Origin of the sequence: Bacillus sp. BPN334 (genome assembly GCF_008368885.1) — a bacterium.
Lineage (GTDB): Bacteria > Bacillota > Bacilli > Bacillales > Bacillaceae_G > Bacillus_A > Bacillus_A wiedmannii.
Map to the genome: position 1 here is coordinate 1 of NZ_QOZW01000003.1, position 57,372 is coordinate 57,372.

General features: G+C 35.4%; 61 protein-coding genes and 3 pseudogenes (1 of these 64 only partly in view). 39 read left to right on the forward strand and 25 right to left on the reverse strand.

Features of this window, described 5'->3' with window-relative positions:
- The 5 genes and pseudogenes from DN393_RS01705 to DN393_RS01725 all read left to right on the forward strand — a co-directional run.
- Positions 1–91 (forward strand): annotated as a pseudogene (locus DN393_RS01705) (RNA-guided endonuclease InsQ/TnpB family protein); the annotation flags it as partial.
- Positions 92–232: 141 nt separating this feature from the next.
- Positions 233–733 (forward strand): annotated as a pseudogene (locus DN393_RS01710) (histidine phosphatase family protein); the annotation flags it as partial.
- A 6-nt stretch (positions 734–739) separates the two neighbouring features.
- Positions 740–1,522 (forward strand): Cof-type HAD-IIB family hydrolase, encoded by a 783-nt coding sequence (locus DN393_RS01715; protein WP_103654985.1) that lies wholly within the window; start codon positions 740–742, stop codon positions 1,520–1,522.
- Positions 1,523–1,664: 142 nt separating this feature from the next.
- A complete protein-coding gene (locus DN393_RS01720; RefSeq protein ID WP_064474002.1) occupies positions 1,665–2,210 on the forward strand; it encodes a MarR family winged helix-turn-helix transcriptional regulator in 546 nt (181 codons plus the stop codon).
- Positions 2,211–2,381: 171 nt separating this feature from the next.
- Complete coding sequence (locus DN393_RS01725; RefSeq protein ID WP_149173321.1) at positions 2,382–3,581, forward strand: MFS transporter; 1,200 nt, start codon at positions 2,382–2,384, stop codon at positions 3,579–3,581.
- A gap of 24 nt (positions 3,582–3,605) precedes the next feature.
- Here DN393_RS01725 and DN393_RS01730 read toward each other — a convergent pair whose 3' ends face one another.
- Positions 3,606–4,067, reverse strand: a complete 462-nt coding sequence (locus DN393_RS01730; protein ID WP_064474001.1) for a DinB family protein — start codon at positions 4,065–4,067, stop codon at positions 3,606–3,608.
- A gap of 171 nt (positions 4,068–4,238) precedes the next feature.
- Between DN393_RS01730 and alr the strand changes: the two genes are divergently transcribed.
- Positions 4,239–5,414 carry an alanine racemase gene (alr, locus tag DN393_RS01735; protein ID WP_064474005.1) on the forward strand — a complete coding sequence of 392 codons (1,176 nt, stop codon included), beginning with the start codon at positions 4,239–4,241 and terminating at the stop codon, positions 5,412–5,414.
- 20 nt (positions 5,415–5,434) lie between these two features.
- Here the strand turns inward: alr and DN393_RS01740 are convergent, their stop codons facing one another.
- Genes DN393_RS01740 through DN393_RS01750 form a run of 3 tightly spaced genes read right to left on the reverse strand, consistent with a single transcriptional unit; the run spans position 5,435 to position 7,930 of the window.
- Positions 5,435–6,148 (reverse strand): class I SAM-dependent methyltransferase, encoded by a 714-nt coding sequence (locus tag DN393_RS01740; protein WP_064474000.1) that lies wholly within the window; start codon positions 6,146–6,148, stop codon positions 5,435–5,437.
- Positions 6,141–7,028 carry a GNAT family N-acetyltransferase gene (locus DN393_RS01745; protein ID WP_064473999.1) on the reverse strand — a complete coding sequence of 296 codons (888 nt, stop codon included), beginning with the start codon at positions 7,026–7,028 and terminating at the stop codon, positions 6,141–6,143. Before DN393_RS01745 ends, DN393_RS01740 begins: the two co-directional genes overlap by 8 nt.
- A 23-nt stretch (positions 7,029–7,051) precedes the next feature.
- Positions 7,052–7,930, reverse strand: a complete 879-nt coding sequence (locus DN393_RS01750) for a nitrate reductase (RefSeq protein ID WP_088047474.1) — start codon at positions 7,928–7,930, stop codon at positions 7,052–7,054.
- Positions 7,931–8,315: 385 nt separating this feature from the next.
- Between DN393_RS01750 and DN393_RS01755 the strand changes: the two genes are divergently transcribed.
- Both DN393_RS01755 and DN393_RS01760 read left to right on the forward strand, forming a co-directional pair.
- On the forward strand, positions 8,316–9,524 hold the full coding sequence (locus DN393_RS01755) for a macrolide family glycosyltransferase (protein WP_149173271.1): 1,209 nt from the start codon (positions 8,316–8,318) through the stop codon (positions 9,522–9,524).
- A gap of 169 nt (positions 9,525–9,693) precedes the next feature.
- Positions 9,694–10,539 carry a YitT family protein gene (locus DN393_RS01760; protein WP_000831975.1) on the forward strand — a complete coding sequence of 282 codons (846 nt, stop codon included), beginning with the start codon at positions 9,694–9,696 and terminating at the stop codon, positions 10,537–10,539.
- A 46-nt stretch (positions 10,540–10,585) separates the two neighbouring features.
- Here DN393_RS01760 and pdxR read toward each other — a convergent pair whose 3' ends face one another.
- Positions 10,586–11,986 (reverse strand): MocR-like pyridoxine biosynthesis transcription factor PdxR, encoded by a 1,401-nt coding sequence (gene pdxR / locus DN393_RS01765; RefSeq protein ID WP_064473996.1) that lies wholly within the window; start codon positions 11,984–11,986, stop codon positions 10,586–10,588.
- Positions 11,987–12,116: 130 nt separating this feature from the next.
- Here pdxR and DN393_RS01770 point away from each other — a divergent pair, with 130 nt between their 5' ends.
- Together DN393_RS01770 and DN393_RS01775 are read left to right on the forward strand one after the other, a co-directional pair.
- Positions 12,117–12,539 (forward strand): GNAT family N-acetyltransferase, encoded by a 423-nt coding sequence (locus DN393_RS01770; protein WP_064473995.1) that lies wholly within the window; start codon positions 12,117–12,119, stop codon positions 12,537–12,539.
- Between the two features lie 147 nt (positions 12,540–12,686).
- Positions 12,687–13,799: a metallophosphoesterase gene (locus DN393_RS01775; protein ID WP_064473994.1), complete on the forward strand. Its 1,113-nt coding sequence runs from the start codon at positions 12,687–12,689 to the stop codon at positions 13,797–13,799.
- Positions 13,800–13,825: 26 nt separating this feature from the next.
- Here DN393_RS01775 and DN393_RS01780 read toward each other — a convergent pair whose 3' ends face one another.
- Positions 13,826–14,452 carry a DUF1648 domain-containing protein gene (locus DN393_RS01780; protein ID WP_064474004.1) on the reverse strand — a complete coding sequence of 209 codons (627 nt, stop codon included), beginning with the start codon at positions 14,450–14,452 and terminating at the stop codon, positions 13,826–13,828.
- A 136-nt stretch (positions 14,453–14,588) separates the two neighbouring features.
- Between DN393_RS01780 and DN393_RS01785 the strand changes: the two genes are divergently transcribed.
- The 9 genes and pseudogenes from DN393_RS01785 to DN393_RS01825 all read left to right on the forward strand — a co-directional run bounded on the left by DN393_RS01785 (position 14,589) and on the right by DN393_RS01825 (position 19,233).
- Complete coding sequence (locus tag DN393_RS01785; RefSeq protein ID WP_064473993.1) at positions 14,589–15,155, forward strand: GNAT family N-acetyltransferase; 567 nt, start codon at positions 14,589–14,591, stop codon at positions 15,153–15,155.
- Positions 15,156–15,161: 6 nt separating this feature from the next.
- Complete coding sequence (locus DN393_RS01790) at positions 15,162–15,722, forward strand: 2'-5' RNA ligase family protein (RefSeq protein ID WP_064473992.1); 561 nt, start codon at positions 15,162–15,164, stop codon at positions 15,720–15,722.
- The gene (locus DN393_RS01795) at positions 15,719–16,204 is read left to right on the forward strand and encodes a GNAT family N-acetyltransferase (protein ID WP_064473991.1); all 486 of its coding nucleotides are present in this window, start codon (positions 15,719–15,721) and stop codon (positions 16,202–16,204) included. The genes DN393_RS01790 and DN393_RS01795 overlap by 4 nt, the downstream gene beginning before the upstream one ends.
- A gap of 12 nt (positions 16,205–16,216) precedes the next feature.
- Positions 16,217–16,588, forward strand: a pseudogene (locus DN393_RS01800) (cupin).
- Complete coding sequence (locus DN393_RS01805) at positions 16,585–17,013, forward strand: GNAT family N-acetyltransferase (protein ID WP_064473990.1); 429 nt, start codon at positions 16,585–16,587, stop codon at positions 17,011–17,013. The pseudogene DN393_RS01800 and the gene DN393_RS01805 overlap by 4 nt, the downstream one beginning before the upstream one ends.
- A 203-nt stretch (positions 17,014–17,216) precedes the next feature.
- Positions 17,217–17,642 carry a GerW family sporulation protein gene (gene ytfJ / locus DN393_RS01810; RefSeq protein ID WP_000349987.1) on the forward strand — a complete coding sequence of 142 codons (426 nt, stop codon included), beginning with the start codon at positions 17,217–17,219 and terminating at the stop codon, positions 17,640–17,642.
- 160 nt (positions 17,643–17,802) lie between these two features.
- Positions 17,803–18,579, forward strand: coding sequence for a hypothetical protein (locus tag DN393_RS01815; protein WP_064473989.1), 777 nt, complete (start codon positions 17,803–17,805; stop codon positions 18,577–18,579).
- Between the two features lie 51 nt (positions 18,580–18,630).
- Positions 18,631–18,951: a hypothetical protein gene (locus DN393_RS01820; protein WP_048540982.1), complete on the forward strand. Its 321-nt coding sequence runs from the start codon at positions 18,631–18,633 to the stop codon at positions 18,949–18,951.
- Positions 18,952–19,020: 69 nt separating this feature from the next.
- Positions 19,021–19,233: a hypothetical protein gene (locus tag DN393_RS01825; protein ID WP_000798747.1), complete on the forward strand. Its 213-nt coding sequence runs from the start codon at positions 19,021–19,023 to the stop codon at positions 19,231–19,233.
- A 30-nt stretch (positions 19,234–19,263) separates the two neighbouring features.
- On the opposite strand, the gene DN393_RS01830 is transcribed toward DN393_RS01825, so the two are convergent.
- The gene (locus tag DN393_RS01830; protein WP_001253201.1) at positions 19,264–19,602 is read right to left on the reverse strand and encodes a hypothetical protein; all 339 of its coding nucleotides are present in this window, start codon (positions 19,600–19,602) and stop codon (positions 19,264–19,266) included.
- 204 nt (positions 19,603–19,806) lie between these two features.
- Between DN393_RS01830 and DN393_RS01835 the strand changes: the two genes are divergently transcribed.
- From DN393_RS01835 to DN393_RS01860, 6 genes are all read left to right on the forward strand, one after another.
- Positions 19,807–20,487 (forward strand): class I SAM-dependent methyltransferase, encoded by a 681-nt coding sequence (locus DN393_RS01835; RefSeq protein WP_064473988.1) that lies wholly within the window; start codon positions 19,807–19,809, stop codon positions 20,485–20,487.
- A gap of 94 nt (positions 20,488–20,581) precedes the next feature.
- Positions 20,582–22,270: a formate--tetrahydrofolate ligase gene (locus tag DN393_RS01840; RefSeq protein WP_149173322.1), complete on the forward strand. Its 1,689-nt coding sequence runs from the start codon at positions 20,582–20,584 to the stop codon at positions 22,268–22,270.
- A gap of 90 nt (positions 22,271–22,360) precedes the next feature.
- Positions 22,361–22,888, forward strand: coding sequence for a hypothetical protein (locus tag DN393_RS01845; RefSeq protein ID WP_000460226.1), 528 nt, complete (start codon positions 22,361–22,363; stop codon positions 22,886–22,888).
- Positions 22,889–22,907: 19 nt separating this feature from the next.
- A complete protein-coding gene (locus DN393_RS01850; protein WP_000588609.1) occupies positions 22,908–24,077 on the forward strand; it encodes a DEAD/DEAH box helicase in 1,170 nt (389 codons plus the stop codon).
- A gap of 196 nt (positions 24,078–24,273) precedes the next feature.
- Positions 24,274–25,068, forward strand: coding sequence for a sugar phosphate isomerase/epimerase family protein (locus DN393_RS01855; protein ID WP_149173272.1), 795 nt, complete (start codon positions 24,274–24,276; stop codon positions 25,066–25,068).
- A gap of 70 nt (positions 25,069–25,138) precedes the next feature.
- Positions 25,139–25,522 (forward strand): VOC family protein, encoded by a 384-nt coding sequence (locus tag DN393_RS01860; RefSeq protein WP_064056645.1) that lies wholly within the window; start codon positions 25,139–25,141, stop codon positions 25,520–25,522.
- A gap of 44 nt (positions 25,523–25,566) precedes the next feature.
- On the opposite strand, the gene DN393_RS01865 is transcribed toward DN393_RS01860, so the two are convergent.
- Positions 25,567–26,205, reverse strand: coding sequence for a zinc dependent phospholipase C family protein (locus tag DN393_RS01865; RefSeq protein WP_061672518.1), 639 nt, complete (start codon positions 26,203–26,205; stop codon positions 25,567–25,569).
- Between the two features lie 29 nt (positions 26,206–26,234).
- Entirely contained in the window at positions 26,235–27,221 is a 987-nt protein-coding gene (locus DN393_RS01870) for a quinone oxidoreductase family protein (protein WP_149173323.1), read from the reverse strand.
- 208 nt (positions 27,222–27,429) lie between these two features.
- Between DN393_RS01870 and DN393_RS01875 the strand changes: the two genes are divergently transcribed.
- Complete coding sequence (locus tag DN393_RS01875; protein WP_149173273.1) at positions 27,430–28,008, forward strand: sigma-70 family RNA polymerase sigma factor; 579 nt, start codon at positions 27,430–27,432, stop codon at positions 28,006–28,008.
- A complete protein-coding gene (locus DN393_RS01880) occupies positions 28,005–28,685 on the forward strand; it encodes a DUF3600 domain-containing protein (RefSeq protein WP_149173274.1) in 681 nt (226 codons plus the stop codon). Before DN393_RS01875 ends, DN393_RS01880 begins: the two co-directional genes overlap by 4 nt.
- A gap of 48 nt (positions 28,686–28,733) precedes the next feature.
- On the opposite strand, the gene DN393_RS01885 is transcribed toward DN393_RS01880, so the two are convergent.
- From DN393_RS01885 to DN393_RS01905, 4 genes are all read right to left on the reverse strand, one after another.
- Complete coding sequence (locus DN393_RS01885) at positions 28,734–28,976, reverse strand: hypothetical protein (RefSeq protein ID WP_098274960.1); 243 nt, start codon at positions 28,974–28,976, stop codon at positions 28,734–28,736.
- A 310-nt stretch (positions 28,977–29,286) separates the two neighbouring features.
- A complete protein-coding gene (locus tag DN393_RS01895) occupies positions 29,287–29,721 on the reverse strand; it encodes a hypothetical protein (RefSeq protein WP_120340661.1) in 435 nt (144 codons plus the stop codon).
- Between the two features lie 85 nt (positions 29,722–29,806).
- A complete protein-coding gene (locus DN393_RS01900; protein WP_149173276.1) occupies positions 29,807–30,778 on the reverse strand; it encodes an MBL fold metallo-hydrolase in 972 nt (323 codons plus the stop codon).
- A 95-nt stretch (positions 30,779–30,873) separates the two neighbouring features.
- On the reverse strand, positions 30,874–31,083 hold the full coding sequence (locus DN393_RS01905) for a DUF3925 family protein (protein ID WP_149173277.1): 210 nt from the start codon (positions 31,081–31,083) through the stop codon (positions 30,874–30,876).
- A gap of 224 nt (positions 31,084–31,307) precedes the next feature.
- Between DN393_RS01905 and bsaA the strand changes: the two genes are divergently transcribed.
- Entirely contained in the window at positions 31,308–31,790 is a 483-nt protein-coding gene (gene bsaA / locus DN393_RS01910; protein ID WP_064473982.1) for a glutathione peroxidase, read from the forward strand.
- 83 nt (positions 31,791–31,873) lie between these two features.
- On the opposite strand, the gene DN393_RS01915 is transcribed toward bsaA, so the two are convergent.
- From DN393_RS01915 to DN393_RS01935, 5 genes are all read right to left on the reverse strand, one after another.
- Entirely contained in the window at positions 31,874–34,102 is a 2,229-nt protein-coding gene (locus tag DN393_RS01915) for a transglutaminase TgpA family protein (RefSeq protein ID WP_064473981.1), read from the reverse strand.
- Entirely contained in the window at positions 34,099–35,313 is a 1,215-nt protein-coding gene (locus DN393_RS01920; RefSeq protein WP_064473980.1) for a DUF58 domain-containing protein, read from the reverse strand. Before DN393_RS01920 ends, DN393_RS01915 begins: the two co-directional genes overlap by 4 nt.
- Positions 35,313–36,275, reverse strand: a complete 963-nt coding sequence (locus DN393_RS01925; protein ID WP_064473979.1) for an AAA family ATPase — start codon at positions 36,273–36,275, stop codon at positions 35,313–35,315. The genes DN393_RS01920 and DN393_RS01925 overlap by 1 nt, the downstream gene beginning before the upstream one ends.
- A 403-nt stretch (positions 36,276–36,678) precedes the next feature.
- On the reverse strand, positions 36,679–37,020 hold the full coding sequence (locus tag DN393_RS01930) for a hypothetical protein (RefSeq protein ID WP_064473978.1): 342 nt from the start codon (positions 37,018–37,020) through the stop codon (positions 36,679–36,681).
- Between the two features lie 115 nt (positions 37,021–37,135).
- The gene (locus tag DN393_RS01935; RefSeq protein ID WP_044797210.1) at positions 37,136–37,636 is read right to left on the reverse strand and encodes a hypothetical protein; all 501 of its coding nucleotides are present in this window, start codon (positions 37,634–37,636) and stop codon (positions 37,136–37,138) included.
- A 477-nt stretch (positions 37,637–38,113) separates the two neighbouring features.
- Here DN393_RS01935 and DN393_RS01940 point away from each other — a divergent pair, with 477 nt between their 5' ends.
- The 4 genes from DN393_RS01940 to narI are packed head-to-tail and all read left to right on the forward strand — an operon-like array spanning position 38,114 to position 44,519.
- Positions 38,114–41,797 carry a nitrate reductase subunit alpha gene (locus DN393_RS01940; protein ID WP_064473977.1) on the forward strand — a complete coding sequence of 1,228 codons (3,684 nt, stop codon included), beginning with the start codon at positions 38,114–38,116 and terminating at the stop codon, positions 41,795–41,797.
- The gene (gene narH, locus DN393_RS01945; protein WP_048561721.1) at positions 41,787–43,262 is read left to right on the forward strand and encodes a nitrate reductase subunit beta; all 1,476 of its coding nucleotides are present in this window, start codon (positions 41,787–41,789) and stop codon (positions 43,260–43,262) included. Before DN393_RS01940 ends, narH begins: the two co-directional genes overlap by 11 nt.
- A gap of 19 nt (positions 43,263–43,281) precedes the next feature.
- Positions 43,282–43,812 (forward strand): nitrate reductase molybdenum cofactor assembly chaperone, encoded by a 531-nt coding sequence (gene narJ / locus DN393_RS01950; protein WP_000814221.1) that lies wholly within the window; start codon positions 43,282–43,284, stop codon positions 43,810–43,812.
- 17 nt (positions 43,813–43,829) lie between these two features.
- A complete protein-coding gene (gene narI / locus DN393_RS01955) occupies positions 43,830–44,519 on the forward strand; it encodes a respiratory nitrate reductase subunit gamma (RefSeq protein ID WP_000969205.1) in 690 nt (229 codons plus the stop codon).
- Positions 44,520–44,612: 93 nt separating this feature from the next.
- Here the strand turns inward: narI and DN393_RS01960 are convergent, their stop codons facing one another.
- The gene (locus tag DN393_RS01960; protein ID WP_000013863.1) at positions 44,613–45,305 is read right to left on the reverse strand and encodes a Crp/Fnr family transcriptional regulator; all 693 of its coding nucleotides are present in this window, start codon (positions 45,303–45,305) and stop codon (positions 44,613–44,615) included.
- Positions 45,306–45,583: 278 nt separating this feature from the next.
- Between DN393_RS01960 and moaA the strand changes: the two genes are divergently transcribed.
- From moaA to DN393_RS01995, 7 genes are all read left to right on the forward strand, one after another.
- Positions 45,584–46,597 (forward strand): GTP 3',8-cyclase MoaA, encoded by a 1,014-nt coding sequence (moaA, locus tag DN393_RS01965; protein WP_064473976.1) that lies wholly within the window; start codon positions 45,584–45,586, stop codon positions 46,595–46,597.
- 17 nt (positions 46,598–46,614) lie between these two features.
- Positions 46,615–47,628: a molybdopterin-synthase adenylyltransferase MoeB gene (locus DN393_RS01970; RefSeq protein ID WP_064473975.1), complete on the forward strand. Its 1,014-nt coding sequence runs from the start codon at positions 46,615–46,617 to the stop codon at positions 47,626–47,628.
- 42 nt (positions 47,629–47,670) lie between these two features.
- Positions 47,671–48,960 carry a molybdopterin molybdotransferase MoeA gene (locus DN393_RS01975; protein WP_064473974.1) on the forward strand — a complete coding sequence of 430 codons (1,290 nt, stop codon included), beginning with the start codon at positions 47,671–47,673 and terminating at the stop codon, positions 48,958–48,960.
- 44 nt (positions 48,961–49,004) lie between these two features.
- Complete coding sequence (locus DN393_RS01980; RefSeq protein ID WP_064473973.1) at positions 49,005–49,475, forward strand: molybdenum cofactor biosynthesis protein MoaE; 471 nt, start codon at positions 49,005–49,007, stop codon at positions 49,473–49,475.
- Positions 49,472–49,705 carry a molybdopterin converting factor subunit 1 gene (moaD, locus tag DN393_RS01985; RefSeq protein ID WP_000573685.1) on the forward strand — a complete coding sequence of 78 codons (234 nt, stop codon included), beginning with the start codon at positions 49,472–49,474 and terminating at the stop codon, positions 49,703–49,705. Before DN393_RS01980 ends, moaD begins: the two co-directional genes overlap by 4 nt.
- An 80-nt stretch (positions 49,706–49,785) precedes the next feature.
- Positions 49,786–50,955, forward strand: a complete 1,170-nt coding sequence (narK, locus tag DN393_RS01990; RefSeq protein ID WP_000678171.1) for a nitrate transporter NarK — start codon at positions 49,786–49,788, stop codon at positions 50,953–50,955.
- Between the two features lie 268 nt (positions 50,956–51,223).
- On the forward strand, positions 51,224–51,421 hold the full coding sequence (locus tag DN393_RS01995; protein ID WP_064473971.1) for a PspC domain-containing protein: 198 nt from the start codon (positions 51,224–51,226) through the stop codon (positions 51,419–51,421).
- A 182-nt stretch (positions 51,422–51,603) separates the two neighbouring features.
- On the opposite strand, the gene DN393_RS02000 is transcribed toward DN393_RS01995, so the two are convergent.
- The 6 genes from DN393_RS02000 to ric form a co-directional block, all read right to left on the reverse strand.
- On the reverse strand, positions 51,604–52,077 hold the full coding sequence (locus tag DN393_RS02000) for a precorrin-2 dehydrogenase (RefSeq protein WP_149173278.1): 474 nt from the start codon (positions 52,075–52,077) through the stop codon (positions 51,604–51,606).
- A complete protein-coding gene (locus DN393_RS02005; protein ID WP_149173279.1) occupies positions 52,070–52,780 on the reverse strand; it encodes a sirohydrochlorin chelatase in 711 nt (236 codons plus the stop codon). The genes DN393_RS02000 and DN393_RS02005 overlap by 8 nt, the downstream gene beginning before the upstream one ends.
- Positions 52,777–54,201: a uroporphyrin-III C-methyltransferase gene (locus DN393_RS02010; protein WP_149173280.1), complete on the reverse strand. Its 1,425-nt coding sequence runs from the start codon at positions 54,199–54,201 to the stop codon at positions 52,777–52,779. Before DN393_RS02010 ends, DN393_RS02005 begins: the two co-directional genes overlap by 4 nt.
- Positions 54,202–54,262: 61 nt before the next feature.
- Positions 54,263–54,580 carry a nitrite reductase small subunit NirD gene (nirD, locus tag DN393_RS02015; RefSeq protein ID WP_064473966.1) on the reverse strand — a complete coding sequence of 106 codons (318 nt, stop codon included), beginning with the start codon at positions 54,578–54,580 and terminating at the stop codon, positions 54,263–54,265.
- A gap of 15 nt (positions 54,581–54,595) precedes the next feature.
- The gene (gene nirB, locus DN393_RS02020; protein WP_088046622.1) at positions 54,596–57,001 is read right to left on the reverse strand and encodes an NADPH-nitrite reductase large subunit; all 2,406 of its coding nucleotides are present in this window, start codon (positions 56,999–57,001) and stop codon (positions 54,596–54,598) included.
- A 211-nt stretch (positions 57,002–57,212) separates the two neighbouring features.
- A protein-coding gene (gene ric / locus DN393_RS02025) for an iron-sulfur cluster repair di-iron protein (RefSeq protein ID WP_088046623.1) crosses the window boundary here: on the reverse strand, positions 57,213–57,372 show its 3' end. The gene runs 548 nt beyond the window's last position; the window shows 160 of its 708 coding nt (coding positions 549–708); the start codon falls outside the window, past its right edge; it ends in the stop codon at positions 57,213–57,215.

Genomic DNA, 57,372 nt, shown 5'->3' on the forward strand with positions numbered 1-57,372 from the left:
AAAAATACGTGAGTGGTGTTGGGTTGGGTGCAATAGCCATCACGATAGGGATGTAAATGCGTCGATAAATTTATCAAGATGGGTAAAATAAATGCTTGATAATAGGAGGTAACGATACTGCCTCGTGTGGAGTGTTATACCCCTCGTCTCTTCGGGGTTGCGAGAACACGATGAAGCACTAACTCGTGTAAATTTGATTGAATTGTATAGATTTAGTTAAGTTTATCGTATCGGAAGACAGCAAGTGCAAAGGCTTGTAAAGAAAGTGAAAGCAGATTTTCCACCAGATTTCATTTGGGCAAGTACATTAAAGCGTGCTCGTGAAACTGGTGAAACGTTAGCTGAAGGAATTGGATGCCCAATTCAACTAGAAGAGGAATTAATGGAGTTTAATAACGGAGTGCAAGCAGGCTTATCTTTTGAAGAAGCAAAGAAATATCCAGAGCCAAAGTTTCTTCATGACCGTTTTGAAAATGGGGAATCATTTATTGAATTTAGAATGAGAATAGAAGGAATCTTTTCTAAAATCGTGACAGAGAATACATATGACCGAATTGCAATCGTTGCACACGGTGGTGTAATAAATAGTCTATTACGTGCGTTTTTCAAAATGCCAATTTCAATGGATTATTATTTTAAAATGGGAGATACGGGAATAAGCTTAATTGAAATTGATGGTGAACAAAAAACGGTGCATTTTATTAATGATACGAATCATTTGGACGGGATATAAAGACCTATGTACAAAGTAGTGTTTTTTGATGTTGACGGTACGCTTTTAAGTGAGATTGATAGAAGTATGCACGAAAGTACAAAAGAAGCAATACAAAGATTAATAGATAAAGGAATTCACGTAGTTGTTACAACAGGGAGACCATATAGTTTATGTTCGCAATTTAAGGAACTAGGCATAAATACGTTTATTTCTGCAAATGGTGCACATATTAAGTGTGAGGAAACAGTTATACATAAATCAGTACTTTCCAGTGAAATCGTTCATGATATCTCAGAGTTTGCAGAATTAAATGGTCACGGCGTTTCTTATTTTACTGAGGGTTTTACAATGAACGGAATAGCCTCAGATAATGAGCGTGTAATGCAAGCGCTTAGCGAGACGTTAAATTTAGGGGAGTACCCTGAAAAAAGCAAGGATTTGTCTGAAGAGATCTATTGTTTATGTCTGTATGCGGATGAAATAGAATCTCAAAAATTTATTGAAAAATACCCAATGCTTACATTCGACCGTTTTCATGGTTATGTCATAAATGTATTGGAAGATAATAAAGTATCGAAGCTCACCGCAATTCAAAAAGTATTGGATCACTTAAACATTTGTAAATCAGAAGCAATTGCTTTTGGTGATGGTGGAAACGATATTGAGATGTTGCAATATGTAGGATTAGGAATTGCGATGGGGAATGGCGGAGAAGTACTAAAAACAAAAGCTGATTTCGTTACAAAGAAGGCGAGTGAAGGTGGTATTTCCTTTGCCTTAAAGGAGTTTCGTATTATTGAAAAATAATAGCTAGTCAGTTTGAAAAATCCTGTTTTCATGACAGGATTTTTTGTTTAACAATATTCTTGCAATAAAAGTAAAAATGTGAGTATAATGAAAAAGTAGTTAGGTAAGCTAATTAATCTAAGGGAAAGGAGAGTGAAGATAAATGGGTTCAAAAAATGATTCTCTTCCTTTAGGGATTGGGCCGTATACAGAGTTAATAAAAAAGACAGCATCAGCGGATACGGATCCAATCGCAGCAAAACTTGGTTTGTTAATGTTATGGACGTCTGATAATGTTCTTGATGCTGTTGATGTAGATTTAGCTCCGCTTGGTATATCGGAAAGTAAATTAGATTTTTTACTGTTGTTTATTTTGCGTGAAATGGAATCAAATGGGGAAGAAGTGAATATGAGTCCTTCTGATATTGCGAGTCGATTAGGGATAACACGTGCTTCTGTCACTGGCTTATTAGATTGGATGGAGAAACGAGAGTTAATCGTAAGATTCCATCATTCTGAAGATCGAAGAAGACTAAAAGTGAAAATTACTCCGAAAGGAAAAGAGCTAGTTACGCACTCTTTACCAACCTTTTGGTTATCTTGCGCTTCGTTAGTTGATGACTTTAATCAAGAAGAGCGTCAAGTTTTAGAGAAGCTATTAAATAAAATGCAAGTAAATATGCAGGTGAAATTAGGTGAAGGTAGGTAAATAAGTTGATTATAAGGGTCAACTTATTTATTTGGGAATATAATTAGTATACCTTATTATATGTTTAGCTAACTTTAGAGGCAATCATACTTTTTACGATGTAATTAAAATAAGTAAGCGTACTTTAGAGGTTTTAAATAGAAAAAATCGTAATAAGGGAGTGATATTATGATGGCAATAGGAAAGAAAATAAATAGTGAAAAGAATTACACAATAATGACCGTTGTATTATGTTGGTCGGGTATGGTAGTTATGTCTAGCTTATATGTAACAATCCCTTTAATTGGACTATTTTCAGACCTTTTTAATGTTTCACTAGCGCAATCTGCAGCTACAGGCAGTATATTTTCTGTTGGCTTTGCTATAGGTTGCTTGTTATTTGGGGCAATCTCTGATAAATATGGGCGAAAAAAAGTGATCTTCATTGGATTACTTGCTCTGTCGATTATTTCGTTTTCCTTAGGGTTTGTGGATAGTATATTGTGGCTTGTTATTTTTAGGGGCTTACAGGGTATTGCAGCATCTACATTTTCTCCGGTAGCGTTAGCTTACGTTGTAGAAATATTTCCAGTAGAAAAAAAGGTTACAACAATAGGATTTGTTAGTACCGGTTTTTTAGTAGCTGGAATTGTAGGTCAGGTAATAAGTACGGTTGTTAGTCAACATTTTGGATGGCATATGGTGTTCTTTCTTCTTAGCGTTCTCTACATGATTACTGCTGTATGGGTTCATTTTTCACTTCCGAAAGGGGAGATATCTCAATCCTATACTGATATTTTGGGACCGTTTAAACAGATGGGCAAAGTCTTTACACATAAAAGCTTAGTATTGAGTTATATGATTGCGTTTGTTTTATTGATGGCTTTTGTTAATATGTACACTGTTTTAGGAAATTATTTGAGCTCTTCTACTTACAATTTAACTACAGAACAAATCCTTTATTTTCGCTTAGCGGGGTTATTTGGTATGATTCTATCACCAATTGCGGGTCGTTTAACGAAGAGGTTCGAAGTAAGGAAAGTTCTTCAAGGTGGATTGCTGGTCGCTATTTTTAGTCTAAGTGCAATGGGCTTTGTTTCGTATCTGCCTCTTCTAGTCATAATGAGTGTTTGTTTTGTAATTGGTATTGCTATATCCGTTCCGTCTTTAGTTGCTCTTGTCGGCCAATTAGGAGGGAAAGCAAGGGGAATAGCAGTTTCTATCTATACCTTTGTTTTATTTTTAGGTACTAGTATAGGACCCCTCATTTCTATTTATCTTATGAAAATAGGAAGTTATACTCAAACGTTTATTTTATTAGGAATGTTACTTTTTATTGGATTTATTGCTTCTCTATTTATTAATAATGAACGTGTATTTGATGATATGTAAATTGGATAATGAATGAGTGGAAAATCACTCAAATAAAGGAATGCGAGGATCTTTCATATGCTCGCACAATAAAATATGAACTTGCCCACGATGATGATAAAAATGTGAGAGAATTTCAAGTAACCATTCAAACCGAGAATAAGAAACACCCCAATAGGCAGTCATAACTTCTGCTAATTCTTCTTGGGAATAGGATAAAAAAGTTTTAGAAAGTAAATCGTAGCCCTGTATCATCGTTTGTTGCATTTGCGTAATTGTTTCGGGTGTTTGTTCTTTATAGAAAGTATGTAGTTGTTTTTCTGTAATACCATTTAAAATGAGTAAATCTGCATGGCAAATAAGAGAAAGATGTGCACACATTTCAAATACAGATCGCTTTGCGTGAATGGGTTGTATTTTTAAACTATCTTCATTATATTGGTTAAGCATTTGAATAGAAGTATCAACAGCAACTTGTAGTTGATGCAAGGCAGATTGTACAAACATTGTAATTCTCCTCTTCTCCGTATATAATAGTTTCTTAAGAGTATTATATCATACTCAAAATTCCGAAAATTCTAGTAGTTTGACTAGCATATTGAAAAGTATTATATTGTAAAAGGTCATATGAAACGTGAAATAGAATGGAATGCAATTATTGAGTTAGGAGTTAGACCAATGAGTTTGAAATATGGAAGAGATACAATTATTGAAATTGACTTAAATGCAGTAAAACATAATGTAAAAGAATTTAAAAAGCGTGTGAATGATGAAAATATTGCAATGATGGCTGCTGTAAAAGCAAATGGGTATGGCCACGGGGCGGTTGAAGTTGCGAAAGCTGCTATTGAAGTAGGAATAAATCAGCTTGCAGTTGCATTTGTAGATGAAGCGATAGAGTTAAGAGAAGCAGGAATTAACGTGCCGATTTTAATTTTAGGTTATACATCAGTAGCAGCGGCGGAAGAGGCAATTCAATATGACGTTATGATGACTGTTTATAGAAGTGAAGATTTACAAGGTATAAATGAAATCGCAAACCGTCTTCAAAAGAAAGCGCAAATTCAGGTGAAAATTGATACAGGAATGAGTCGTATCGGTTTACAAGAAGAAGAGGTTAAACCATTTTTAGAAGAATTAAACCGTATGGAGTATGTAGAGGTAGTAGGAATGTTTACACATTACTCTACGGCAGATGAAATTGATAAATCATATACGAATATGCAAACAAGTTTATTTGAGAAAGCTGTCAATGCAGCAAAAGAATTAGGAATTCATATTCCATATATTCATAGTTCAAATAGTGCAGGTTCAATGGAGCTTAGCAATACATTTCAAAATATGGTTCGTGTAGGTATTGGAATATATGGAATGTATCCTTCAAAAGAGGTAGATCATGCAGTCGTTTCTTTACAGCCTGCGTTGTCGTTAAAATCAAAAGTAGCTCATATTAAACATGCGAAGAAGAATCGCGGTGTAAGTTATGGGAATACGTATGTAACGACTGGTGAAGAATGGATTGCAACTGTACCGATTGGTTATGCTGATGGCTATAATCGTCAGTTATCTAATAAAGGGCATGCATTAATAAATGGAGTTCGATTACCTGTTATTGGCCGTGTTTGTATGGATCAGCTCATGTTAGACGTTTCAAAAGCAATGCCAGTACAAGTTGGGGACGAAGTAGTATTCTACGGTAAACAAGGTGAAGAAGAAATTGCGGTAGAAGAAGTAGCGGATATGTTAGGTACAATTAACTATGAAGTTACATGTATGTTAGACAGAAGAATCCCGCGTGTTTATAAAGAAAATAATGAAACGGCTGCTGTCGTAAATATACTAAGAAAAAACTGAATCGTTATGATTCAGTTTTTTTATTTTTGACAAATGAAAAATGCTCTATTTGTACCGTGTAATTGAATGTTCTTAAAACCTACAGATTCCAACGAAGAAATTATTTCTTCATCGGAATAACAAGCTTCCTCAAAAGAAAAGTCACTTCTTGTCCAAGTATTATCTATGTCATGTTGAAATAGTATAAAGTTCATTTCTGCTTTTTTATTTTCGTTATCATAGGTAGAATCAATCGTACATACATATTCTTCCACTGAAATATGAAATGAAGCAATCCAATTTTCAAGAAAACCTTTCTCCATATTCATATCAAATACAAATGTACCTTTGCTATGTAATACGGAGTAAACATTACGAAAAACATTTATTAATTCATCTAATTTTAAAATATGGTTTAAGCTATCGCCAGTAGAGATAACATAGTGAAATTGTTCATTTATATTGAAATAACGAGCATCATCGACGATAAAGGTTGCATCCGGCGCGTTTTGACGTGCGTATTCAATCATTTGAGCAGAACCATCTATACCAGTTACTACAAAAGTATTATCAATTAATTTCTTAGTAAGGTGACCAGTCCCGCAGCAAAGATCTAAAATATGAGAATGTGGTGGTGCATATTGTAAAACGATTTTTTCCAAAAGTAGATAGGAGTGTTCAGCATAATGCCCCCAATGTTTATTATAAATGGATGCGAAAATATCATAATCAGAATAAATTAGTTTTTTACACATATGTATTCACCTCAAGATTCATTACATTATAATAGTCATGCTTCGTTTTCATTTCAAAACCACATTGTGTATATAGTTTTAAAGCATTGTTATTTTTCGTTTCGACGTCTAATTCAATTGTTGAAACTCCTTTTGTAATAAGGGTATGTACCATATAACTAAGAATATCTTTACCATATCCTTTACCTTGATAAGAAGGATGAACGGCGAATCCTGATAGTGTAGTAGATTGTTCTTGCTCAGAAACCGTAATCGTTCCTATCACTTTTTCGTCGATAAGGGCACTGTAAACTTGATGGGAAGGTAAATTCATCATTTTTTGTAACCATATAGCGGTATTTTCTGCTGAATCTCCAAAAGCTTTACTGGAAATTTCAATAAGATCAAGAAGTGATTCTGAAGAGGCAAGAGTAAGCTGTATAGTATGCTTTGGTGTTTTTTGTACTTCTTTTGTTTTGAACTCCATACTATATTCACTATATAAATAAGGTAACTTCATATGTTTTGCAAATTCTTTCCCGGAAATAGAATCTCCATTCGTAATAAGAAGAGCTTCATCTGCCTCTCTTATTCGTATTTCTTTTATTGCAGCTTGTAAAAGAGTAGTGCCTATATGTTGTTTCCTATAGTTCGGATGAACAAACCCTATTAACTCCAGTTTTGTCGGTCTTTCAAAGTCATACATACTTAATGAACCGATTAATTGAGTATCGTCATAAAGTAGAAAATCATTTATCTCTTCATTAGTACGAGCAGTTAAAAAGTTTATATGTAAATGTGACGAATAATCAATTTGATCGTATTCCCCGCAAATATGAGCTAAATCTTTCATTTGCTGAATTGCATTTGCTGTTAAAGATTTCTTTTGTTCAATATTCATTTCATAATCCCTCTCATTCGTATTTAAAAATAGACTGGATGACTTAGCCACTTTTCTAACTCCACGCTGCCCTGAACAGATAATAATCGGTACAAATATCGATAGGGATGTCTACATTCTTCAAGACGGGGAATGGGCATAATGGTTTCGTAACCTTGTTTAAAAGCATGAGCCTCTTTTTCAGTAAATATATATTCTAAGCCGATAAAATCAAACTCCCGGGGAGCAACTGCGTAGGCTTCTGTATCTACTAATCCCGTAATAGTTGTACCATCTGATAAAAACTGAGTAGGGTCCATATCAATTAAAACGAGCGTTGATTCCTTTGGTGCTGGTAAGGAAGAAAGTTGTGATTCAAAAGTAGGAAATGCATTTTGTATGCTTTCATTATCGGAATAAAACATATTCACAATCTCTTTACTCACATTCAAAATGTGTGATTGGAATTCATCTAGTGTAACTTGAAATGAGCCTGGTACATTTCCTATGTAATCGGTTTTAAATTTATGTATTTCTGCAAGCCCTTTTCCTAGATTGAATAAAATAGAATCTGGTTGCCCGATAAAAGATTGAACTGTGTTACCTACTAACTTTTCGGCTACAACGAACTCACGACCATTTAAAATATGTTTTTCTAATATTGCGGGGATAGGAAGATTAGTATGTGCTAGCAACAATGTATGTACAGCTTCTAAATGATGTACGTTCCTTGGGTCAATTCCAAATAGGTTTTTACATCCCCACCAAAAATCATTGTTTGGCTCTTCCGTTATTTTTGAGGAACGAACAATAACTTCTTCAGCTGCTGTTTTAACAAGAAACACATCGCTTGCATGGTCTTCATAACCTGGGTGTAAAGTTTGGACAGATAAAATAGGTGAAGTGAATAGTTGTTGTAGCATAAAAACGCTCCTTTTTCTGTAAATTCTATAAATTCATTATATAACAGAATATGTTCCAAGTGGATAATGATAGGGACAACATAGAACTTAAATAAATTTATAGTGAGAAATCAGTGTGGAAATTATATTTTTCTACTTTTGTATGAATTATCAAAATAATATTTCTGATGATAAATCTGTAAAAACACCCGAATGTAAATCTCTTATTTTCAGTAAATGAAGAGTTAAGCGCTCTTTTATAAGAATTATAATGTTGGTTATGAAAAATATTTCTCAATAATAAAATGAAGAGAAAAATGTGAAGAAATAGAATAGATTCCTTTATAATAGTTTTAAATTAATTAATATAATTAATTATTAATAATATTAGATAGGAGAGAATATGATGGCAAATGTACTCGTAATAAATTTCCCTGGAGAAGGTCATATAAATCCGACTTTAGCTATTGTAAGTGAGTTAATTCGGCGAGGGGAGACAGTTGTTTCGTATTGTATTGAAGATTATAGAAAGAAGATTGAAGCAACAGGTGCAGAATTCCGAGTGTTTGAGAATTTCCTCTCTCAAATTAATATTATGGAACGAGTAAATGAAGGTGGGAGTCCTTTGACGATGCTATCTCATATGATTGAGGCATCAGAGCGTATTGTGACTCAAATTGTAGAAGAAACAAAAGGAGAAAAGTACGATTACTTGATATACGATAATCATTTTCCCGTAGGAAGTATTATAGCCAATGTTTTAAAATTACCTAGCGTTTCTTCTTGTACAACATTTGCTTTTAATCAGTACATTACTTTTAATGATGAACAAGAATCAAGACAAGTAGATGAAACGAATCCATTATATCAATCTTGTTTAGCGGGAATGGAAAAATGGAATAGGCAGTATGGAATGAAATGTAAAAGTATGTATGATATTATGAATCATCCTGGTGATATTACTATCGTATATACTTCAAAAGAATACCAGCCGCGTTCAGATGTATTCGATGAATCGTATAAGTTTGTCGGCCCATCAATTGCTACTCGAAAAGAAGTAGACAGCTTTTCTATGGAAGATTTAAAAGATGAAAAATTGATTTTCATTTCTATGGGAACAGTTTTTAATGAACAACCTGAACTATATGAAAAATGTTTTGAAGCGTTTAAAGATGTAGAAGCGACAGTCGTATTAGTAGTTGGTAAGAGGATAAATATAAATCAATTTGAAAACATTCCGAATAACTTTAAGTTGTATAATTACGTACCGCAATTAGAAATATTACAGCATGCTGATGTATTCGTGACACATGGTGGTATGAATAGTTCGAGTGAAGCACTATATTACGGTGTCCCGTTAGTTGTAATTCCTGTAACAGGAGATCAGCCTTTAGTTGCGCAACGAGTGACTGAAGTAGGGGCTGGAATAAGGATTAATCGTAAAGAATTAAGTTCTGAATTGTTACGTGAGACTGTAGAGAAAGTAATGGATGATGTAACGTTTAAAGAAAATAGTCGTAAAGTTGGAGAGTCACTTCGAAATGCTGGTGGGTATAATAGGGCAGTTGATGAAATATTAAAAATGAAAATGAATTCATACTCAAAACTTAAATAAATGTTTGGAGCACACTTACTGTAATATGTAAGTGTGTTTCTATAAATAAATTACATAAAAAATCACTGTAAAGGTGAAACTTTTGTGTATATAAACTCATATCTTTGAATCAGTAGTAAAATTACGTTAAAATAATACTAAGAAAATACATAAGTTTTGGGGGTAATGAATGAAAAGAGTATTTGAATACGTATTATTAACAATTGGATCGATTATTGTAGCGGGTTCATTAGAGCTTATTTTAGCACCTAATGGATTAGTAGATGGCGGGGTAACGGCCATTGCTATTATGGCAAATAAAGTTGCTGGATTACCGCTTTACGGAGTGTTTTTAGGACTTAATATTCCTATCCTGCTATTTACCGCAAAAGTAATGGGGAAGAAGTTCTTCATCCGTACATCTTATGCAAATGTAGTTACAACACTCGGATTAATCTATTTAAAACCATTTCCAGCGATTACGACTTCTGAACTATTAATTGTACTTTATGGTGGCGTACTGTTTGGAATAGGCGTTGGGATTGTTGTTAAAATGGGTGGAGCAATAGATGGATCAGAAATGTTAGCGGTTTGGATGAACAAACACTTTAAAGTACCGATTAGTACATTTTTACTTGCTGTAAATGCAGTTATTTTCACATTTGTAGCGATTTTATTTTCAATCGAACAAGCGATGTTCTCATTAGCAATTTTCTATATTGTTACGAAGATGATTGATTTCATATTAGATGGTATTAATCAAGGAAAGAGCGTCATGATTATTTCTGGTAAAAATAAAGAAATAGGCGATCTGCTTATGAAAGAATTGCAATTATCCGTTACGTATCTACATGGAGAAGGTGGTTTTTTAGGAGAACATAAGAGAATCATTTATTGTATTACAAACCGTTTCATTTATCCAAAAATGAAAGATCTCGTTCTCTCTGTAGATCCAACTGCTATCATTGAAGCTTCCTATTCAACAGAAACAACTGGTGTCAAACGTCCGGGAAGGGCAGCGAGATCAGAAAAATAGTGAATGAAAATAGCTCCACGTAAGTATAACTTGCGTGGAGCTATTCTTATTTAGGGAACCAGGCCTTTTTCAGTAATTGAACTACAGTTTCGATACAATTCTCTGGAATACTGCCAAAACCGAGCAATACATACGACTCATCCATTACATTATGAACAGAATCGTATGTGGAGAGAGGGTATAACTTAATACGTTCTTTTGCGGCTGCATGAATAAGTTCTTGTTCATTCATTCCGTTATGAACGTGAAGTACAATATGAAGTCCGGATTGTTCACCGAGTATATGAACGTTATTTCCCATCTCGTTTGTAATAGATTTAATTAAAGAAATATGTTTTCTTTTATATAACGTCCGACTGCGGTTAATATGACGTTCCCAATCACCATTTTGAATAAAGGTGGCAAAGGTAAGTTGTTGCAGCGTAGAAACTGTTTGTTTAAACATACCACCAAGCTCTTCATAGGCTCTTAACAGATGAGGTGGTAAAACAATATATCCCATTCGTAAAGAAGGTAAAAAAGATTTCGAGAAAGTTCCCATATAAATAACGCGTTCATTTGCATCTAGTCCTTGTAAAGAAGGAATAGGTTTTCCTATATAACGGAATTCCCCGTCGTAATCATCTTCAATAATATAGCCCTTACAATCATTCGCCCATTTTAATAACTCGAGTCTTCTAGATAACGGCATAATGATTCCAAGTGGAAATTGGTGAGATGGAGTGACATACGCTACATTGCAACCCGATTCACGTAAAGCGGAAATATGAATCCCTTTATTATCTAAAGGGATGGGGTGAACGGTAAGACCAGAACTTTGAATCATAGCAGGAATACGGTGAAATCCAGGGTTTTCGATTCCGAATTCCTTTTTTGAACCAAGTAGTTGAAGTAGTAGCCAAAGAAGAGGCTGCGTACCTGCTCCAATAATAATTTGATCAGGTGAAGAATGTACCCCGCGAGCATGATATAAATACTTTGAAATATGTTCTCGTAGAACGAGCTCACCTTGTGGATCTTCCTTAGCAAATAATTCATTTTCATACTGAAATAAAGTTTCGTGTATTGCTCTTTTCCAGTTTGTTATTGGAAAAGCTTTTTGATCAATAAGTCCTTGACTACAATCATAATCATATTGTTCGTCTTTTTTATTGTTAGCACTGTTTGACGCAATTTGCTGTTTCTTTTGAATGACATCAATATCAACTTCTGCAACAAAAATCCCACGTTTCGGTTTGCTTTCTACATACCCTTCAGCTAGTAATTGTTGATAAGCGGATTCCACTGTAATACGGCTCACATTAAGTTGCATAGCTAAATTTCTGTGAGAAGGAAGGCGTGTACCGGCACATAGTGACCCATGAGAGATTTCTCGTTTCATATATTCATAAATTTGTAAGTAAAGGGGTGTTTTACTTTGTAATACTAATGGGATAGTCAGATCCATTCGTGGACGCTCCTTTTCATACTGGCCTTATAAAAAAGAATAAAACTGTCACTTAAGCTAAGGGCAGTGGCTTTCTATAATGATGATATAACATTTAGAAAATTTTATAAATAGTAAGGGGAGAATCAAAATGAATATTAGAGAAGTAGTAACAGAAGCGGATTTACATGATGTATTTCCCGTATTACAGCAGTTACGAACGAAACTTTCAAGAGAAGAAGCAAGTTCTTTGTTTCAAAAAATGAAAGAAGAGAATTATAAACTATTTTCGCTACGTAATGAAGAGGATGAAGCAGTTAGTCTAGCTGGTGTAGCGATTTGTACGAATTTTTATAATGAGAAACATGTTTTCGTATATGATCTTGTAACTGCGGAAGCACACAGATCAAAAGGATATGGTAAAGTTCTGCTGTCATATGTAGAAAAATGGGGGAAAGAAAAAGGGTGCAGCTCTATCGTTCTTACATCTGCGTTTCAAAGAATGGATGCACATCGTTTTTATGAAAGAGAGGGCTATGATAAGGTAAGCTATTCTTTTTATAAAGAGCTATAATATTAAATAGGTTCCATGTTTAAAAATATATGGAACCTATTTTCTTTTCTGGATTTGAGCTAGCAACAGGTCCAGTAATATAATTTGTCGAATATTAGAAAATAACAAGGGAATATTGAATTTGGAGAATGTTAGGAGCGTTTATACTTGGAAAAAATAAAGAAATTATCTATACCAAATGATGGAAGAGTCATCATTATTTCTGATATTCATGGAGAATTAAATCTTTTTAATGAACTACTACATAAAATTAATTTTAAAGATGAGGATTATTTAATTATTAATGGTGATCTTTGTGAGAAAGGAAGAAATAGCATTGGCGTCGTAAACTATGTGATGGATCTAGTAGTTAGCAAGCCAAACGTTTATGTAATTGAAGGGAATTGTGAAGTTGTAGTTGAAGCACTTGTAAATGAAAATCCCGCGCTAATACATTATTTATGTACGCGAAAGAATACAATTTTTAATGAGTGGCTAGCGGAATTGAGTGTTACCGTTAATGAAGAAAGTGATATTTGTGAAGTGAAAAACATATTGATGGGTCATTTTTCAAAAGAAATAAAGTGGTTAACAGAATTACCAACAGCGATTGAAACAGAAGATTATATTTTTGTACATGCTGGCCTTGATGATAAAGAAGATTGGAAAGAAACAGAGCGCAAAAATGCGATAGCAATGCCAGAGTTTTTCAATAAATCACATAGAGCAAATAAGTATGTAGTTGTCGGTCATTGGCCTGTTGTAAACTATTCAGACAAGGCACCGTCTAACAATCCAGTTATTGATGAGGAGAAAAAGATTATTGCGATTGATGGGGGAAATGCGATTAAAGAAGCAGGACAATTAAACGCATTTATCATTCAGAGGGAAAGTGGAAGGGATACGTTTTTTTATACATATGTAGACTATTTTCCAGAGTATGAAGTAATAGCTGATTTTAATGCGAACACATCAATGCAGGGCGGGGTGACCTATCCGTACTATTACATAGAGCCTATGGAGAAGATGAAAGATTATACAATATGTAAGCAAAAGGAAACGAATAAATTACTCTCTGTGAAAAATGAATATATTAGGCAACTTGAGACAGGTGAATACACAGTGAAAACCGATATTTCTTGTGCACAAATAAGCGTAAGAAAAGGGGACATTGTTTCTCTCATTGATGGCAGCTGCTCAGGATATGATTTAATTAAAAGAGATGGAGTAGAAGGCTGGATAGAGAAAGGTATTTTAGTTGAGATAGAAAAGATGAAATAGGAGGTATGGAGCCTCCTATTTTTTTATTATCTTTTTAAATGAGTAGATTGTTTACTGTCTTTCAGAAGTAAGTAAATCGTACTCGGTAAAATGACAAGCGTCATTCCTAAAAAAATTGTGAGTATAGCATAACCTCTATACGGAGCAGGAATGATAAATGGAAGCCCGGCTAGGAAAATACCTGCTATCATCATTGAAATACTACAAATATTTGAAGCTCTTTTTTCAAGATGCTTATCATTCCATTCCAATGAAATTGTTGATTTAGTCGTATCAATTTTTGAACTGAAATAGCCTATTAATATAAATAAAAGCCCTAATGCTAAAAATATTAAATGATCAAGAGGGAGTGCGAAGCCAAGAGCAATGAGAGCGATGACAATATCGACAAAAAATAAAAATAGTAAAATTGTGTTGCCGATCCAAAGGGGAGATTTCTGGTTACTCGCTGCTTTAAATAAAGCTAAAAATAAAAAGAATAAGAAGGAACAAATAATTATATTTACGATAACAAAAGTGCTTTTATCCATTGTTGATGTAGGCGTTCCATTGAAGTCCCATTTTGTAACAATACGTAATGGTAAGAAGAAATAGAGAATAATATTTGTTGTAATAATAGTGAGAAATAAAGTAATACTAAATCGATTATTCATTGAATCACCAGCTTTCCACATGAATAATTGGTATCTTATAACAAAATTATACAATATAATAAAGGATATTTGTTTTGATTTTTCTGAAAAAATATTATAATTATATATGAAATAAAGAGGAGTGTAGGAGGAAATTATGCAAAACGTAAGAGTAAAAGGGGATAAAGTTACAATTCGTACAATTGAAGAATCAGATATAAAAACATTATGGAGTCTCGTATTTAAAGAAGAAAATCCAGAATGGAAAAAATGGGATGCACCGTATTTTCCGTTTTCAATGCAAGAATACCCGTCTTATAAAGAAAAGATGCAAACTCGTTTAAAAGAAGAACCTCTATCTAAATTAATTATAGAAAATAACGGCCAAATTATAGGGACAATCGGGTTTTATTGGGAGCATAAACTGACGCGTTGGTTGGAGATGGGGCTTGTTATTTATAATCCAAATTACTGGAATGGTGGCTACGGTACAGAAGCGTTAACGTTATATCGAGATTTAATATTTGAAAAGATGGAAATTGGTAGGGTAGGAATCACGACTTGGTCTGGTAATAAACGAATGATGAAAGTAGCGGAGAAAATAGGAATGACATTAGAAGGTAGAATGCGCAAATGCCGTTATTATAACGGAACATACTATGATTCTATTAGAATGGGTATGATTCGTGAAGAATGGGAAGCGCTATATGTAACGAAGGGGTGAGGAAGTATGTACGCTATTATTGCTACATTTGATCGTGTGTTTACTAATAAAATTATAGAATTGCAAAATGAAATAACAAATATCATTGGCACGAATCAATTAGCAGGAGTAGAACCTCATATTACATTAGCTGATTACCATGAGTTAGACGTTCATTTATATAAGGAGAAATTAGAGGTGTTTGTAGCTGTTCAAGAGAATATGGCTGAGGTAACTTTTCCTTCTGTTGGAATTTTTCCTACTAACGGAACGGTCTTTTTAGCACCGACCATTACAGATGAATTGTTAAAACTTCATCATTCTTATCATGATAATTTTAAAATTTTTCATGATAATTTAAATTCATATTATGTGCCAGGAAAATGGGTTCCACATTGTACAATTGCAAATAAGTTACATGTAAATCAGTTTTTAATTGCAATGGAATATATTTATGAAAAATTTGATCATGCAACAGCTTCCATTGAGAAATTAAAATTAATTAAAGTAAATTATGAAAATGGTTCTGCCATTTCTTCTAGTATATTAGCAGAATATAATTTTAAGAGAATGGAGACAACGAGATGACATATGTAATTAGAGAAATGAAGCAAGAAGACATTCACGCTGTACAATCAGTAGCGAAAATAGCTTGGCATGATACATACGAAGACATTATTCCGAGAAAGATTCAAGACAGTTTCTTAGATGAGGCTTATTCTGATGAAAAAATGAAATATCGTCTTGAAAATACACATTTATTCGTTGCGGAAGAAGAGGGAGAAGTAATTGGCTTTGCGAATTTTTCACCCGTTAGATTGCAAAACGAAGCAGAATTAGGAGCGATTTATTTGTTACCAGATCAGCAAGGGAAAGGGGTAGGAAGTGCTTTATTACAAAAAGGGTTAACGGAATTAAAAGGAATTCGGAAACTATACATTCATGTAGAAGCAGCGAATGAAAAAGGAAAACGTTTTTATGAAGCGAAAGGTTTTGCTCAATTAGAGGAATTTGAAGAAGATTTTGAAGGACATATGATGCAGACAGTAAGGATGGTTTTATACGTATAGGGAGGACTAGTAATGAAAATTTTTGATTTTAGTGAAAAAGTGGGAAAGAAAATCTCAGCATTTTAATCTAATTTCATAATGTCAAAAATATTAAACCATAAAGGAAATGTACATATTGGTGCTATGCATTTACGAGAGAATGGAATAATTGGATATCATGAAGCAGTTGTATCACAGCTGCTTCTTATTGTGGACGGAGAAGGATATGTATGCGGAGCAGATAAAGAAAAAGTGAAGGTGGAAGCGGGACAAGCTGTGTTTTGGGAGAAGGACGAATCTCATGAAACGAGTACGGAACAGGGATTGATGGCAATTGTGATTGAGTCGGAGGAACTTGAACGAGCAATATTAATGCCTATTAAAGAGGAGAGTTGTGAAAAATGATAGAAAAGGCGAATCGGGAAGAAACGGACGAAATAATACAATATGCAGCTCAATCGCTTTTTGAAGGAACGAGGGGAAATTGTCAGTTAAGTACAGAGAAAGCAATTGAAATTACAAGGCCGATTGTAGAAAAGGGAGCATATTATTTAGTCGTTAAACAAGAAAACAATGTAATGGGGTGGATATTAATAGGGGAAAATGCAGACTATTTTTCTCGTGAAAAACTTGGATTTATATATGAGCTATACGTTTTTCCAGAATATCGCGGGAAAGGACTGTCGAGAGAACTGATGGAAGCTGGTATTAAGGAGTTGAAGGAGACGTTTTCAGAAATTCGTTTGAATGTATTTGCTGGGAATTTTGCGAAAGAGATGTACGAAGAGTTTGGTTTTGTTGAAAGACAGGTAATTATGACTTTGAAGTGAGAACATTAAGTAGGAGAATAAATAAAAAAGGTTATTTAATGTGAAGTGCCCTTGAATTGTTAGAGACATCCATACAATTCAAGGGCATTTTTTTGTTTTTGCTGAGATTATAAAAATATTTTTGAAATCAATATAAAATTTTATGTTTAGTTCACAAACTTTCGGAAAAACTAGGAAAGATATGACAAAGGAGGTTATGAACGGTGGATCATCCAATTCAAGGGTTAATGAAAGCGGCAATGGAAAATTTAAAAGAAATGGTCGATGTAAATACGATTGTTGGAGAGCCTGTTCAAACGGCTGACGGTGGTGTGGTGTTAACGGTTTCTAAAGTAGCGTTCGGGTTTGGAGCAGGAGGTTCTGATTTCCAAACGAATGATGGACAAAGAGCGAACGGTAACCCTGCATTTGGTGGCGGTAGCGCGGGTGGTGTTTCTATTACACCAGTAGCATTTCTTGTAGTGAATAAAGATGGAGTAAATATTCTGCATCTACAAAATGCGACACATTTAGCAGAAAAAATGATTGAATTAGCTCCACAAACAATTGATAAAATTCAATCGATGTTCCAAAAAGATGAAAAGAAAGAGGGAAATCATCACCCTCAAAACCCAGATGAAATCCTTTAAAAACGCCTGCTCACGAGCAGGTGTTTTTTCTTGTAATCACTATGTAATAAAACACATGAAATTGTAAATAGTTTTTGAATTTTTTTCTATGTTTCTAAAATTTTTCATGTTAAAATATGCTATAGAATTGAAACATATAAAACGAAGGTGGCTAGGTGCTTTGTCTGGAGGATCTGACCAAGTAAAGAATATGATATATATTAATGGTAATCGTCGGGGTCATTGTTTTATTACATCAGGAATTACGTTTAAAGAGTTTGCAAGTAACATCCCTTCACCGCTTCATCAAGTGTTGCTTTTGAAGCATAACTTTGAATGGACAGATTTTCATTATCATACTTTATTTGAATATGTTGAGGAAGAAAATATACATAAGCTAATTCAAGCAGAGATTGATGAATTTGATGAATTTTGTTGGGTAGATTTTGATGATGCAAGCGATTTAGATGAATTAGAGCCAAAAGAAATTGCAGAGCTTTTATATTTGGCTCACAAAAAAGAACCACTTGCAAGAACATTCTTTCCGCTATTGAAAAATAGATTTGTTTATTTTTCACATGATGATGGATGGTACAACAAAGTGTATTATCGTAGAATTGCTGACTTTGTAGGGATGTTAAGTAAAGTCATTCCTTATAAACTCGGTGCTTTCGGTAAGAAACGTTTTTCTTTGTTCCAAAAATCAAAAATTTTCCCAGCAATTTCGAAAGAAGTGATCATGGGGCTTCTTCCATTAATGGAGGATGGTCTTTATATTGATCTAGCAGGGAAAATTGAGTCAAGAAGAGGTCTTGAAATTCCGGTATATGTAGTTGGTTCGTATGAAAGCACGGATGAGGTACTAGATAATATTGATGAATTGAAAGCAGAAGCAACAGAGACAGGTTGGCTCATTTTTGATAAGAAAGAACAAGAATGGCAATGGGTTGTGGACTAAGAAAACTTGGCGCATGAAGTCAAGTTTTCTTGTCATTTGAAAGGAGTACAAATGAAGAAATATTATACAATTGTGGGTATTGTAAGTATTATTCTCGTAGCGATTTTACTTATTACTTGTCCGAAAGAATCGGATTTTAAAGTATATGTAGAGGATAAGTATGCATTGAAATGTGATGAGAGTAGTTTTGAATGCACACAAAATGTAGATGGTAAAAAAGAAAAATTACAATTTGAAAGTACAGATGCACGAAATGGTGTATTCTTTATGACTGCAAAGCAAACATTTAAAACAGAAGCTGGTGTTACGAAAGAATATAGCGGAGTAGGAATGTTTGGTACATTTCTTTTTGTTTCAGAGAAGACTTTCTAGTAATAGAAGGTCTTTTTTTTATGCTTATGTTCATATAGATGAAGTAAGACAAGCATAGGAGGGGTAGTGATGAAGAATACATGTATCGTTTGCGGTGGTGAGGAGTTTTTTTCCTCAACTTTGTATGCACGGACGAAACAAGATTGGGCATATGCACCAAATATGTATCGATTTGAAAAGGTGTTTATTGAGCATCGGGATGAAGAGAATTATCCAGTGTTTCAAGAAATTACAGCGAAACATTGTTGTGGATGCGGTCATATTATGTTGTACCACGAATGAACACACCAAGTATAACTTGGTGTGTTTTTTTTAAAACGCTGACAAAGCAAGCGGATAGAGTAAAGTAAATAAAACAGAAAAACTACCAAAACCAATTGCTGTATATCCAAGTGTTCTTGCGCCGAAATTGACAGCTAATAAGCCGACTAAAATCGCAAGAGAGCCGAGTGTAACCGGATAAAATGCAATTGAGAAAAGCGAAAGAAATAAAGCGACATAGCCTACCATTGCACCGGTATTTGTACCTTCTATTTCATTTGCAATTTCTTTACGCTTATGTCTAATTGGTATGCCAGCTGGTGATATTTCAGCTGCATACTCTTCGTTTTTTTCACCACTTTTAAAATGATGATTTCTCTTTCTTCGCATGTACATCCCTCTCTTTCAATTGGGTGTACCTATAGTATCTTACATAAAGAGAAGAACATGAGTATGAGTTAAACCCAAGTAAAGCAAAAATTGGAGAATAAAGATTCCATTATTAGCTTGTACATCTCCTAGTGAAGATAAACAGGAATTTTGGAAAATGATGTAGAATGAAATGAGTGATAAAACGTGAAGGCAGGGGAATGTATGACGAAATTTAATTGGCATGAATCAGCAGAGAAAAAATGGGATAGTAGTGCAGAATTTTGGACTCAAAATAGTCAAGAGATGTGGGACAGCGGGAGTAGGAGTACAATTATTCCATTTTTTGAAAAATACGTGAAAAAAGAAGCTCAAGTGCTCGATGTTGGTTGTGGTGATGGATACGGTACATATAAATTAAGTCGCGCGGGCTATAAAGCAGTTGGAGTAGATTTATCAGAAGTGATGATTCAAAAAGGGAAGGAGCGTGGAGAAGGACCGAATTTATCTTTTATAAAAGGGGATCTTTCTTACTTACCATTTGAAAATGAGCAATTTGAATCAATTATGGCAATTAATTCTTTAGAATGGACCGAGGAGCCATTACGGGCATTAAATGAGATAAAGCGCGTTTTAAAAAGAGATGGGTATGCATGTATTGCAATTTTAGGACCGACAGCAAAGCCTCGAGAGAACAGTTATCCTCGTTTATATGGCAAAGACGTTGTTTGTAATACGATGATGCCTTGGGAGTTTGAACAGTTAGCGAAAGAACAAGGTTTTGAAGTTGTAGATGGCATCGGTGTATATAAGCGCGGAGTAAATGAGAAGATGCTAGGTCAACTACCTATCGAGTTACAACAATCGTTAACATTCTTATGGGTATTTATGTTAAAAAACGTATAAAGAAATGAAAGAATTTTTAGGAGGTAAATAAGTGCAGAAAATACAAAAAACTGATACAATATCATCAGAACCAATTAAAGGGGGACTAGGGTATATGACAACTACTACAACAGTTAAATCCGACATTGAAATCGCACAAGAAGCGAGTATGAAGAAGATTCAAGAAATTGCAGCTGAATTAAATATTTTAGAAGATGAATTAGAGCCATACGGACATTATAAAGGTAAGTTATCTCTTGACATTTTTAAGCGCTTACAGGATGAGAAAGACGGTAAAGTTGTTTTAGTAACAGCGATTAACCCAACTCCAGCTGGAGAAGGTAAATCAACAGTAACAGTTGGTTTAGGTCAAGCTTTTAATAAAATTGGTAAGAAAACAGTAATTGCACTTCGCGAACCATCTCTTGGACCAACGATGGGACTAAAAGGCGGAGCAGCAGGTGGTGGTTTTTCACAGGTTGTACCTATGGAAGACATTAACCTTCACTTTACTGGAGATATTCATGCGATCACAACTGCTAATAACGCGTTAGCGGCGTTTATTGATAATCATATCCAACAAGGAAACACACTTGGGATTGATACGCGTAAAATCGTTTGGAAACGCTGTGTTGACTTAAATGATCGTGCCCTACGTAACGTAGTAATTGGTCTTGGTGGACCAGTTCAAGGTGTACCACGTGAAGACGGTTTCGATATTACAGTGGCATCTGAAATTATGGCCGTATTCTGCCTTGCAACAGATATTCAAGATTTAAAAGCGCGTCTATCTCGCATCGTAGTTGCTTATAACTTTGCAAATCAACCTGTAACGGTTAAAGATTTAGGTGTAGAAGGTGCATTAACATTATTATTAAAAGACGCATTAAAACCAAACTTAGTGCAAACGTTAGAAAATACACCAGCTATCATTCACGGTGGACCATTTGCGAATATCGCTCACGGTTGTAACAGTGTTATCGCTACAACAATGGCCGCAAAATTAGGTGATTATGTTATTACAGAAGCTGGATTTGGTGCTGATTTAGGTGCAGAGAAGTTTTTAGATATTAAAGCTCGTGCAGCTGGCATTAAACCAGAAGTAGTTGTTATTGTTGCGACGATCCGTGCGCTTAAAATGCATGGCGGCGTAGCAAAAGATCAATTAAAAGAAGAAAATGTAGACGCATTAGCAAAAGGTATGGAAAACTTACAGAAGCATGTTGAAACAATTCAAAGCTTCGGTGTACCTTTCGTAATTGCAATTAATAAATTTATTACAGATACAGATGCAGAAGTTGCATACTTACAAGAGTGGTGCAATGAGCGTGGCTATGCAGTATCCTTAACGGAAGTTTGGGAGAAAGGTGGCCAAGGCGGAGTTGACCTTGCTGAAAAAGTATTAAAAGAAATCGAAAAAGGTGAGAACAACTACGCACCACTTTATGAATTAGAATTACCATTAGAAGAAAAAATTCGTACAATTGCTCAAAAGGTGTACGGTGCAAAAGATATTGAGTTTGCTCCGAAAGCACGTAAGCAATTAGCTCAATATGAAGGAGAAGGATGGAGTAACCTACCAATTTGTATGGCTAAAACACAATACTCTCTTTCTGACGATGCAACAAAATTAGGTCGTCCATCTGACTTTATCGTTACAATTCGTGAGCTAAAACCATCTATTGGTGCAGGGTTTATCGTTGCGTTAACAGGAACAATGTTAACAATGCCAGGCCTTCCAAAACAGCCAGCAGCACTACAAATGGATGTAAATGAAGATGGAAAAGCAGTAGGTTTATTCTAAAAGGTTGTAATTCATCTCGTTTATCTGTAAACTATATATACATCAAGTGGCGCCTTTCCATCGAAAGGCGCCTGTTTTTTGGAGGAAATTATGTTTGATCCAACTGCTTTTGATAATTTAAAAGTAATCGTAGAAGGTGCTGTTTATGATTTTGATTTACATGGAGATATTCTTGTAACAGATCGAAAAGATATGATGGACCTTGCCTCATTAAGTCGTATATACCATATTTCATTTCAATTAACAGAACCGTTCGAACCGGTAGTAAAAGCAACATTTTCACTATCTGTAGATGCAAAGAACTTGTCTGGTGAAATATTGGAAGTACCACAATTTACACCAGGTTGTGAAATGAAGTTAGCATTTTCATTCCCGATAGAAAAGCCAGAGGTAGTGTGTGAAGAAATTGAAACTTTCATGCATTCTATATGGGGAAAAGAAAGAATGATTACGCAGAAAATTTCATACGAATATAATAAGCAAGCGATTTCATATCATAATAAGGTAGAGGTTCTATTTCAAAAAGCGATTACAGAAGACCATGTTGATGATTTAATAGCTGTTATTTCACACATGATAGAAACGGTGCGAACAATACAACATTTTCTTCAAAAATAGAGATAAAGGAGAAAAACAAATGATAAAAGATATGCAACCATTTTTACAACAAGCTTGGGAGAAGGCTGGTTTTAAAGAATTAACTGAAATTCAAAAACAAGCGATTCCAACTATTTTAGAAGGACAAGACGTTATAGCTGAATCTCCAACTGGAACAGGAAAAACATTAGCGTACTTATTACCCCTTTTACATAAAATCAATCCTGAAGTAAAACAACCACAAGTTGTTGTTTTAGCGCCAACACGTGAGCTTGTCATGCAAATTCACGAAGAGGTTCAAAAGTTTACAGCAGGGACTGAAATTTCAGGGGCATCTTTAATTGGTGGTGCAGATATTAAGCGCCAAGTTGAAAAATTAAAGAAACACCCGAGAGTAATTGTCGGTTCACCAGGACGTATTTTAGAATTAATTCGAATGAAAAAGCTAAAGATGCATGAAGTAAAAACGATTGTATTTGATGAGTTTGATCAAATTGTAAAACAAAAGATGATGGGCGCAGTACAAGATGTAATTAAATCTACAATGCGAGATCGTCAATTAGTATTCTTCTCGGCGACAATTACAAAAGCGGCAGAAGATGCTGCACGTGATTTAGCAGTTGAACCACAATTAGTACGTATAACACGTGCAGAGTCAAAAAGCCTAGTTGAGCATACGTATATCATTTGTGAGCGACGCGAAAAAAATGATTACGTAAGAAGAATTATGCATATGGGCGATGTAAAAGCTGTTGCTTTCTTAAATGACCCATTCCGTTTAGATGAAATTACTCAGAAATTGCAATTCCGTAAAATGAAAGCAGCAGCTCTTCATTCAGAGGCAAGTAAGCAAGAGCGTGAAGCAACGATGCGTGCTTTCCGCAGCGGGAAATTAGAAATTCTACTTGCTACTGATATTGCAGCACGTGGAATAGATATCGATGATTTAACACATGTAATCCACTTGGAGTTACCAGACACAGTAGACCAATATATTCACCGCTCAGGACGTACAGGACGTATGGGTAAAGAAGGAACTGTCGTTTCTCTTGTAACACAACAAGAAGAGCGTAAATTACTTCAATTTGCAAAAAAATTAGGTATCGTGTTTACGAAGCAAGAAATGTTCAACGGATCATTTGTAGAAACGAAACCGAAAGCACCAAAGAAAAAGAAACCAGCATTTACTGGGAAGAAAAAACCTAGATAAATAATTAGGGAGACGTAACTATTTGTAGTTACGTCTTTTTTGTTTGTAATTCAATAACAAAGGGAATTTAAATGTACCTATATTATAAGAAATATCGATAAAGGTAAATTATTTCTCATTTAGTTTTGTACAAGGAAGTAATATAAAGAGAGTCGAATATTAAACTGATGCGAAATAATAAAAAGAAGGTACATATATGGATAGGAAATTAGGAATGTTTTTAAATACGAAACATATTGAAGTAAATGAAGGAATAAATAAGGCGAGAGAATGGAATGTAGAATGTATTCAATTATATGCTATGAATAAGAACTTCAACTTAGCTAATATTCCAAGGGTAGAATGGAATACTTTAAAGAAAAGCTTATCTTTTAATGGAATAAAGGTTCCATCATTAGCAATTAGCTTTGGAGAAAATGGAATTGTGGGAACGGAAGTTGACAGTGAAATAGATCAGTTTAAATACATTACTGACAGAGGTTTGGAGCTAGGAGCAAAGATAATAACAGCTCATATCGGGGGAATTCCAGATGATGAAAAAAGTGAGTATTATAATAAAATGGAACGAGTTTGTTATGAGATAGGGGAATTAGCACTCAAATTTGGAGGGATTTTCGCAATTGAGACTGGTTCTGAAAAAGCGATAGTGTTAAAAAGATTTTTAGAAAATATAAATTCAAAAGGACTAGCGGTTAACTTTGACCCAGCAAATTTAATAAGTAATGTAAATGAAAATCCGGTAGAAGGTTTATTACTATTAAAAGATTATATAGTACAAACTCATATTAAAGATTGTAAAGAAGTAAAAAGTGATAGTTCGAGTAAGTATATAGAAGTAGCAGCAGGAAATGGTGAAGTGGATTTCGATATATTCTTCAAGGTATTAGATGAAATTAGATTCGACGGATATAACATGATTGAAAGAAATGATTACTTTGACGAATTGGATGGGATGAGTCAGTCGATAAATTTTGCAAAGAAGTACATATAAATTCAAAAGGAATAACGGTAGCACCTGTAGAAACCTACATAGAATATAAAAACCATTAGGGGGAAATGAAATGATCCATAAAGTTGGACAAATTATGTTGTATGTAAATAATCAAGATGAGGCAGTAAATTTTTGGACGGAAAAGGTAGGGTTTCATGTAGTTGCAGAGGAAGATAACAAGCAAGGAATGAGATGGATTGAAATCGCTCCGACTAACGGTGCAGAAACGAGTATCATACTACATAACAAAGAAGTTATTTCTAAGATGAGCCCAGAATTAAATCTTGGTACACCATCTTTAATGTTCTTCTCAGAAAATCTTGATCAATTATATACAGATTTAAAAAATAAAAATGTTACTGTTGGTGAAATGGTAACTATGCCTTCTGGTAAAGTATTTAACTTTGCTGATAGTGAAGGCAATTATTTTGCGGTTATGGAAAAGAACAAATAATAATATTGCTATGTGAAAATCCCCCTCAAATATATTGAGGGGGATTACATGTTTGAAGTGGATTTTTCATTAGAGAGTTGATTAATATAAAATACGCCTTTTTCAATAGCTGTCTCAATATAACCAATGATTTGATTAAACGTAAATACTTGTAAGTCTTCATGCAAATGTTGCTCCGGATACAACATATCTTCAAAAAGATACTTCCGAAAAGCTAATATGTTTTCTTTAGAAACTTCTTCAATATCCACAATGTGAGCCTCTTGGTTGAGAAGAGAGAAGAGCTGCTGTTCTGTATCATAATGATGAAGCAACTTTGCATTTAACAATTTAAAATCGTTATAGTACATAGGTGCGATCGTTTCGTCATTTTCTATTCTATTTTTTAGCCATGGTAGAAAAAAGCCACTTAGCCAATTGTCATCGGCAATGAGATGGGTGTAATAGCCAAGAAGAAAAGGGGAATCCATATGAGCTTTATATTTTTGAAAAAAAGAATTGAAATCTATCCTTCTCGTATAGTTTTTCGTTGTGCCAGCGTAAAAGTGTGAAGTTCCTTTTTCTTCTGCTGAATGAACCGCATCAGGGGCCACACCTCCAAGTATGAAAGAAGTTTTATCTTGAATAGATAATTTCTCGGCAATCCTGTTAGCGATAATAGCATGCATAATTCGTGATCCCATGAATGACACCTCGGTTTCAAGTATTCATTTCAGGAAGAGGACTGAACAGTTAGTATTACTTTCCCTGTACTTTTTCTACTTTCGACCCATTCATGTGCTTTCCCTGCATCTTGAAGTGGAAAAGATTTCGTGGCTTTAATTTGTAAACTTCCGTCACGCAAATAGCGGAAAACTTCATTTGCAGTTTCTTGGAGGAGTTCAGGACGTTTTTTTCGTGTAGTGCCGAAGCTAAAACCGAGTATAGAGCGGCAACTTGCGTGTAAATCTTTCGTTTGAAAGTTACCAATTTCACCGCTTGCATTACTGAAATGAACGAGGCGACCGTAATAAGCAAGACATTTTAAACTTCTTTCCGAAACCGTTCCAGAAATAGAATCTAAAATTACATCGACCCCTTCGCCATTTGTCAGCGCATTGATTTTCTCTACAAAACCCTCATCTTGATGACAAATAACATAATCAGCTCCAGCATCTAAAGCGATTTTACCTTTCGCTTCATTTCCAACAGTACCGATAATTGTTCCAGCCCCTAATAGTTTAGCAAGTTGAATTGCTGTCGTACCAATTCCACCAGCCGCTGCATGAATGAGTACAGACTCGCCTTGTTGAAGCCTTGCAACATTTGCGAGTAAATTATAGCCTGTAAAAGATACAATCGGACAAGCAGCTGCAGTTTGAAAATCGACTTTATCAGGTAAAACGAAAGTAAGGTTTTCGTTTGCGACAACGTATTCTGCGTAAGATCCATTTTGAGGAAAAGCAATGACATGTTGTCCAGGATAAATATTTTTCACATGAGAACCGACACGTTCTACAATACCAGCGGCATCTATCCCTGGTATAAAAGGTAGTGCTTTATTTCCTTTTTTACCAAAACGGGATTTAATATCGGCGAAATTTACACTAGTAGCAACAACGCGAATCAAAACTTGATCTTCTGAAATAGCTGGCATATCTACATCTGTATATTTCATCACTTCAGGACCACCGAACGACGTTACAATGATAGCTTTCATCATATATATCCTCCTTAATTTGACTATATAAATCATTTTAAATCGTCATTAGAAATTGGAAAATTATATAATAGTTATGCAAAGCTATAAGTGAAGCTTATGAATTCATTCAATCATTATATTAATTTATATAAAAAACTTTTGAAAAAATCGAACGAAATCTCAATTGCTTGCCAATATATAGTGTAAGACAAAGGAGGGAAGGTAAATGAAGGATGAAACATTGTATACAAATTTAATCCAATTAACTTTATCAGGCAATAAAGAAGCGTATGGCGAATTGTATGATAAAACGATTCAAGAAGTATATAAAACAGCACATTTTTTAATAGGTGATAAAACGGATGTAGATGATGTCGTTCAAGAAATATACATACAGCTATATGAATCGCTTCGTAAATATGATAATGAGAAGCTATTTCGTCCTTGGCTAATCGGACTTGCGATTAAACAAATTCATTCTTACAGAAGAAAGAGGTGGATGCGACTACGTATTGTGAAAAAAGCAGAAGAGCAAAGAAAACCAGTACAAATTGATTTTTCTAACGATATTGTAAGTAAAATATCAAACCAAAAACTAATCGAACTTATACATAAATTACCGTATAAATTGAAGCAAGTTATTATCTTAAGATACTTACACGATTATTCACAAGAAGAAGTAGCACACATATTACATATTCCAATCGGTACAGTGAAGTCTAGAATTCATGCGGCATTAAAGAAACTACGTCAAAAAGAGCAAGTAGAAGAAATCTTTTTAGGAGAGGTAGGGAATGTGAAATGAGTTTAGAATGTAGAGTTAGAGAATCTATACAAGAAGAAGCGAAGGGGATTATCGCCCCACCGGATTTAAAAGAGAAAGTAATTGTTCAGATTAAAATGAATCGCGGGGGGAATAAAAGGAAGAAGCGCCTTATCGCAGGAGTGCTTGCGGCAGCATTTTTACTCCCAACGACTGGTTTTGCGTATCAATCTATTATGGCGGATGGTATATACGGATCGTTTGAGAATTTAAAAAAACATGCTGGAGCAATGACGTTAGAAGCATATATGCGTTTTAATGCAAAATTGTCAGAAGCGAAAGATGAAATGGGTGCGAAGGAATATGAAGAATTTACAAAAGAACTAAAAAAATTAACAAATGCAAAGCTTGCGTACGGGGATTCGAACGGTAATATTGATTATGATCAATTATCACCAGAAAAAAGAGAAGAAATGAAAAAGGTAAGTATGGGCCTTCAACCATACTTTGATAAATTAAATGGTCATAAATCTAGTAAAGAAATATTAACGCAAGAAGAGTTTGATCGCTATATGGAAGCTTTAATGACACATGAAATAGTACGAGTGAAGACTAAATCAACTGGTGGAATAAAAGTAGAAGATATACCTGAGGCGTACAAAGAAAGATTTATGAAAGCAGAGCAGTTTATGGAGTATGTAGATGAAAAGGTGCGATAAGTAAGAAAGCTCGTAGCTTTGAGCTTCTCTTATTAAAACGTAAATATATTAACCACCAATTCCTTTTGCTAGCAATAAGAAATATACAAATACTAGTATTACTCCATTTAATGCCGAACCAACTATTTTAAAAAGCCAATTCTTTGATGCGATTGCAAAAAGAATACCGAGCAATGAAAGAATACTTAGAAGCACAATAATTAATGTTAAATTCGCATTAGGTCCTCTTAAAACAAAGAAAGAACATATACTTGCGAGAAACGTTAGAAACGAGAAAGTCCCTAATTTCATAATAAGTCCCCCTTGTTTGAAATGTATTTTGATTTAGTGCACGACTTTCTTTAGTTTAACATAAATTTCCTATTGTCAATTAAATATATGAACAATAAAAAACGAGTATAAATTCTATGCGATTTCATACTCGTTTTGTTATTACTTAAGTTTCCTTACCGCATGTATAGCAACTCTTACAAGAAGTATTGTACTAATAAATAAACCACCATAACCAACGACACTTAAAAATTGAACATTAGTTTCTTTTGCATACAAGTCAGGGCAGAATTATCTTGATTTGCTTAATAAAGTGAAAGTGGGAAATCACTTAGTTATATTCCTTACTATTTTCCTTATCTTTTTGTATAAAACAATCTAAAAGGGAATAACCAGCTATTAAACTAATTATCGTAACAAAAGTTGTATTTATAAGAATAATATTAGCTAAATAAGGTAGGTATTGGCCAAGTGGTGAAAAGAGTAGAGCTGGGGAAAAGGAAATTAATATTGTAGGCACTGTAATAGCGATAAACTTATCCGGTTGAAAGCTCCAGTTTTGTTTACTCGTTTCGCGATTAATCGATTGAAGGAATCGTAATAAAATGCCGACTATAAGAGGGAAGAGTGTAAAGTAGAATAACCTTGGATACACGTTAAAGTTTACCTGAGCGTCTGTATCTAAATAAAATTGAATTTTCACTCCGACAAATAATAATAAGACGATAAATAATGTAAAGCAGAGGTATAGCATCACTTTTTGCATTGCATTCCACCATCCTTTATTAAAAATATATTCAAAGAAAAAAGAGATATACAATAACTACTGTTGTATATCTCTTCTTTTACTGTTAGTTAATAGTGGAATTTACTTTTTCTTGCTTCGTGAAATAATCTATAATGCCCATCGCGCTAATTTCTATATCTAGATGTAAAATGTTATAAACGGAATGATCTGATGGAACCTTTAATTTTGTAAGGTGAGAAGAGATCTTATCCATTAATACAGTTTGTAATGCTTTAGTAGCCTCATCGAAATCATTATACTGTTCAAAGACCTCTTTACCAGTATGAACGAAAATAGGTAACCAATGTTCCAGTTGGTTATATACTTCTGTAACATTGGATGATGCACCGTAATGGCCGAAATAAATAGTATCTACATTCATACTTTGAATATGATTTTTAGAAGCAAGCATCGCATCTGGTTGGAATTGTGAAGGGGACGTTGATGGTAAATATAGTTCTACACCAAGGTCTGCGAGTTCTCTATAGTAAATTCCTATTGTATCGCCTGTAAAAATGCCATTTGTTAATGAATCGTGAATGCTAATATGGTGCTTAGCATGACCCGGTGTATCGTAAAATGTAAGTGTACGGTCTTCGGCGATTTTTAACGTATCACCATTTTGTACAATACGAACACGCTCTTCTTCTATAGGAAGAATTGGATCAAATAGTTTATCGAAATCTTCTTTGTATACAGCTTTTGCGCCTAAAATGAGTTTTGTTGGATCAATCATATGACGAGCACCGCGAGAATGCACATATAAAGTAGCATGTGGACACTTTTCCATCATTAAACCAGCAGCCCCGGCGTGATCTAAATGAACATGTGTAACAACAATGTTTTTTACATCGCTTAAATCAATATGTAATTGTTGTAAGCCGTCTAAAATATACGGAAGAGAAGGGGCTGCACAAGTTTCAATTAAAGTAATATCGTCACCTAATAAAACGTACGTACCAGTTCGTTCGTTATGTTGTAAATCGAAATCATCAATAAGATATAGGTGAGAAGATAATTGCTCTACTTTTTTCATCATTACCACTCCTTAGTTACTGCATGTTTCTATTATACGCTAAAATAGAAAAAGGCAGAAAACGAAAGCTCGTCTTCTGCCTTTTTAAAGTGTTGTTATTTCGTTTGTTCTTTATTGATAGACATAAAGAACAGTCCAACTATGCCACCAACGATTGGAAGCATAATTTCTCCTGCTAAATTAAAGTAGGAGCTTAAAAATAAACCATTTACATCGATTACCCAGCCAATCACATACAATAACATCATATATAGTACGAAATAAAACTCGCGATTTGAAATCATTTCATGTTGTGCAGTTTTCATAATGAACACCATCCTTTTCTTTTATAATGGAATATAAACTGTCACATTTTGTTCACAATTTAATTGTAAAACTTTCCATCATAAAAGTCTAGTAGTTTGTGTCGAATTTTCGAACGGAAATAAAGCGCTATCATTTGAGGGTGTAAGTACGTAAAAAGAGCTGTATATTCATGAATGTAGTATAGTATAAACATAGAATGATAGTGAAGAGAGGAGCAAGGACAATGACAATTTATGATTTTTCAGCTAAAACGATAACAGGAGAAGATAAATCGTTAAAAGATTACGAAGGAAAAGCACTTCTTATTGTAAATGTAGCTAGCAAATGTGGTTTTACACCGCAATATAAAGGATTACAAGAAGTATATGATAAATATAAAGACCAAGGACTAGAAATACTCGGTTTCCCTTGTAACCAATTCGGAGGACAAGAACCAGGTACAGAAGCGGATATTACTAGTTTTTGTGAATTAAACTACGGTGTAAATTTCCCGATGTTTGCAAAGGTTGATGTGAAAGGTGATAAGGCACATCCGCTTTATACATACATGACAGAACAAGCACCAGGTTTACTAGGTATGAAAGCAGTGAAATGGAACTTTACTAAGTTTTTAATCGGAAAAGACGGGAAAGTAGTAGGGCGTTTTGCGCCACAAACGAAACCGGTGGATTTAGAGGTTGAGATTGAGAAGGTACTTGGAGAATAACTAGGAGTTTCACTTTATTAAAAAAAGCCTCAAAGAACAATGTTGTTCTTTGAGGCTTTTTCTTTTAACTCACATTATCAAGATTAAATCGCTGAATGGAAGTCATTTGATTTAGGCGGAGAAGCTGCTTTTTTCATAAGAATTTCCCATAAGTGTACGGATTTTTTCCATTCTACTGCAGCCTGTCCTTTTTGATACATAGCGTTCTCATAACTGAAAGTAAGTTGTTGCATATCGGCCGAGTTGTAAAGTGTATCGATGTGGAGAGCGTATTCTCGGAACGTTTGACTTTCCCCACGTGGTATACCGGTTCGCGCAAATTGTTTTAAAAGTGCGCCATAAGCTTTGTTATAAACAGCATCATCTTTTCGGTATTTATAGAAAAGAATGATAAAAAATGTAATCCATTTCATTCTAGTAGCGAAGAGAGTGTATCCTATAATACTAATTAGTATCGAAGAGAGGAATATGTACCACCAAGAAAATCTATTTTTAGCAGTTGTAATCTTTTTAGTAGGAGTTTCTTCTGTATCTTCTATTAAACTTTTGAGCTTTGCTTCATTGTTTCTTTTGTGCATTTGCGCGTTTTGAGAATTAGTTTCTTCGCTATTTTGTGTAGTAGGAGCAGGCGTATTATTTGTAAAATTATAGGGATTCGTAAATCCTTTTGTTGGTTCGAATGGAATCCATCCGTATCCAGGGAAATATACTTCGACCCAAGAGTGTGCGTTATCGTTCGCGATTTTATAAACATCCTCACCTTCTGCAGAGGCAAGCGTATTATCAAGAGTTCCTTCAGTATAACCTTTTACCCAGCGAGCAGGAATACCGGCAGAACGAAGTAACACGATCATAGACGTCGAAAAATTATTACAGTAGCCACTTTTTGTATCGAAAAGAAATTGATCAACATAATCTTGGTTTTTGGCAGGGAACGAGACATTCATTGTTTCATATACAAAAGAATGGTCGGTAAAGTAGTTTTCAATAGCTAATACTTTATCATATCGGTTGTCTGTATCATTTGTTAGATTAGCAGCTAAGTCTTTTACTCGCTGCGGTAATGATTCGGGAAGTTGCGTGTATTTTGTCATGAAATAAGGATTTGTTTCTTGGCCTTCATTTGTCTTTACAGCTTTCAATTTTTCTATGGAAAACTCGGGAATCTCATACGTTACTTTATATGAATGTAAAGTAGTAGAGGAGTCTCCGTCCATCGTATAGATTTTTTCTGTAAATGGGTCAATGCTGTATTCTACATTAGAAGAAGCCTCAACAGATATTAACCCTGCTGGATAGGTAAGGTGAGGATAACTTTTTTGCATGTTGATTGTTGCCTTAGTTGTTTCCGTTTTTGTATGTTGTTCGTACCAGCTCACGACGTCGTTTTTATTTTTAAAAGAAATCTTTTTTTGATTTTCAGAAATTTCCCAGCCTTTTCCGGTATAAAAATCTTTCGTTTCAACTCTCCAATATTGTTTATTTTGCGTTTGTGCTGTGAAAACAATTGTAGGGTCAGCCTTAAAAGGACCGCCTAATCTCGAGTCATCTAAACCATACCCAATTTTAGAAACTTCTTGTTTTTTACTTGCTTCGGATGTGTTGAATTTTAAAAAATCCATTGGGTTTGGCCATTGAGGACCAAATTTTGGAGCGAAGTATGCGATGGTTGCTGACAATACAATAAATACTGTAAGAGGTCTAAGTAATTTTGAGATTTCTCTAGCATAATTTTGTAAGTGTTCCAGCTCTTTTATTCGTTCTATGCGAAGAAGACTAAGCATAATAAAGCCGATGACAACAGTACGAATAATAGCGTAGTTTGCATTGTATAAATGTAAGTTATGAAAAACGGTGATATAAATAATAGTCAATATAAGAAATAACAAACCGCGTTTTTTATGAATCATCCAAAAAGAGATGAAAGCACTCAAAAACCAAAATGATAAAAAAAATAAAAGTGTTGGAAAAACTGGAGAGATATCTAGTAAATTCCCCTGAAATAACAGGGAGAAATTTCGAGAAATATCAGTAAAAAATTTCGTTAGCCAAGATGGATTTATAAAAGCATTTTTATAATACAGGAAATGAATGATGAATAAAATCGTGATGATCTTTATTGGAATCTGCCATCTTGTTTGAAAAAAAGAGAGAGTGAGGCAAATTCCTATAAATATTACAAAAATATCTAATCTACCTACGTTTGTAATACCTATAAGAGGCCTTAGCCATTCTAATAAAAGTAAAAATGCACACGCATGCATAAAGAATCTATTCATATCCAATTGTTTTTTTGCCTGGAATGTTATCATTTGTTCACCTCAAAAAACACGTTTGTATACTGGTTTCCATAAACCGCTTTTACAAATATTTTTCGTTTTTGTAGAGTTTCTAGAATACTGAGTTCTCGATGTGAGAGTTGATTTGCTTTTTCTTTTACGACAAACACCATTAATTTTCTATTTTTAACAGCAGCATAGTCAGCCGCCTTTTGAATATCGGGAGATAGATCGCTTGTCACGAGTATAATCGTGACGGGCTCATAAATTTTTCTTAATTCCATTTCTACACTTCGGGAGAGCGGGAATACACTATCTGCTTGTACTTTCGCTAAATGACAAAAGATTTGATGCAACTGACTATCTCCATTGTCTAAAGGGAAAAAAGTTCGTTCTTTTCCGACAGATACGAATGACGCAGGTGAATTTTGCTTCAAGACAGACCTGACAATAGAGGCAGTAAATGTGACGACTGATTCGAATAGAGGGGATGGGGTTCTGTCCATGAATATCATAATATTATGGCTGCGCTGTTGTTCAAACTCTTTCGTCATAATGTTGTTTGTTCGGGCAGTTGCTTTCCAATCAATCCATGAAAAGCGGTCACCAGGTTTATAGTCTCTCACACCGACAGAAATGGTAGAGTCTTTTACTAAATTTATATTTGCTGAAAGTGCTCCTTGTTCGAAATGATTTTCCATTTGTCGATATGTTATATCTACATACTGGGGATAGACTAAAAATGTATCTGGAACTGAAAAAGTTATTTCTTTCTCCATCATACCGAATAAATCACCAGTTTTGACACGTACGCTTGAAAAAGAGTGCTCTCCTCTAGGGATTGTATCAATTGCATATTGAAACGAAATATTTCGTTTCAATCCTGGAAAGAGTATTACTTTATTCATCTTTGTTTGTTTACAATTTGTAAATTGTGATGGCAGTACATCTTCTATAATTAAATAAAGTAAGGGAAAAGGAAAACTTCTTTTTATTGTAATCGTACTTAAAAATGGTTCTCCTGCTACATATTCGTCTTGATTTGTTATTCGTTTTACCTCGGCGTTCCGTAAAGCATAGAAGGGAAGCAGTAGTGAATAAAGTCCAATAGGAATCATACTGTAAAACAAAAACCAACTTACAAATCCTCCTTGAAGCATAGCGTATACAAATGTTAAGACTAGGCATAACGGAATAAGTGATAACTTAGTAAAATGATAGAGTGCTCGTAGTATCCGTTTCATCAAAGGTTCATCTTCCTTTGAGTCGGAACGGTAGTTCGTGCAACGATTTTTGCAATAACTTGTTCTCCTATTATCCCTTCAAATTTTGCCTCCATTTTTAGAATGAGTCTGTGAGCCAATACGTAAGGAGCTAAAAATTTAACATCGTCTGGAATAACATAATTTCTGCCATGGATGAATGCATAAGCTTGTGAAGCTTTCATTAAAGCAATCGAGCCACGTGGACTTGCACCTAGTTGTATAGAACTATAAGAACGAGTCTGACTAACAAGCTTTACAATGTAATGCTTGATTGCTTTGTCCATGCTTATTTCCCGTACGCTTTGTTGTAAATAAAGTAATTCTTCTATTGTTGTAATAGCTTGTAAATGGGAGATGGGATTTGTTTTTTCCATCCGGTTTAAAATTTCAAATTCTTCTTCTGGTGTAGGATACCCCATTTTTAGTTTTAATAAGAAACGATCGAGCTGTGCTTCTGGTAAAGGGTATGTTCCCTCATATTCGACCGGATTCTGTGTAGCCATTACAAAGAACGGTTTTGGTAACGGTCTTGTCCTGCCATCTATTGTAATATTGCCTTCTTCCATACTTTCAAGTAAGGCAGATTGTGTTTTTGGAGATGTACGATTAATTTCATCAGCAAGTATAAAATTCCCCATGATTGGTCCAGGTTTGAACTCAAATTGGAGCTCTTTCGGATTATAAATAGAAACACCTGTTACATCTGACGGCAGTAAATCAGGTGTGAATTGAATGCGCTTGTAATCAGCATCAATAGATTTAGAAAGAGCACGTACTAACATTGTTTTCCCAACGCCAGGAACATCTTCTAATAGTACATGACCTTCAGCTAAGAGAGCTGTCAAAGCTAAGATCGTTTCTTTTCGTTTTCCAACCATTAATTTTTCAATATTGTTGATTATTTTTTCTATAATGGGATGTAATGAATCAAGCTGGTGCATCGTAATCCTCCTAATGTGTTATTATCGTTTTCTAATCTATTTGGTGAAAAATAGAACGTACCTCTCTATGTGCGAGTATAAAACTATTACCTTTAATTCTAAGAATATTCAGATTATTTATTCTGGTTACATCTAGTATAATTGTTTCAGTAACTAAGGGCAATATGGTAAATAATGATTTCTCTTTTTATGTGAAATATGTCTTGATATAGAATAGTATCGTCGGTAAAAGTAGAAGAGGAGAAGGAAAGATTGACCTCAATGAGCAAAATAAATAGCGTAGGAAACCCTACGCGTAAAGTTTGGAACATATATTAATACGCCTTGTGAATAAAATGTATATGAATAAAAAATAAAGTCGACTTCTCATGAAGAGGCCAGCTATTTAAATTATTACACTCCTTTATTTTTTATCTTTCTTATATTCTTTTCGTTTATTTAACCAAATATGAATTAATTCTACCAATTCCATTGTTTCAATCTCACAATATTCTCCTTTACCATCTTCGGCTAAATTGTCTAACACAGTAGTTGTGTCGTTCCGAATTTCTAAACTGCAAATGTTGCCATTTACTACTATATAATTTTTTTCTCCGTTTAAAACATTATGTATTTCTTCTAAAATCCAATCTCCAAAAGATGTAACTTCAATTCCTAAAAAAGTTTCAACAAGTTTAATTTCTTGAGGAAGTCTCATAACTAAATCACTACTGTTAAGCACTTCAAAACTATATGGATATTTCATGACTATTTTACTCCTTTATTTCTGGCTTTAGTGACTCTATTTACTTCTCTATTAATCTCATAAGCTCTATTAAGGTAATAAATTCTTATACTATCATCACTATTTCCTACTTAAATTATAGTAAAAGTAGATTATTATTAAACTTATCTATCCAATATTTCTCTGATGTAGGTATGAATTCAGTGAAATCTTCATATGTACCACTCCAATCTTTTGGTACATAGTTTTCGTATGATGCCGGTTCTGGAAACATTGAATATAGTATTTTATTATCAAAGTTAATTAATAAGATTGGACTAAAATCTAATAGATCTTCTCCTGCATTTTTCCTTTTAATATTTTCAAGTAGTAAATAATTTAATTCTTCTTTAGTTGTTTTATATTGATTAATCCTTACTAAAAATACTTCTACATTTTCATGATCTAATACTTTTATTCCATTTCTTTCTTCCGTTTCGTCATTATCTTCAATGCTTATACCTAAATTTTTATATGCATTATCTAATTTATTATAATCTAAAAACCATAGTTCTTTATCTGTTACATACCATCTAAACTCATTTTTATATATGACGGCTACTATAATGTTTTCTGCATAAAGCGGTTCTAATTTCATAATATACTCCTTGTATTATTATCTTAAAATCCTGCCATTCTTGGTTTATTCTTCTATTGATTCAATCCAAGTTGCTGACAATTCATATGGATTTCCTTGCGTTTTTTGTTCAACTATTTTCAGGATAGTTGCCCTTGATATGGTGGATTTAAAGTATTGTATTTTTATTTATTAACTCATCTAACGATTTAGGTATACCAAATTTAACTACTCCCAAATTACTTCCTCTATTATATAAGAAATTTTTTGCAAGCTCATTATTATCTGTACTTCATCTTAAACTTTGCTAGAAGCAAGGAAGTAATTTAACAGTCAGTGAAGGATGTGAGCCCTCCACAATGATTAGATTTTCACTTTTTTATATTTTTTCCGGAATTTTTGACAATCTCTTGAACTGTGCGAAATGTCACATCTGAATTTTACAACCTCTCTTATAGTAAGGGTATGTAAGAGAGACGTATTAAAGGAGTGAACAGTATGAAGAAGAAACCTTCAGCACTAATGAGACGTTTAAAATATTTTTCACCAATAGATCGTTATAACGATAATCATACACAAGAAACATATGAAGATCGCGAATGGGAGAATGTGTACAGAAAGCGTTGGCAGCACGATAAAGTAATTCGTTCTACACACGGCGTGAACTGTACTGGTTCATGTAGCTGGAATATATATGTGAAAGATGGAATTGTAACTTGGGAAGGACAAGAGCTTAACTATCCGACTACAGGTCCTGATATGCCTGATTTTGAACCGCGAGGATGTCCACGTGGAGCAAGTTTTTCTTGGTACATTTATAGCCCGCTTCGTGTGAAATATCCATATGTACGTGGTGTTCTTTGGAATATGTGGCAAGAAGAACTGCAAAATAACGAGTCACCATTAGACGCTTGGAAAAGCATTGTGGAAAACCCTGAAAAGGCACGTACGTATAAGCAGGCGCGTGGTAAAGGGGGATTCATTCGTGCGAATTGGGATGAAGTATTACAACTCGTTTCAGCTTCTTTACTATACACAGTAATGAAATACGGTCCAGACCGAAATGTTGGTTTCTCACCAATTCCAGCTATGTCGATGTTAAGTCATGCAGCTGGTAGTCGCTTTATGCAACTTATGGGGGGACCGATGCTTAGCTTCTATGATTGGTACGCAGATTTACCACCAGCTTCTCCGCAAATTTGGGGTGATCAAACAGATGTACCAGAAAGTAGTGATTGGTATAACTCTGGTTACATTATGACATGGGGTTCAAATGTACCGATGACGAGAACACCAGATGCTCACTTTTTAGCAGAGGTTCGATATAAAGGAACGAAAGTTGTTTCTGTAAGTCCTGATTTCGCTGAGTCTACAAAGTTTGCGGATGATTGGATTAGTGTGAAACAAGGTACAGACGGTGCACTGGCGATGGCAATGGGGCACGTAATCTTACAAGAATTTTACGTAGATAATCAAGTGGAATACTTCACAAAGTATGCGAAGCAATATACTGATTTTCCTTTCTTCGTCACATTGAAACAAAAAGGGAATCAATTCGTTGCAGATCGTTTCTTAAACGCTTCTGATATTGGACGCGAAACGAAGTTAGGAGAATGGAAACCTGTACTTTGGAACGAGAACACGAATGATTTTGCAACACCTCACGGCACAATGGGGTCACGTTGGGATAACGAAAAGAAATGGAACTTACGTTTAGAAGATGAAGAAACAGGTGAAAAGATTGAACCACGTCTATCTTTACTTGGAATGGAAGATAGTGTTGAAACGGTGCAAATTCCATACTTCTCTGATGACGGAAATACAATATTAGAACGTACAATTCCAGTGAAAAAGGTTATGACAGAAGAAGGCGAAGTGTTCGTTACAACTGTATACGACTTAACGTTAGCAAATTACGGTGTGAACCGAGGGCTTGGCGGACAAGAGCCGAAAGACTTCAATGATGATGTACCGTTTACTCCTGCTTGGCAAGAGAAAATGACAGGAGTGAAACGAGAGCTTATTACTCAAATCGCTCGTGAGTTCGCACAAAATGCTGTTGATACAAATGGTCGCTCAATGATTATTGTCGGAGCTGGTATTAACCATTGGTTTAACTCTGATACGATTTATCGCGCCGTTTTAAATCTTGTTCTTCTCGTTGGGGCACAAGGTGTAAACGGCGGTGGTTGGGCGCATTACGTTGGTCAAGAGAAATTACGTCCAGCAGAAGGATGGCAAACAATCGCGATGGCAAAAGATTGGCAAGGGCCACCAAAATTACAAAACGGTACATCTTTCTTCTATTTCGTAACAGATCAATGGCGCTATGAAGATACACCAGTTGGACATTTAGCATCACCAGTGGAAGGCAACTCTCGTTATCAACATCACGGTGATTACAACGTATTAGCAGCGCGACTTGGCTGGTTACCTTCGTATCCGACATTCGAGAAAAATGGGATTGAATTATATAAAGAAGCTGTTGCTTCTGGTGCAACAACGCAAGAAGAAATCGGAAAATACGTTGCACAAAAATTAAAAGATAAAGAACTGAAATTTGCGATTGAAGATCCTGATAATAAAAATAACTTCCCGCGCAACTTATTCGTATGGCGTGCAAATTTAATTTCAAGTTCTGGTAAAGGGCATGAATATTTCTTGAAACATTTGTTAGGTACAACGAACGGATTAATGAATGACGATAGTGATTCGTTACGACCAGAAGAAATAAAGTGGCATGAAGAAGCACCAGAAGGGAAGTTAGATTTACTCATTAATTTAGATTTCCGTATGGCTGGAACAGCGCTTTATTCTGATATCGTCTTACCTGCTTCAACTTGGTATGAAAAGCATGATTTAAGTAGTACAGATATGCATCCATTTGTACATCCATTTAATCCAGCAATCGGTTCACCGTGGGAAGCACGCTCTGACTGGGACATTTTCACTTCTCTTTCTAAAGCTGTGTCTGATTTAGCGAAGAAAATAGATCTTGAACCAATGAAAGAAGTTGTTGCAACACCACTTCTTCACGATACACCACAAGAATTAGCGCAACCACTTGGCAAGATTAAAGATTGGAGCAAAGGTGAGTGTGAACCGATCCCAGGTAAAACGATGCCACAAATTCATGTTGTCGAAAGGGATTATAAAACGATTTATGACAAAATGACTGCGCTAGGACCAAATACCGGAAAACAGCCAATTGGTACGAAAGGGATTTCTTGGTCTGCGGAAAAAGAATATGAGCAATTAAAGAGCCGATTAGGAGTCGTTCGAACGGATTCTATTGCGAAAGGTTGCCCAGACATAAAAGAAGCAATTAATGCTGCTGAAGCGGTATTAACACTTTCTTCTACAACAAACGGTCATATGGCTGTAAAAGCATGGGAAGCACTTGAAAAACAAACGGATTTAAAACTACGTGATTTAGCAGAAGAACGTGAAGAAGAATGCTTCACATTCGAACAAATTACAGCGCAGCCGAAAACAGTAATTACTTCTCCAGCATTTACAGGTTCAGAAAAAGGTGGACGCCGTTATTCACCATTTACTACAAATGTAGAACGTCTCATTCCTTGGAGAACGATAACTGGTCGACAATCTTTCTATTTAGATCATGACATGATGAAAGAATTTGGTGAAACGATGGCAACATTTAAACCAATTCTGCAACATAAGCCGTTCCGTAAATCACGGCCTGAAGTAGAAGGGAAAGAAATTACTTTAAACTATTTAACACCACATAATAAGTGGTCAATTCATAGTATGTATTTCGATTCATTACCGATGTTAACGCTATTTAGAGGTGGTCCAACTGTTTGGATGAATAAAGAGGACGCTGCAGAAGCTGGCGTTGCAGATAATGATTGGATTGAGTGCTTTAACCGTAACGGAGTTGTTGTAGCACGTGCTGTTGTAACGCACCGTATACCAAGGGGAATGGCATTTATGCACCATGCACAAGATCGTCACATTAACGTGCCTGGTACGAAATTAACAAGCACCCGCGGAGGAACGCATAATAGTCCAACCCGTATTCATGTGAAACCGACACATATGATTGGTGGATATGGCCAATTAAGCTACGGATTTAACTATTATGGTCCAACAGGGAACCAGCGTGACTTAAACGTTGTAATTCGCAAACTGAAGGAGGTAGATTGGCTTGAAGATTAAAGCACAAGTCGGAATGGTAATGAACCTAGATAAATGCATCGGCTGCCATACTTGTAGTGTAACGTGCAAAAACACCTGGACAAATCGTCCAGGTGCTGAATATATGTACTTCAATAACGTAGAAACGAAACCGGGAATTGGTTATCCGAAGCAATGGGAAGATCAGGAGAAATATAAAGGCGGCTGGGAATTGAAAAATGGTGAAATTCAACTGAAATCCGGTTCAAAAATGAAGCGCCTTATGAATATTTTCCACAATCCAGATCAACCAACAATTGATGATTACTTTGAACCTTGGAACTATGATTATGAAACGTTAACAAATAGTCCGCAGCGTAAGCATCAGCCAGTTGCTCGTCCGAAATCAGCAATTACAGGTGAATTTATCGACAAAATTGAATGGGGTCCAAACTGGGAAGATGATTTAGCTGGCGGACATATAACAGGATTGCAAGACCCGAACGTAAAGAAAATGGAAGAAGAAATTAAAACGGATTTTGAAAATGTCTTTATGATGTATTTACCGCGCATATGCGAACACTGTATGAATCCATCTTGTGTATCTTCGTGTCCATCGGGTGCGATGTATAAACGTGAAGAAGATGGGATTGTCCTTGTAGATCAAAATGCATGTCGTGCTTGGAGATTTTGCGTATCTTCTTGTCCGTATAAAAAAGTGTATTTTAACTGGCAAACAAATAAAGCTGAAAAATGCACAATGTGCTTCCCGCGTATTGAAGCGGGTATGCCAACAATTTGTTCGGAAACATGTGTAGGACGTATTCGATATATTGGGGTAATGCTATATGACGCTGACAAAGTAAAAGAAGCGGCGTCTGTTGAAGATGAAAAAGATTTATATGAATCTCAGCTTACTGTTTTCCTAGATCCAAATGATCCAGAAGTAGCAGCTGAAGCGAAAAAACAAGGGATTCCTGAAGAATGGATTAAAGCGGCACAACAGTCACCAATCTATAAAATGATTATTGATTGGAAAATCGCTCTACCTCTTCATCCAGAGTATCGTACAATGCCGATGGTTTGGTATATCCCGCCGCTTAGCCCAATTATGAACATGGTGGAGGGGAAAGGTAGTAACTGGCAAGCAGAAGAGATTTTCCCTGCTATTGATAATATGCGTATTCCAATTCAATATTTAGCGAATTTACTCACTGCAGGAGATGAATCACATATTCGTCTTACATTGAAAAAAATGGCTGTTATGCGAACACATATGAGAGCATTGCAAATTAATAAAGAACCAAATGAATCGGTATTAAAAGAACTTGGCTTAACGAAACAAGATGTAGAAGATATGTATCGTCTTCTTGCTATCGCGAAATATAAAGATCGCTTCGTCATCCCGACATCTCACCGCGAGCAAGTTGCAGATTTATATAACGAACAAGGAAGCTGTGGTTTATCTTTCGCAGGTGGCCCAGGCTCTTGCACGACAATTTCTTAAATAATGGGGGCGGAAAAATATGAAACAAAGTTTACAAACTGCTTTTTCATGTTCTTCATTCCTTCTTTCCTATCCGGAACTCGGGTGGAGAGAAGCTTTAACTGAATTGCAAGAAGAGATTGAAGCGATTGAACAGGAAGACGTTAAAGCATCACTTACAGCATTTATAAAGCAAGCGCTGGATAAAATGGATGATCAATTAATTGACTGTTACGTATATACATTTGATTTTGGTAAAAAGACAAATATGTATTTAACTTATATGAACACCGGCGAACAAAGAGAAAGAGGTATTGAATTACTAGAGTTAAAGCAGCATTATAAAAAATCTGGTTTTGAAGTAACAGATAAAGAACTACCTGATTATTTACCGTTATTACTCGAGTTTTTTGCAAATGCAAATGAGCAAGACAGTGAACCAATTATGAGTAAATACAAGGAGAACATACAAGCATTACACGTTCAGTTAAAAGAAGCAGGTAGTATGTATGAACCGATTCTTGCGGCTGTTCTACTCGCTATCGATACATGGGGTGTACAGACAAATTAGAAAGGAGAGTTGTCAAAATGATGGATCAATTTCTATGGGTATTGTTTCCCTATATCATTTTTGCGATCTTTATCGGTGGACATATTTTCAGATACAACTATGATCAATTTGGATGGACATCAAAATCTAGTGAACTATTAGAAAAGAAAATGCTACGAATTGGAAGTCTATTATTCCACTTTGGGATCATGTTCGTAATTGGCGGTCATGTTATGGGGATTTTAATTCCAGAGGCTGTTTATCGTTCAATAGGTATTTCGGAGCATATGTATCACATAATAGCAATTAGTTTCGGACTTCCGGCAGGTATTGCTTCTATCATCGGTTTAATTATATTAACGTACCGCCGTGTAACAGTAAAACGCATCATTGCAACGAGTACAAAGGGAGATTATATTGCGCTTATTTTATTACTTATCGTAATGCTAGCAGGACTTTCTTCAACTTTTTTAAACATCGACTCAAAAGGGTTTGATTATCGTACAACGATCGGTCCGTGGTTCCGAAGTCTCTTTATTTTCCAACCGAAAGTTGAATATATGATGGAAGTGCCTGTATGGTTTAAAATTCATATTCTCGCAGGGATGGGGCTTTTCGCAGTATGGCCATTTACAAGACTAGTACATGTTTTTAGTGCCCCAATTAAATATTTAAGCCGTAGTTATGTGATTTACAGAAGACGTATTCCAAATGAATTGAAAAAATGATTTAGTTTTATATGTTTAGTAATTTATAAGGAAAGCCGAGATCTAATTGGAGACCTCGGCTTTCCTTATAGGTATAAGTATCTAAATAAGATGCTAATCAATACTACAAACAGAGGCAGAGCAATCTTCACATGCAATTTCACATTTTAAAAATTGTAAATCGTGGATTGTAATCTTTCCTTTATGAATAGAAATTGTGCCTTGCTTTTTTAATTCATTTAACATTCGATTTACACTTTCACGTGAAGTTGCACAGAAATTAGCAAGTTCTTGATTCGTTAATGGTAAATCGATGAGAATACCATTTTCCTTTAACACACCATAACTATTTGTCATTCGTATGAGAGTAGAATACAGGGCACCTTTTTTGCCGTGTAATACTAAATCTCGGAACTTCGTTTGCATTCTTCTTAAATGTTCACTAATCCATTTCATAAATTCAAATACAAGTGCGGGTTTTTGGAGTAATGCTTTTTCTAAGGTTTCACGCTTTATTACTCCTACTTCAACATCTTCAAGGCATTTTGAATTTAATAAATACTTCGCATTGTCCGTGAATAATGTTAATTCTCCAATAATGTCGTATGCCGAACAAATACGGAGTGTTAATTCTTGCCCGTCAGCACTTAGTTTACTAATTTGTACTTTTCCTGAGTGGATGATATAGAGTTCTGTTGCTTCCATACCTTCTTGAAAAATAAAACTCCCCTTTTTAATCTGCATTTTATATTCAACAGATGCAAGTAATTCCTTTAAATCTTGAGATAATGTCATACTGTTTGCCACAGCAATCACCTTTCTTCTTATAAGCAATACATTTCCTATTTTGAGTGTAAATATGCTGGAAATGCAAGAGCTATTTTAAAAATAAAGTGAAATTTCAATGACCGTAAGGAGGAGAGACTGAAGATGTGAACAAAATTCGAACGGATTTGTGAAAATTTTTTGAATGGGGAAAGTGATGTGAGAAATGTCACATTGAATATGTAGCTTCTTTTTTATAATAAAGGCAAATAAAAAATTGAAAACTTACTAAGGATTGCAGTAGAAAAGAAGGGATATAGATGCACGAGAAAATGAAAGATTCTTTAAAGCGGCCACTTCAAGATTTACGTATTTCAGTTATTGATCGTTGTAATTTTAGGTGCACATATTGTATGCCCGCTGAAGTGTTCGGACCTGATTACGCTTTTTTACAGGAAGAGTTTTTATTAACGTTCGATGAAATAGAAAGATTAGCACGATTATTTATAAGTATGGGAGTCAATAAAATTAGGCTTACTGGCGGTGAACCGTTATTGCGTAAAGACTTACCGCAGTTAATCGCAAGACTTGCAAAGATAGAAGGTTTAAAAGATATTGGGCTCACAACAAACGGTATTCATTTAGCAAAACAAGCTAAGGAGTTAAAAGACGCGGGATTAAAACGTGTAAATATTAGTTTAGATGCGATAGAGGATCACGTCTTCCAAAAAATCAATGGAAGAAATGTAAGTACAAAACCTGTATTAAAAGGAATTGAAGCAGCAAAGGCTGCAGGATTAGAAGTGAAAGTAAATATGGTCGTAAAAAAGGGAATGAATGATAGTCAAATCCTTTATATGGCTCGTTATTTTAAAGAACAAGAAATTCAGCTCCGCTTTATTGAGTTTATGGATGTAGGCAGTACGAACGGATGGAATTTTGAACAAGTTATTACGAAGGAACAATTAATAGAGAAGATTAATCGCGTATATCCGATTGAGCCTGTTCAACCTCGTTACTTTGGCGAAGTTGCGAAATTGTATCGATATGTAGGGAGCGATGCCGAAGTTGGATTTATTACTTCAGTATCTGAGTCATTTTGTTCTTCTTGTACGAGAGCTCGTATTTCGGCAGACGGCAAGTTTTATACGTGCTTATTTGGAGAAAAAGGAACGGATTTGCGAACGCTTCTTCGAGAAAATATTTCGGATGCCTCACTATTAAAAATTTTACAACATACATGGCGATATAGAACAGATCGATATTCAGATGAAAGAACGGTGGAAAGTACAAATAAACGTCCAAAAGTTGAAATGTCTTACATTGGCGGATAGTGAAAGGAGGATTCTCTATGCAAGAGCGATATTCAAGGCAAGTATTGTTTTCTGGAATTGGTGAAATGGGACAAAGAAAAATAAGAGAAAAGCAAGTGCTCCTAATCGGTGCGGGTGCACTAGGAGCTGCAAATGCGGAAGCGCTCGTTAGGATGGGAATTGGGAAATTGACAATTGCCGATCGTGACTACGTCGAATGGAGTAATTTACAGCGGCAACAGTTATATACAGAAGAAGATGCAAAGCAGTCTAAACCGAAAGCAATTGCAGCGGCAGAACATGTAAGAAAGATTAATTCTGAAGTGGAAATTGTACCAGTTGTAACGGATGTCACAATGCAAGAAATAGAAGAGTTAACAAAAGAAGTAGATCTCATATTAGATGCGACTGACAATTTTGATACGCGCCTACTTATAAATGACATCTCACAAAAAGAAAATATACCTTGGATATACGGAGGATGCATTGGAAGTTACGGTGTAACGTATACAATTCTTCCTGGGAAAACACCATGTTTTCGCTGTCTAATGGATCATCCTATGGGCGGTGCAACATGCGATACAGCCGGAATTATTCAGCCAGCTGTACAGATGGTTGTTGCGCACCAAGTGACAGAGGCGATGAAAATATTGGTGGATGATTATGAGTCGCTAAGAGGAACGATGTTATCATTTGATATTTGGAACAATCAATATCTCTCATTAAAAGTAAATAGACAGAAAAAAAGTACATGTCCATCTTGTGGGAAATCACGAACGTATCCAAGTTTAACATTTGAAGCACAAATGAAAACGGAAGTGTTATGCGGACGGAATACAGTTCAAATCCGTTCAGGAATAAAGAGAAATCTTAATTTAAACGAAATTCAAAAACGATTACAAAAAAGTGTACATGTCCAAAAAACGCCTTACTTACTATCATTTCTAATTGATGAATATCGTTTCGTTTTATTTACAGACGGTAGGGCATTTATTCATGGAACAAATGATGTGAAAATAGCAAAACGATTATACGCAAAATATATAGGATGAACAGAAAGAACGTTGCCCCTTATTAAAACGAGGTGAAAAAGAATGTTAGCAAAACGTATACCAATTCCGGTGGCAGAAGCAGTGGCACGTGTAATGAAATACGCTCATCAAGGTGAAATAGAAGAGGTTTCTCTTATAGAAAGTTACGGAAGAATTCTTGGAGAAGATGTTATTGCAGATCATGATGTCCCTCATTTTGATCGCTCTCCATACGACGGGTTTGCGATTCGAGCAGAAGATACAAAAGAAGCAAGTAGCAGTAATCCCATTCTGTTTGAAGTGATTGGTGAAATTGGAGCCGGTTTTGTTTTTACAGAAGAAGTGAAAGCATTTCAAGCTGTCCGTATTATGACAGGAGCCGCAATTCCAAAAGGGTGTAATGCGGTTGTTATGTTAGAGCTAACGGAAGGATTTGAAGAAAAAGAAAAGACGTATATGAAATTAAAACGCTCCTTCGCCGCCGGTGATAACATTTCTTTTAAAGGTGAAGATGTAAAACAAAATACCATCCTTGTGAAAAAAGGGACTGTTATTAACCCTGGAGTAGTGGCGCTTCTTTCTACGTTTGGTTATAGTACCGTTTACGTTGTAAAACAGCCGGTTATCGGAATTGTAACGACAGGAAGTGAACTGCTTGAAGTACATGAACAATTAAAGCCAGGGAAGATTCGAAATAGTAACTCCTATATGATAGCTGCTCAAGTTGAACGAGCGGGCGGAGTTGTACAGTATTATGGACAATTCGCTGACGATTTTGAGACGTGTTATAACACTGTGAAAAAAGCGATAAAAGAAGTCGATATTTTAATTACAACTGGTGGCGTTTCGGTAGGAGACTATGACTATTTACCTGCTATTTATGAGAGATTACGAGCTAATGTACTTTTCAACAAAATAGCGATGCGACCAGGAAGTGTGACAACTGTAGCTGAGCTAGAAGGAAAACTATTATTTGGTCTATCTGGTAATCCTTCAGCTTGTTATGTCGGTTGTGAATTATATGTTCGGCCAGTCATTGGAACATATTTGCATAGAAAAGATTCGCACGTATATCGTGCAGAGGCAATATTACAGAAAGACTTTCTGAAAGCAAACCCATTTACTCGTTTTGTACGAGGGAAAGTGGAAATTGTAGATGGAACATTGCAAGCTACACCAGTTGGTTTAGACAAATCTAGTGCAATTTCTTCACTTGCAGAGGCGAATGCATGTATCGTCCTGCCGGGAGGAACGAGAGGATTTAAAGCAGGAATAACTGTCTCGGTACTGTTATTAGAATCAAGCGCCGGAAGTGAGTGGACGTGGGAAGGACAGTTTCGATCATACAAATAATAGAAAAATAGATTGCTAACTTATACAAAGATAAGAGGTGCAAGATGACACATACGTATTATGAAGTAATTGATACACCTATTTCAATTGAAGAAGTTACAAACAAAGTAATTCGTCGTGAATGTGGCGCAGTTGCGACTTTCATTGGTACTGTTAGAGAATTTACGAAAGGCCGTCGTACGCTATATTTAGAGTATGTAGCATATAAGTCAATGGCGGAGAAACAGCTTAAGAGAATTGGCACCGAAGTAGGAGAGAAGTGGCCTGGGACAAATGTCGCCATTACACATCGCATTGGTACATTACAAATTTCTGATCTTGCTGTTGTCGTCGCTGTTTCTACACCACACCGGAAAGCTGCCTATGAGGCGAACGAATATATTATGGAGCGTATAAAACAAATGGTTCCAATATGGAAGAAAGAGTTTTGGGAAGATGGTGAGTCATGGATAGGTGATCAGTTAGAGAAGGTAGCGTATGCAAATGGTGAGCCTAGAAAGGAGATGAGAATATGATTGAAGTACTATTATTTGCACATTTACAAGAAGAAGTAAGTAAGTCAGCATTACACATAGATTGTGAAAATATTACGGTTGCTGAACTAAAGGAAGTCCTTATTACGAAATACAACGTAGCAATTTCAAGTGAGATAATGGTCGCTATCAATGAAGAGTATGCAAATGAGGATGATATCATTCAAACTGGCGATGTCATAGCAATGATTCCGCCAGTAAGTGGTGGTTGATTCTTTTCAGCCTAATCATGTTAGGACGTGATTAGGCTGGAGGGAATGAATATAACTATGCATACATAGGAGGGAACAGGATGAAAGGTCCTAATTTTCAATTAAGTTTACAAACTTCTAATCTAGTTATCGGTTTTATGGTATGGGTTATTTTATCATCATTAATGCCTTATATTAAAGCGGATATTCCATTAACTGCGGGACAAATTTCTATGGTAACAGCAGTACCGGTTATTTTAGGTTCTGTTCTTCGCATTCCAATTGGTTATTGGACAAATCGTTTCGGAGCAAGAAAATTATTCTTTATTAGTTTTATTCTATTATTATTTCCTGTCTTTTATATTAGTGTTGCCAATTCAATGATGGATTTAATTATTGGTGGCTTATTCGTCGGAATCGGTGGGGCCGTATTCTCCGTAGGGGTAACTTCTTTACCGAAATACTTTCCGAAAGAGAGTCACGGTTTTGTAAATGGTATTTACGGTGTCGGTAACGCCGGAACAGCAATTACTTCGTTTTTAGCACCTGTCATTGCAACTTCAGTTGGCTGGAGAACGACAGTACAGTGTTATTTAGTTTTACTTGCAGCATTTGCACTTATGAACTTTTTATTAGGTGATCGTAAGGAGAAAAAGGTGAATACACCATTAATGGAACAAATAAAAGGTGTATATAAAAATGAAAAACTTTGGTTTTTATGTATCTTTTACTTTTTAACATTCGGATCATTTGTCGCATTTACAGTATACTTACCAAACTTTTTAGTATCTCACTTCGGATTAGAAAAAGTAGATGCAGGTATGCGGACAGCCGGATTCATCGTATTAGCAACAATGATGCGTCCGATTGGTGGTTGGCTTGGTGATAAGTTTAACCCGTTTAAAATATTAATCTTCGTATTTATCGGTTTAACACTTTCAGGTATTATTTTATCATTTATGCCTAGTATGAACGTGTATACATTTGGTTGCCTACTAGTCGCATTTTGCGCAGGTATTGGTAATGGTACAATCTTCAAACTCGTTCCAATGTATTTCTCAGAACAAGCTGGTATTGTAAATGGACTCGTTTCAGCTTTAGGCGGACTAGGAGGGTTCTTCCCACCCCTAATTTTAACTTTACTATTCCAACTAACAGGTCATTATGCAATTGGATTTATGGCATTATCAGAAGTCGCACTTGCTTGTTTAATCATTACAGTATGGATGTATAGTCAAGAAAAGCTGTTAGTGATGTTAAAGAATCATTAATAAAGAAAAAGAACCCTCCTAAAGTAATCTAGGAGGGTTCTTTTAGTAATAGGCTTCGATATGTTTTTTATTGCTAGCTTAACAAACACTTGTATTCTAAAATAATGTGGTTTAAAAATGAAAAACAGAAGTTTTATGGAATTTTATGTTAAAATATAGATATCAGATGTTATTCAATTAAAGGGTTAGTTAAAGAAATTTTAAATCTCTTCCAAAGATCGAACTAATTTTTAGCATACAAATATTTAATCGGATCGGGGGTGTTTAGATGAAAAAGTTATATAAGTCTACTCAAGATAAACAAGTATCAGGTGTATTAGGTGGCTTAAGCGATAAGTATGGAATTGATGTAAGTATCCTTCGTATAGTAACTGCATTATCAGCCTTTTTTACTAGCGGATTTACAGTGTTACTTTATATAATAGCTGCAATTGTTTTGCCTACAGATAAAGAAATTAAGAGATAAATGTATGAACTCAAATAATGGGACCTTTAACAGAACAAGTAGATAAAGGCATTCCGCCTCTTATACGACTAGGATATGAGAAAAGAACTTCCACTGACGTGAGTCATAGCTGTAGGAGTGGCAATTATTTGTTTAATAATAAAAAGAACAAACGTCTTTAAAAAACGTTTGTCCAAATTAAATTACGATTTATGTGTACGAGAAAGCTTTTTTATAAGTTTAGGAAACATAGATGTTAGTTCTTGCTTCATACGCTTTGTAAACGATGGATCTTTACCTGAGGTTGAAATCGTTACAACATATTCATCATATCGAATGATACCCGGTGTGTGAAACGATGATTCTGTACCGTCACTTACAACGTTAACCCATTGAAAATCAAGTGCGGCTTGTTTGACCATCATATTTATATCATGTTGATTTGTAGCTGCATAAATAAGATGAGCATCTTTAATATCATCATCACTAAAAGTTTTTTGCTTCCAAGTAATATAAGGCAGTTCTTTCAATTCCTCGCAAATTTCTGGGCTGATAATGGTGACAAAAGCGCCTGTATCTTTTAATCCAGACGCTTTTCGATATGCGATTTTACCTCCACCAATGATAACGACCACTTTTTTATTTAGATTAAACATAAGAGGGTACATGTTATACATACACACATTCCTCCATTCGTTCTAATAATGTTAACTTCATATATTTATCAAACTGAAGGCAGTTACAAGTCGTAACGTGATCATATTTTTTTGTATGCAATTTAATTTTTTGAAGCAACAATCCGGTAAAGAGAAGGTACGGCATGACATATACATGGGGCGCAGTCGATGTTATAGCCTTGAGATCAGCAGTAAAAGAGGGCTCTCCTTTCGTTAAAAAGGAGCACGATACTTGCATACCGAGTTTTCGTTCGACAGCTGCTCCGATTTGTTGTAACTCATGTATCGGCTGTGGATCACTGCTACCTCGTCCTACGAGTAAAATACTACTATCTTGCATTGGCATAGTTTCACGTATTCTTTTCACTACAAGTTCCACCATATGTGGATGCGTACTAAAAGGTGGTACAACTGAAAATGTTATTTGTGGATATTTCTTTTGTAGTTGCTCTATTTCAAAAGGAATATCACGTTTATAGTGAGCTGCTGCAAATAATAAAACAGGTACAATCATTATTTCAGTTGATCCCTCCAGTATCGCTTCTGTAACTGCATCAGAAATGGTAGGTGTCGTTAGCTCTAGAAAAGCTATTTTTTGAATTCTTTCGTTACGTTCTTTCATAACAGATTGAATAAAGTGAATGAATTGTTCGTTCCCTTCTTGTAAGCGACTCCCGTGTCCAACATATACAATTCCTTTCATCGTACCACCAAATCTTTCTTCATAATCATGTCTTGTAATTGCTCATCTACATTATGAAATCCGACTTTATTCGCATAGTGTAAAGTTGGAATGTCGGTATACGAGAAGGGGAGAGTAAGAATATCGATAAAGCCAAGGCGCTTTACTTCTGATAGAAACGTATCAATTGAAGCACGGCCGTCAAACACAATGCTATCCCATGAGAATTCAGAAAGCATACGAGAATGGACTTCATCGAAACGATGATCAATTGTATACGCATGAGTCATCATATATGACCCGGCACCAATTTTCTCTTGAATAAAAGCAATCCGATTAATATTTCGTCCTAAATAAATAGTAGTATCGGAAGAGAACTCTGCTTGTTTACTTAGTAGCCCATATTGCATCAGTTTTTCTTGAGTGGCAACGTTCAAATATTGCAGTTGCGCCTGTAAGGAACGAATATCTTTCTGATGTTTACTACATGATCGCATCAATATTTCTACACTTTCAGCTGAACAAAAAACAAGGCGATCAACGTTAAAATTTTCATTGATTTGTTCAAATGTTAATGTGTATTCTTCCTTTTTGAAAGTTGGAATTTGATATATTTCTGCACCGGCTTCTTGTAACTTTTGCACCATTGAACTTGTTTTATTTGTTGCGGATGCAAATAAAACTTTTTTACCATGCAATGGTTTACGTTCTTTCCAAGCGATTTGATCCCGTAAGGAAACGACATCACCAACAATTGTCATGGATGGATTAGAAATATTTTCGTTTTTGACGATAGAAACAATGCTTGAAAGTGTACCTGTGACGACGCGTTGTTTACCAGTTGTACCCCATTCAATGACTGCTACTGGCGTATTGTCTTTCTTTCCTGCTTGTAGTAAGGTTTCACAAATTGTAGGTAAGTTTTTTATACCCATGTAGTAGGCGATAGTGTCGCTATTGTGAGATGAATTATATTTTCCATGATCGGTTAAAGGACCTTTTGCATGCCCAGTTAATAAAGTGACGCTATTACTGTAGTTACGGTGGGTGAGGGGGATACCTGCATAGCTACTAGCGGCGATGCTAGATGTAATACCTGGTACAATTTCATATGGAACGTTCACTGCTGCTAAAGTTTCTGCTTCTTCACCAACGCGGCCAAAAATAGATGGATCTCCGCCCTTTAAGCGGACAACGATTTTTCCTTCTTTCGCAAATTGAAGGAGGTGGGCGTTAATCATTTCTTGTCGCATAGTATGATTCTTTGGCATTTTTCCGCAATAAATAAGTTCACATGTTTCTTTTGTATAACTAAGAAAGAAAGGGTTTAATAAACGGTCATATAAAACGATATCTGCACGCTTTAAACAATCTATCGCTTTCTTTGTAATAAGCCCTTCATCACCTGGTCCTGCACCAACTAAATATACATATCCGTTCATAATCGCACCTCTTCTATTTTTATGTAAAAGGAAGCCAGGGGGAGGCTTCCTTTTTTAAAAATTACATGTATATATAAATGTCACCCTTAATAACTTCTACTTCATAAGTTTGAATACAACCGTCATCAGGTTTTTGAACTTCACCTGTTAGTAATGAAATTTTCCAATCATGCAGTGGACAAAAGACGAATTCACCAGATACAATTCCTTCTGCTAACGGTCCGTTTTTATGAGGACAACGATTTTCTACAGCTCGAATATCGCCATTTGAAAGACGGAATAGGGCGATAGACATACCTTTCATTTGCACCTCTTTACCGATTTGTATAGGAAGGTCTTCTGCACACATAACTTTTATTTTTTCTTTCGTTTGTATCATTTAAATCACAGCTCCTTATTTCACAGTTTCTACTTCATACATCGCTTTTAATGACTTAATTTCTAGTGCTTGTCCCCACGCTTCCGTATATGTGCTACGAGCTGTTTGGAAGCGTTCATTTAGCGTAGTAACCATACTTGTATCTTGCAGTATTTCTTTTATGTGATCGAAGCCTAAACGTTCTGTCCAGTAAGCAGTACGCTCTCCGTAAATACCAGTTTCACGATAATATTGCATGTAAGCTGTAGCGATGCGAAGGACATCATCTTCAGTAGGCACGATCATTACAAAATCAGCTTCGCGTACTTCTGTACCACCATTTCCGCCAATATAAAGTTGGTATCCATTTTCGACACATACAACGCCAAAATCTTTCGTCAGTACTTCCGCACAGTTACGTGGACAGCCCGTTACTCCCATCTTCATTTTATGGGGTGTATCTACCATTTCTAATGATTGTTCAAGTAACATACCAAGTCCTAATGAATCTTTCGTGCCGAAACGGCAGAAGCGAGAACCAACACATGATTTTACATTACGAAGCGATTTTGAATACGCATATCCCGAAGTCATATGTAAGTCAGCCCATACGTTAGGTAAATCTTGTTTTTTAACACCATATAAGCCGATTCGGCTCGCACCTGTAATTTTCACAAGAGGAACATCGTACTTTTTCGCAACTTCAGCAATTTTCATTAAATCATCTGCTGTTGTAACACCACCGTACATACGTGGAATAACAGAGAATGTACCATCGTGCTGAATGTTCCCGTTCATTCTTTCATTAACGAAACGGGACGCTTTATCATCTTCATATTCTTCTGGAATCGCCATCCGTAAGTAGTAATTTAAAGCAGGGCGACATTTTGAACAGCCATCTTCATGTACAAAACGAAGAACATTTCGTACTTCTTTTGGAGATTTTAAACCTTTCTCGTGAATGGCGGCTACGACTTCATCACGTGATAAAGTTGTACATCCGCACATACCAGCAGACTGCGCGGAAGCATCAAAAGCATCTCCGAGTGTATGAGATAAAACTTGCTCCACAAGCGGACGACATTTACCACAAGATCCTGCGGCTTTCGTGCATCCTTTTACTTCTTCAAAAGTAGTTAACTCTTGCTCTAAAATGGCATGAACGATTGTACCTTTCGTAACACCATTACATCCACAAATCGTGTCATCTGCACTCATTGTAGCAACGTCAAGTTCACTTTCTTCACCAGCTTTGTGAAGAAGGGAAGCGGCTGTATATTCTTGTATATCTTCTTCTTTCTTTAACATGCTAAAGAGGCGTGTACCGTCAGCTGTGTCACCATATAAAACGATACCGACGACTTTATTATCACGAATTAATACTTTTTTATAGGAACGTTTACATTCATCAAAGATTGAAATTGCTTTCGTTTGATCATCTTCATAAATTTGGCCAGCAGAGAATAAATCACAACCAGCAACTTTTAATTGCGTACCAACGATACTGCCCATATATCCATTCGTTTGTAAATTCGTTATATGTTTTGCTAATATTGTGCCTTGTTCATAAAGAGGGGCAACAAGTCCATATGCGATACCATCATGTTCTGCGCATTCGCCAACTGCATAAATGGCTTCATCATTTGTTAGCATATAGTCATTGACTACAATGCCGCGATTGACAATGAGACCAGCATCTCTGGCTATTTTCGTATTTGGTCGTATTCCGACAGCCATTACGATTAAATCACAATCTACAACTTCACCATCTTCAAATTGAATGCCAGCAACATAGTCTGTACCAAGAATTTTTACAGTTTTCTTTTCCATTAAAAACTTCATGCCTTGCGCTTCTAAATCTTCACGCAATAAAGAAGCTGCTTTCGTATCTAGTTGTTGCTCCATTAAGTTTGGCATTAAATGAACAACATGCACGTCCATTCCTAAGTCAATTAGACCTCTTGCGGCTTCTAAACCGAGTAACCCGCCACCAATGACAACGGCCTTTTTCTTTTCTTTAGCGGTATCTATCATAAATTGTGTATCTTCAATAGTTCGAAATCCTGTTACACCAGGAAGAGTGGAACCTTCAACAGGTAAAATAAAAGCACTAGAACCTGTTGCAATAATGAGCTTGTCATATGTAAGAGTACGATTCTTTTCTGTAATGATAATTTTTTCTTCTCGGTTAATACTTTGAACTCTTTCGTTTGTGTATAAAGTTATTTCGTTTTCTTCGTACCAACTATATTCATTCATAATGATATCTTGCATATTTGTTTTGCCTTGTAAAACATGAGAGAGCATAATACGGTTGTAGTTTGGATGCGGTTCATCTCCAAAAATAGTAATCTCATATGAATCACTATCATGTTTTAATATTTCTTCCATACAGCGTATGCCAGCCATACCATTTCCGATCATAACTAAACGTTTTTTCATTTTCGTTTCCCCTTTTTATGTGAAATGTTGAACAAAGGATTATATTTCTATTATAGAAAATCAAAAAAGCGGGAGATGTGATATTTATCACATTTCTATAATGATTCACAAATTATTAAAATTCGGGTTAATGTGAAGGGGAGAAGTGTGGATGTTATTCACGTAATGAAAAAGCAGGACATGAGTAGAAATACTCATGTCCTGCTTTTATTTATGCTCTCGTAATTGCACGTGGAAATAAAATATTATTTTCTAAATGAATATGCTCAAATAAATCAGACTCTAGCGCTTCAAGACGTTGATAAACAAGTCGATAAGTGCCGCAAGCTCCTTCTGGAGGAGTAAAGTCATTTGTCACTTTACGAAGTTCT

What these genes read in the sequence shown, in the direction of transcription:
- DN393_RS01715 (WP_103654985.1), top strand. Translation starts at nt 740, where the DNA reads ATGTACAAAGTAGTGTTTTTTGATGTTGACGGTACGCTTTTAAGTGAG.
- DN393_RS01720 (WP_064474002.1), top strand. Translation starts at nt 1,665, where the DNA reads ATGGGTTCAAAAAATGATTCTCTTCCTTTAGGGATTGGGCCGTATACA.
- DN393_RS01725 (WP_149173321.1), top strand. Translation starts at nt 2,382, where the DNA reads ATGGCAATAGGAAAGAAAATAAATAGTGAAAAGAATTACACAATAATG.
- DN393_RS01730 (WP_064474001.1), bottom strand. Translation starts at nt 4,067, where the DNA reads ATGTTTGTACAATCTGCCTTGCATCAACTACAAGTTGCTGTTGATACT.
- alr (WP_064474005.1), top strand. Translation starts at nt 4,239, where the DNA reads ATGAGTTTGAAATATGGAAGAGATACAATTATTGAAATTGACTTAAAT.
- DN393_RS01740 (WP_064474000.1), bottom strand. Translation starts at nt 6,148, where the DNA reads ATGTGTAAAAAACTAATTTATTCTGATTATGATATTTTCGCATCCATT.
- DN393_RS01745 (WP_064473999.1), bottom strand. Translation starts at nt 7,028, where the DNA reads ATGAATATTGAACAAAAGAAATCTTTAACAGCAAATGCAATTCAGCAA.
- DN393_RS01750 (WP_088047474.1), bottom strand. Translation starts at nt 7,930, where the DNA reads ATGCTACAACAACTATTCACTTCACCTATTTTATCTGTCCAAACTTTA.
- DN393_RS01755 (WP_149173271.1), top strand. Translation starts at nt 8,316, where the DNA reads ATGGCAAATGTACTCGTAATAAATTTCCCTGGAGAAGGTCATATAAAT.
- DN393_RS01760 (WP_000831975.1), top strand. Translation starts at nt 9,694, where the DNA reads ATGAAAAGAGTATTTGAATACGTATTATTAACAATTGGATCGATTATT.
- pdxR (WP_064473996.1), bottom strand. Translation starts at nt 11,986, where the DNA reads ATGGATCTGACTATCCCATTAGTATTACAAAGTAAAACACCCCTTTAC.
- DN393_RS01770 (WP_064473995.1), top strand. Translation starts at nt 12,117, where the DNA reads ATGAATATTAGAGAAGTAGTAACAGAAGCGGATTTACATGATGTATTT.
- DN393_RS01780 (WP_064474004.1), bottom strand. Translation starts at nt 14,452, where the DNA reads ATGAATAATCGATTTAGTATTACTTTATTTCTCACTATTATTACAACA.
- DN393_RS01785 (WP_064473993.1), top strand. Translation starts at nt 14,589, where the DNA reads ATGCAAAACGTAAGAGTAAAAGGGGATAAAGTTACAATTCGTACAATT.
- DN393_RS01790 (WP_064473992.1), top strand. Translation starts at nt 15,162, where the DNA reads ATGTACGCTATTATTGCTACATTTGATCGTGTGTTTACTAATAAAATT.
- DN393_RS01795 (WP_064473991.1), top strand. Translation starts at nt 15,719, where the DNA reads ATGACATATGTAATTAGAGAAATGAAGCAAGAAGACATTCACGCTGTA.
- DN393_RS01805 (WP_064473990.1), top strand. Translation starts at nt 16,585, where the DNA reads ATGATAGAAAAGGCGAATCGGGAAGAAACGGACGAAATAATACAATAT.
- DN393_RS01820 (WP_048540982.1), top strand. Translation starts at nt 18,631, where the DNA reads ATGAAGAAATATTATACAATTGTGGGTATTGTAAGTATTATTCTCGTA.
- DN393_RS01825 (WP_000798747.1), top strand. Translation starts at nt 19,021, where the DNA reads ATGAAGAATACATGTATCGTTTGCGGTGGTGAGGAGTTTTTTTCCTCA.
- DN393_RS01830 (WP_001253201.1), bottom strand. Translation starts at nt 19,602, where the DNA reads ATGCGAAGAAAGAGAAATCATCATTTTAAAAGTGGTGAAAAAAACGAA.
- DN393_RS01835 (WP_064473988.1), top strand. Translation starts at nt 19,807, where the DNA reads ATGACGAAATTTAATTGGCATGAATCAGCAGAGAAAAAATGGGATAGT.
- DN393_RS01840 (WP_149173322.1), top strand. Translation starts at nt 20,582, where the DNA reads ATGACAACTACTACAACAGTTAAATCCGACATTGAAATCGCACAAGAA.
- DN393_RS01845 (WP_000460226.1), top strand. Translation starts at nt 22,361, where the DNA reads ATGTTTGATCCAACTGCTTTTGATAATTTAAAAGTAATCGTAGAAGGT.
- DN393_RS01850 (WP_000588609.1), top strand. Translation starts at nt 22,908, where the DNA reads ATGATAAAAGATATGCAACCATTTTTACAACAAGCTTGGGAGAAGGCT.
- DN393_RS01855 (WP_149173272.1), top strand. Translation starts at nt 24,274, where the DNA reads ATGGATAGGAAATTAGGAATGTTTTTAAATACGAAACATATTGAAGTA.
- DN393_RS01860 (WP_064056645.1), top strand. Translation starts at nt 25,139, where the DNA reads ATGATCCATAAAGTTGGACAAATTATGTTGTATGTAAATAATCAAGAT.
- DN393_RS01865 (WP_061672518.1), bottom strand. Translation starts at nt 26,205, where the DNA reads ATGGGATCACGAATTATGCATGCTATTATCGCTAACAGGATTGCCGAG.
- DN393_RS01870 (WP_149173323.1), bottom strand. Translation starts at nt 27,221, where the DNA reads ATGAAAGCTATCATTGTAACGTCGTTCGGTGGTCCTGAAGTGATGAAA.
- DN393_RS01875 (WP_149173273.1), top strand. Translation starts at nt 27,430, where the DNA reads ATGAAGGATGAAACATTGTATACAAATTTAATCCAATTAACTTTATCA.
- DN393_RS01880 (WP_149173274.1), top strand. Translation starts at nt 28,005, where the DNA reads ATGAGTTTAGAATGTAGAGTTAGAGAATCTATACAAGAAGAAGCGAAG.
- DN393_RS01885 (WP_098274960.1), bottom strand. Translation starts at nt 28,976, where the DNA reads ATGAAATTAGGGACTTTCTCGTTTCTAACGTTTCTCGCAAGTATATGT.
- DN393_RS01895 (WP_120340661.1), bottom strand. Translation starts at nt 29,721, where the DNA reads ATGCAAAAAGTGATGCTATACCTCTGCTTTACATTATTTATCGTCTTA.
- DN393_RS01900 (WP_149173276.1), bottom strand. Translation starts at nt 30,778, where the DNA reads ATGAAAAAAGTAGAGCAATTATCTTCTCACCTATATCTTATTGATGAT.
- DN393_RS01905 (WP_149173277.1), bottom strand. Translation starts at nt 31,083, where the DNA reads ATGAAAACTGCACAACATGAAATGATTTCAAATCGCGAGTTTTATTTC.
- bsaA (WP_064473982.1), top strand. Translation starts at nt 31,308, where the DNA reads ATGACAATTTATGATTTTTCAGCTAAAACGATAACAGGAGAAGATAAA.
- DN393_RS01915 (WP_064473981.1), bottom strand. Translation starts at nt 34,102, where the DNA reads ATGATAACATTCCAGGCAAAAAAACAATTGGATATGAATAGATTCTTT.
- DN393_RS01920 (WP_064473980.1), bottom strand. Translation starts at nt 35,313, where the DNA reads ATGAAACGGATACTACGAGCACTCTATCATTTTACTAAGTTATCACTT.
- DN393_RS01925 (WP_064473979.1), bottom strand. Translation starts at nt 36,275, where the DNA reads ATGCACCAGCTTGATTCATTACATCCCATTATAGAAAAAATAATCAAC.
- DN393_RS01930 (WP_064473978.1), bottom strand. Translation starts at nt 37,020, where the DNA reads ATGAAATATCCATATAGTTTTGAAGTGCTTAACAGTAGTGATTTAGTT.
- DN393_RS01935 (WP_044797210.1), bottom strand. Translation starts at nt 37,636, where the DNA reads ATGAAATTAGAACCGCTTTATGCAGAAAACATTATAGTAGCCGTCATA.
- DN393_RS01940 (WP_064473977.1), top strand. Translation starts at nt 38,114, where the DNA reads ATGAAGAAGAAACCTTCAGCACTAATGAGACGTTTAAAATATTTTTCA.
- narJ (WP_000814221.1), top strand. Translation starts at nt 43,282, where the DNA reads ATGAAACAAAGTTTACAAACTGCTTTTTCATGTTCTTCATTCCTTCTT.
- narI (WP_000969205.1), top strand. Translation starts at nt 43,830, where the DNA reads ATGATGGATCAATTTCTATGGGTATTGTTTCCCTATATCATTTTTGCG.
- moaA (WP_064473976.1), top strand. Translation starts at nt 45,584, where the DNA reads ATGCACGAGAAAATGAAAGATTCTTTAAAGCGGCCACTTCAAGATTTA.
- DN393_RS01970 (WP_064473975.1), top strand. Translation starts at nt 46,615, where the DNA reads ATGCAAGAGCGATATTCAAGGCAAGTATTGTTTTCTGGAATTGGTGAA.
- DN393_RS01975 (WP_064473974.1), top strand. Translation starts at nt 47,671, where the DNA reads ATGTTAGCAAAACGTATACCAATTCCGGTGGCAGAAGCAGTGGCACGT.
- DN393_RS01980 (WP_064473973.1), top strand. Translation starts at nt 49,005, where the DNA reads ATGACACATACGTATTATGAAGTAATTGATACACCTATTTCAATTGAA.
- moaD (WP_000573685.1), top strand. Translation starts at nt 49,472, where the DNA reads ATGATTGAAGTACTATTATTTGCACATTTACAAGAAGAAGTAAGTAAG.
- narK (WP_000678171.1), top strand. Translation starts at nt 49,786, where the DNA reads ATGAAAGGTCCTAATTTTCAATTAAGTTTACAAACTTCTAATCTAGTT.
- DN393_RS01995 (WP_064473971.1), top strand. Translation starts at nt 51,224, where the DNA reads ATGAAAAAGTTATATAAGTCTACTCAAGATAAACAAGTATCAGGTGTA.
- DN393_RS02000 (WP_149173278.1), bottom strand. Translation starts at nt 52,077, where the DNA reads ATGTATAACATGTACCCTCTTATGTTTAATCTAAATAAAAAAGTGGTC.
- DN393_RS02005 (WP_149173279.1), bottom strand. Translation starts at nt 52,780, where the DNA reads ATGAAAGGAATTGTATATGTTGGACACGGGAGTCGCTTACAAGAAGGG.
- DN393_RS02010 (WP_149173280.1), bottom strand. Translation starts at nt 54,201, where the DNA reads ATGAACGGATATGTATATTTAGTTGGTGCAGGACCAGGTGATGAAGGG.
- nirD (WP_064473966.1), bottom strand. Translation starts at nt 54,580, where the DNA reads ATGATACAAACGAAAGAAAAAATAAAAGTTATGTGTGCAGAAGACCTT.
- nirB (WP_088046622.1), bottom strand. Translation starts at nt 57,001, where the DNA reads ATGAAAAAACGTTTAGTTATGATCGGAAATGGTATGGCTGGCATACGC.